Origin of the sequence: Bacillus cereus group sp. BfR-BA-01310 (genome assembly GCF_022664325.1) — a bacterium.
GTDB classification, from domain to species: Bacteria; Bacillota; Bacilli; order Bacillales; family Bacillaceae_G; genus Bacillus_A; species Bacillus_A paramycoides.
Window position 1 is genome coordinate 1 of record NZ_JAKUHD010000009.1, and the last position, 57,671, is coordinate 57,671.

Here is a 57,671-nt window from a genome sequence, read left to right on the forward strand (position 1 = left end):
AAACTCTCCAATAAAGTTAGTTTGTCTAGCATCTAAAAATAAAAATTGACGTTTCACGTTGTTTGTTTCGTTCAGTTTTCAAAGAACTTGTCCGTCGCTCAGAAGCGACTTCATCATATTAACATCTTCATTTTTCGATGTCAACCATGTTTTTTAATTTCTTTTTTGTCGTTTTCTGCGTTTCCGCATCAGCGACGTTTATTAATATACCATCATGATTTTGAAATAACAAGTGCTTTTTATAAAAAACACAAAAAAAATTCCCTTTCCCTACTTTCTTCTATAGAAAGGACCATTATCCTTTCTACTTAAAACAATTATTTTGATTGTATACAAGTTACTATACACTACCATCACCCAAGCGGTATTTCACAATAAGTTCCTGACTTTTAATCCTCTTCCTTTTAAACTTCGTAATAACCACGACTCTACTTAAGATGGAAAAGTACACATTTAAACGTAAAGTAACAAAATAAGTTAGTTATAAGAAACGAAACAACTATCCTAAAGCAAAACTTTAATTAGTGCTTTTTCTCACCAATCAGGAATCTTCCTTCACAAATAACGAAATCCCTCTCGAAATATTAACTTAAGATTATTGTTAGAATTTTTTTACATTTAATTAATGAAAAATATCCATTTTTTGTTATATAGTAAGGGAGTGCCCAAAAAACTATAAATAAACTAATGGAGGAATTATCTTATGGATAGGTTAACAAAATTTTCATTAAAAAACCGAGCCGCTATCATTATCATGGTTTTTCTCATTTCCATACTCGGCGTTTATTCCGGTTCTAAATTACCTATGGAATTTTTACCAAGCATCGATAACCCCGCAATAACTGTTACAACATTATCTCAAGGGCTAGATGCTGAAACGATGACCAAGGACGTAACTGATCCTCTCGAAAAACAATTTCGTAATTTAGAACATATCGATGGCATCACTTCTTCCACAAACGAAGGATTATCACGCATCGACATCGCATATACATCCAAGGCAAATATGAAAGACGCGGCACGCGAAGTTGAAAAAGCAATTAATACGGTGAAATTGCCTAAAGATGTAACTAAGCCTGTAGTTAGCCAATTAAACACTTCTATGATCCCACTTGCTCAAATTACCATCCAGAAGCAAAATGGATTTTCAAAAGCTGACGAAAAACAAATCGAGGAAGAAATCGTACCACAACTCGAAAGTATTGATGGTGTTGCCAATGTCATGTATTTCGGAAAGTCAACTTCCGAATTATCCATCTTACTTGATCCTAACCAGCTAAAAGATAAAAACGTAACATCAGAGCAAGTATTAAAAGTTTTACAAGGAAAAGAAACTTCCACTCCCGCTGGGGCAATTACGGTTAATAAGGAAGAATACAATCTTCGTGTCATCGGGGATATAAAAAATGTAAATGACATTAAAAATATCAACGTTACACCTCAAGTAAAATTACAAGATGTCGCTCAAGTTGAACTAAAACAACATTACGATACAATCTCGCACATAAACGGTGAAGAAGGAACAGGATTAGTCATCATGAAAGAGCCGAGTAAAAACGCGGTTGCAATTGGAAAAGATATTGATAAAAAGATTAAAGATATAAGCAAGCAATATAAAGATCAGTTTTCTATTAAACTTCTAGCTTCAACTCATGAACAAGTTGAAAATGCTGTTACTAGCATGGGAAAAGAAGTAATCCTTGGGGCAATTGCTGCAACTCTAATTATCTTAATCTTTTTACGCAGCTTCCGAACAACACTCATAGCTGTCGTCAGTATTCCATTATCTATTTTATTAACACTGTTTTTGCTCCACCAATCTAACATTACACTTAATATTCTAACTCTTGGTGGCTTAGCCGTTGCCGTGGGACGTCTCGTCGATGATAGTATCGTTGTAATCGAGAACATTTTCCGTCGTTTACAAAAAGAAACCTTCTCTAAAGATATTATTCTTGATGCAACGAAAGAGGTCGCTGTCGCAATCACCTCTTCCACTTTAACAACAGTCGCAGTTTTTTTACCTATCGGTCTCGTATCAGGAGTAATCGGTAAACTCATGTTACCTATGGTATTAGCAGTTGTATATTCTATTTTATCTTCCTTAATCGTTGCATTAACAGTTGTTCCACTTATGGCTTTTTTACTACTCAAAAAAACAAAGCATCGTAAGCCGAGTTCTTCACCACGATATGTCGCTACATTAAAATGGGCTCTTTCTCATAAATTTATCATTCTACTTACTTCTTTTTTATTATTCGCAGGATCAATCGCTGCCTACATACTACTACCGAAAGCGAATATAAAGTCTGAAGATGATACAATGCTATCCGTCAACATGACATTTCCAACCGATTATGAGTCTGAAGCTAAAAAACAAAAAGCCTTTGATTTCGAAAAGAAACTACTCTCTAATCCTGATGTAACAGATGTTATTTTACGAATGGGATCCAGCGCAGAAGATGCACAATGGGGACAGACAACTAAAAACAATCTTGCAACTATATTTGTAGTCTTTAAAAAAGGATCTGACATCGACCAATATATTAAAGAGTTAAAAAAAGAACATACAGCTTTCGAACCAGCTGAACTTGATTATATAAAAACGAGTTACTCTGACGCTGGCGGCGGAAACAACTTACAATTTAACGTAACAGCTACTAACGAAACAAATTTAAAAAAGGCCGCTAACATCGTCGAAACAAAACTAAAAAGCATGGACTCTCTCTCTAAGGTAAAAACAAATATAGAAGCATCTAAAAAAGAATGGCAAATTCATATCGATCAAACAAAGGCTGAGCAACTAGGTTTAACACCAGAATTAGCAGCACAACAAGTAGCATTCCTTATGAAGAAATCACCTATCGGGGAAATCTCAATTAATAATGAAAAAGCAACGATTATGATAGAACACAAGAAGGAAGCCATTAACAAGCAAACAGATATTCTAAACACAAACATACTATCACCTATTAATGGGCCAATCCCTTTAAAAGACGTTGCAACTATTTCAGAAAAACAACTTCAAACGGAAATCTTCCATAAAGATGGGAAAGAAACGATTCAAATTACTGCAGAAGCTTCAAGTGAAGATTTAAGCAAAGTAAGCGCAGAAGTAAACAAGACGATAACCGACTTAGATTTACCTAACGGAGCAAAAGTAAATATCGCAGGTGCTACTGAATCTATGCAAGAGAACTTCACAGACTTATTTAAAATTATGGGGATTGCAATTGGGATTGTATATTTAATTATGGTTATCACATTCGGGCAAGCACGTGCTCCTTTTGCAATTTTATTCTCTTTACCATTAGCTGCTGTCGGCGGTATTTTAGGATTAATTATTTCAAGAACACCTGTTGATGTAAATTCATTGATTGGCGCATTAATGTTAATCGGGATTGTCGTTACAAATGCTATTGTATTAATAGAAAGAGTTCAACAAAATCGGGAAAACGGTATGGAAACAAGAGAAGCTTTACTAGAAGCTGGTTCCACTCGATTACGCCCAATTATTATGACAGCTATAACAACAATCGTCGCTATGCTACCACTTCTCTTCGGGCAATCTCAAGCAGGAAGTATGGTATCAAAAAGTCTAGCCGTCGTTGTAATTGGTGGCTTAGCTGTTTCAACCGTCCTTACACTAGTCGTTGTTCCTGTTATGTATGAACTATTAGATAAAATCGGGAGAAAAAGACGCTCCCGCAGAAAAATAAATACTTCTACAGAAACACCTGATATTTAAACCCAAAAGGCGTTATCTTCAATTATGAGGATAACGCCTTTTGACCCTCTACCTACCGATATAATCCAGCACTTTTTCGCATACTCAATTAAAATTCAACAATCGTATAATGCGTCCCTTCAATATTAAAATATAAAAAGAACCCTCTGTTTATAAACAGAGAGCTCTTTTTTGTAACCTATGCCGCTTTTACCTTCTTCGTCGTTTTACGACTTTTTTTCGTTCCTGTAAAACGCTTGTGTAATACAGATGCTACAAAACGTGAAATGATATTGAATAGTAATACCATAATAATTAATACAGCTGCAGATTTTGTCGCAATTAACTTCGCATCTGGGATAATCCCTTCCGAATTTAACTTCCAAATGTGAACCGCTAACGTTTCAGCTGGTCTAAATGGATTTAAAGGATGCGCCGGACTTGAGAAGTCCGCTGCTGAATTTAAAATCGGAGATGTTAAACCAGCTGTGTAAATTAATGCTGCAGCTTCACCGAATATACGCCCCGCCGCTAAAATAATCCCTGTAATAATTTGTGGTAGTGAAGACGGAATAATAATACGGACAATTGTTTGCCATTTTGTTGCACCTAATCCAAGACTCGCCTCTTTTACATTATGAGGAACTTCAGAAATCGCATTTTCACAAACACGTGTTAAACCAGGCAAATTCAAAATAGTTAAAGCAAGAGCACCACCCATTACTGTGTATCCCCAGCCTGTCATTGTAACGAACACTAACAAACCGAATAAACCAACAACAATAGAAGGTAACGACGCCATTGTCTCAATACATAATCGAACAAAACTTAAAAAACGGCCTTGTTTTGCATACTCCGCTAAATATATTCCAGCCCCTAATCCAAGAGGAATAGATATAATAAGTGTTATAACAAGCATGTAGAAGGAATTGAATAACTGCGGACCAATACCACCACCAGCTCTTGTATTACTTGGTTCTCCAAACAAGAAATTAGGATCCCAAAATCCCCATCCCTTTTGCAGAATTTCAAACACTAAGAACACTAGCAAAGCTACAACTAAAGCTGCAACCGCATAAAAGATACCCGTCCAAACTTTATTTACCGTTCTTGCATTCATTATTATCGCTCACCTCTTTGACCAATCGCTCGAATTACTAAAATAAACAGGAATGAAATAACAAGCAGAATCATCGCTAATGTCCATAGCGCATTGTTCCAAGCTGTTCCGTTCAATGTATTCGTCATATCCATTGTTAGAATACCCGTTAACGTTGCTGTTGGACTATATATTCCTTCCGGTAATTTAATCGTGTTCCCGATTACCATTTGAACCGCTAACGCTTCACCAAAAGCACGCGCTAACCCTAAAACAATACCTGTTAAAATCCCTTGTTTTGCAGCAGGAACAATAACTCGGCTAATCGCTTGCCATTTCGTCGATCCTAGACCGTAAGAAGCTTCCAAGTAATCAAACGGAACAGAACGTATTGCATCAGAGGCGATACTAGCAATAGTAGGTAAAATCATAATACTTAGGACGATAATACCAGCAATTAAACTAAAGCCCACTCCCCCAAACGAATCACGTAATAAAGGAATTAAAATCGTAACCCCTAATAATCCGTACACAACTGACGGAATACCAACTAATAATTCTAAAACAGGCTTTAATACTTTATTCCCAAACTTTGGCGAAATTAAATTCATGAATATAGCAAGAGCTATAGCAATTGGCGCACTAATAACAACAGCACCTAACGACACAAGCGTCGAACCAACAATAAAGATGACAGCACCATACGTACCTTGATCAGCATTTGGATTCCATTTTGTCGAAGTTAACACCTCAGATAATGAGATACCACTTTGCGTGAAAGATTGAATTCCTTTGCCGCAAATAAACGCAATAATAGCTAATGTAACAAAAACAATAAAGATACCACAAAACGTAACGAGTGTTCTTCCTATATATTCACTCTTTACGTAATTAATTTGTTTTTTCCCCTTCATCACAGGACAGACCCCACTTCATAGATTGAAATGAACAGGACTGGCCTTGCAGCCAGCCCCATAAAATTTTATTACTTATTTAATTTAGACATCGGAATGTAACCCATATCTTCTACTTGTTTTTCGAAATCTTTACCTTTTACATAGTCAATGTATGCTTTTGTCGCTTCTTTTGCCTCACCTTTAGTTACCATGTACTCGTAAGACCAGAATGGATATTTACCAGCAGAGATGTTTTCAACTTTCGGTTCAGCACCATCAATTTTCACAGTTTGCAATGCACCTTTTTTATCGCCAACCATGTAAGACATTGCTAAATAGCTGATTGAACCTGGAGTAGAGTTAATCGCTTGCTCTACTGCACCATTAGAATCTTGTGTAGTACCAGTTCCATCATTAATTTTCGCATCTTTCATAACTGTTTTTTCAAATGTAGCACGTGTACCAGATGAAGCTGGACGATTAATTACGTTGATTTTTTCATCTTTCCCGCCTAACTCTTTCCAGTTCGTTACTTTTCCAGTGAAGATATCTTGCACTTGTTTTACTGTTAAGTTATCAACTTTTACATCTTTATTTACGACAAGTGCGAATGCGATACCCGCTACCTTGTTATCTACTAATTCTTTCGCTTTTTCAGCATCTTTTATTTTATCTGAAGCCGGAACATCCGAATTACCAATTTGTACTGCACCAGACGCTACTTGGTTAATCCCTGTTCCACTACCGCCACCTTGAACTTGAATAGAAACTTTTGAATTTTTCTCCATGAATTTCTTTCCAGCTTCCTCCGCAAGAGGTTGAAGAGCTGTAGAGCCAGCCGCTGCAATCGTACCTGATAATTCTTGTTTTGCATTATCGTTTCCTTTAGCAGCTTCCTTATTATCCGTACTTTCTGCTTTTCCACATCCAACTAATGCACCTGCAACAACTAAAGCCGCTAAAGAAAATTTAATACCCTTTTTCATAACCATGTCTTGTACCCCCATTTGGATTATCACTTTTCGAATTCATCTTCTTTCGAACACAAATTCATTGTAGGACAACAATATTATGTGAGTGTTAAGCAATTTTTAAGTTTAAGTAAATAGAGATAACATCCCGCAAAAGCTAGACATTCCAACATTTACAGTTAAAAAAGCCAACAAAACCCACACTAACCACGCAGTATTGTAAATTTATTCTTAACAATGTAAAGCCAATGTAAATATTTTTCTTTATTTTGCCCTTTAAGTTAAAAATATATTTACAATCCCCCTATATTTTTTAACTTTTACGCTCTTACCTTATTTACATTAAGAAGAATTTCAGTAATATTTTTCGGTACAATCAAATAAATTGGAACAATTCTAAAAATAAATGAATATTTTTAAAGTACTAATTGACAGCATCATCCAATGTAGTCTACTATATTAGTAGCAAAAAGTTTACCTAGGGAAACTTTTTAAACTTAAACTAAAAATATAGAGGTGAGGTAACTTTTATGGTATCGGCTAATACAAAACCACTTTCCGAATTTACAACAGGAGAGTTTGTACAAATTGAGAAGATACAATTAGAAGGAACTATGAAACGACGTTTATTAGATTTAGGCTTTATTCCTGGGGCAACGATTAAAGTGTTACAACGCAGTCCACTTGGAGACCCGGTCGCTTATCAAGTAAGCAACACAACTATTGCACTGCGTAGTGAAGAAAGTTCCCTTATTTTCGGGGTATTAATAGGAGATGATTTCAGATGAGTAACCATCGCATTGCTTTAGCTGGTAACCCGAATACCGGGAAAAGTACATTATTTAATACTTTAACAGGCTTAAAACAACATACTGGAAACTGGACGGGGAAAACTGTTTTAAAAGCTGAAGGGGAATATGAGCATAACGGAAATATATATACAATAATAGATTTACCTGGAACTTACTCACTGTATTCAAATTCAGCAGATGAAGAAGTCGCACGAGATTATATTATATTTGAAAAGCCAGAAGTAACTGTGGTTGTTATAGATGCAACTGCAATGGAAAGAAATTTAAATTTAGCACTCCAAGTGATGGAAATGACAAACGATGTAGTCATTTGTATTAACTTAATTGATGAAGCAGAGAAAAAGGGAATCGTTATTGATGAAAAAAAATTAGCAAAATCACTTGGTGTACCGGTAGTTAAAATTTCAGCACGAAACCGAGTTGGTATCGGACATTTACTAAGTGTCATTACTAAAGTAGCAACAAAAAGGCTCATTCCTACACCAATTAAAATTACTTATAATGAAAAAATTGAAAATATGATTCAAGAATTAGAACCACAAATTTATAAAGTGTTCGGTGATACGTATCCAGCACGTTGGATTGCGCTACGTATTTTAGATGGAGATAAAAATTTCTTAACTACACTTCAAAAACATCATAACGAACCGCTTGTAAGGGAGGTCGTAATAAATGGAATCTCACTCAGCCAGTAAAGCTCTTCCATTAGACTATATTATCCAACATGCACAAACACTCTCAAAAGAAGATATACGAGATGATATTGTCGGAGATATTTATCGAACATCTGCAAATATATGTAAAGAATCTGTTCAATATACAAATACTGATAAATTATATCGTTCCGAAAAACTAGATAAAATTTTCACATCTCCAATCTGGGGATTCCCAATTATGCTCGGTATTTTATCTATCATTTTTTATCTTACAATTGCAGGCGCTAACGTACCATCTGATATGCTTGCTGAGTTCTTCGGCTGGGCAGAAGGATATTTAACATCTTGGTTCCAAGCAATGCATGCACCTGAATGGTTACATGGCATTTTAATACTTGGTTTATTCCGTGGTATCGGAGCTGTTATTAGTGTTATGTTACCACCTATGGCCATTTTCTTCCCTATGTTCGCCCTATTAGAAAACTACGGATATTTACCACGTGTCGCATTTAATATGGACCGCTTATTCAAGCGATCTGGTGCACACGGTAAACAATCTTTAACAATGGCAATGGGATTTGGTTGTAATGCAGCTGCCATTATGTCGACACGTATTATTGAATCACCACGTGAACGTATGCTTGCAATCTTAACAAACAACTTCGTTCCTTGTAACGGTCGCTGGCCTATGTTAATTTTAATGGCTTCACTATTTATGGCTGCTGGTTATACAGGTAGCATGCAAACATTTGTTACTGCAAGTGTCGTAGTTGGAATGGTTGTAATTGGTGTTATTATGACATTAACCGTTTCTTGGGTACTATCAAAAACAGCTTTAAAAGGCGTTCCAACTCACTACACACTTGAGTTACCACCATACCGCAAGCCAAAAATTTGGAATACAATTGTGCGTTCAACGCTCGATAAATCAATATATGTTTTAAAACGAGCTGTAATTGTAGCTGCACCTGCCGCTGTATTAACTTGGATACTTGCTAATATTTTCGTTGGTGACACTAGCTTACTTATGCACTTTGTAAACTTCCTAGATCCATTCGCGAAAATGTTAGGTCTTGACGGTTTTATTCTAGCAGCGTTTATTCTTGGACTACCAGCTAATGAAATTGTTATTCCAATTTTATTAATGTCTTACTTATCAACTGGCGCTTTAACTGAAATAGATGATTTTAATCAAATTAAAAATCTATTCTTAGAACACGGTTGGACTTGGTTAACTGCGTTAAACACAATGTTGTTCTCACTTCTTCATTTCCCATGCGGGACAACACTGGTTAACATATATAAAGAAACAAAAAGTGCAAAATGGACATTCTTATCGTTTGCAATCCCTACTGTTATTGCCATTGTTGTTACATTCCTCTCTACACAATTGGTACATTGGTTAGGGCTTGTATAAAAGCTAAGCATACATAGAAGGTATCCCCCTTCACCATATGCTTAGTGCATAAAAGAAACCTGAAAATCATTCAGGTTTCTTTTTTTCTTTCCACGGCTGCGCTCCATACGTTGTAATTTTTTTATGAATAAAGTATATAGCTCCTGGAAGAACCGCCATCAATATCGCGCAACTAATTCCTAATCCAGTAAACAACTTACATCACCTTATTTCACTCTCTTCGGTAAAGCCGATCCCGAATGTTCAATTATAGGATGAACATGAACAATTACTTCAGCGTTACTAAAATAATTTTCACCTTGATCCCAATTCTTACTTATTTTTTTCCACTCTTTATAATTATGCCGCTTATATACTTCACCAAATCCCAATACATCTACCTTATATTTTTTTTGAACAAGTTTTACTGATTTTTGGATACGTTTCTCCATTTCCTCCGCAATATTTTTCTTTAATCGATTTTCATTCATAATTTGTTTATTATCACTAAAATGCAACTCAGCCAAGGTCCCATCTAGAGATAAATGAATATCAAACTTCGGTTTTGTAGCATTTGCCGTAGACACTTTAATCTTCCGGTGTATCTTATGAATTTCATATGTAATAATCTGGCCCTTTTTACGGATAGTAAAAAAACCTCCAATTTTTTTACCTATTACATAGTTCATTCCTAACGTTTGTTCTCCACTCAGCATTCCAACACACTTATTATCCTTTCCACGAAATAAAGCAGCTCCATCCATCTGAACACCTTGCTTCGTTAAACTTAAAACAGGTAGCGCAAAACTTTGCTTTGAAATCATTTTCTCCTGTACTTCACCAATTCTGGCCGCCTCAATCATTTGAGCATTTTTCGGAGGATGATCAGCTAACATATCAATGTATTTCGCCGGTAAATTTTCAGGCTTTGCACTTTGTTTTAAAATGGCTTCCGCATTTTTCTTCGAAACGAACAAACGAATATTCCTTCTCATTTCATGATCACGAATATATACATCTAACGTATTTTGCAAAACATACGGACCTGAAAGTAATTCTTTAGAAAAAATTATCACTTGTATATGTGGAAAGAATAAGGAACGACTAATTTTTTTAGCAATAATTCGTATTTGCTCAAAAACACTATCAGCTTTTGCACTAACATTAATATAATTTTTACTCTCCCCATCGCCTTGAGTACCTTGTGGCGTTAACTTACTTGGGAGTACCATTTGATATGTACCCTTCATCACCGGATTAGATTTCTTTTCTTTCACAATATCATAAGCCGCCCCTACCACAAATCCCCTTTCTTCGATCTCTTCTAACTCAGAACACCCACTCATCCAACTAGCCAAAACAGCACATATCATAATTTTAAGAAGGTGCTTCATTTTTACCATTCCTTCTTTTTATTTTATATACAATTAAAACTAACAAAGGCGCTAATACAACAAGCCCCATATCAATCCAAGCTAAATAAGTTCCATAATGTGATAAATCGTCTAAATTACCAGGTATCATATTCACCATAAAAATAATAGGGGCACTTACAAAAATGAAAATATGTTTCTTCACTTTCGGAAACATGGCACAAAATAATAAAGACGCGACGTCATAATATATTGCTGTAGTGTTATAGACAGTAATAATCCAAGTAGTAAAAAAGATCGCATCAAACCTTTCTAAAAATCCTCCTCCAATTTCAATTTCTTTCCCTAATTCAATCGTTGGATATGTCAGTCCCCTAGTTGTCATATAGGTAAAAACACTAATACAAGTTATATAAATTAAAATGTACGAAAGCACATTTACCATCACTGCTTTTGCAACTGCCAATGGTGCTTTTTTTGCTGTGTCATTTAACATCACCGCATAAAACAAAGCTACCTCAAATCCAATAAACGTAAAAACAGAGCTTTTAACTCCTACAGCATATTGCCTTACGTCCGTTTGAAAAGCCGGTAGTAAATTATCTATTTCCATTAAGTTCACATTCAATAAAGAAAGCAGTACGATTGCAATAAAAACGATAGGCAAAAATAAAACGTTTAACCTTAATAAAGCCACTCTCGATCCTGCTACTCCATAAACAACAACTAATAGGAAAAAGAAAGACAATAGTTGTACTGGTGTATCATTAAATAAATACGTTTGTGAAATAATTGCAATCATGCGCGATTCATATGCTGTCAAAGCAGCAAACGTTAATACTAAAATGATACTAATCGTGTATGCAACGGGTTTCGTCAAATGTGTACTTGTGTATTGAACAAAGTTTTGTTTTGGGAATAAAATAGCCACCCTCGTTACAAACCATCCTAAAAATGCACATATCAATCCTCCAGCAAGCAAAATAATCCAGCCATCTGAAAATAGAGTTTGCGTAGCGACGTCTCGTGGCATAGATAATGCCCCTATACCAATAATGGCTGAAGATACCGCAAAACCAAGCTCCCGGGATCCAATTTCTTCATCTCCGTATTCAAATGGTTTCAATTACTCTCGCTCCTTTGGATGTAATGTAGAGTCTTTCGTTTGTAAATATTCCGGTCTCTCTTTCAACATTGACTTCGGCAAGCGGACAATCTCTTCTTTCCAATCTTTATAAAACGCAGGAGCAATAGGCGTTGTATACGGTACCCCAACACTCTTTAAATTCGTAATATGAACGGCAAGTGCAATAAGAGCTAAAATAATCCCATACAGCCCAAAAGCAGTCGCGGCTAATACAAAAACGAAAAGTAAAACCCTAAACGTAATCGTAATGCTATACACAGGCAGTGAAAATGTAGCAATTGCTGTAACCGCAATAATAATGACTAAAAACGGATTTACAATCCCCGCACTTACTGCTGCTTCTCCAATTACAAGGCCACCTACAATCCCAATGGTTTGTCCCATCTGTTTCGGTAATCTAATTCCAGCTTCTCTTATTAATTCCATCGTCAATGCCATCATTAATGTTTCAATATAAGCAGGAAACGGTACACCTTCCCTCGCACCTGCAATTGAATAAGCCAATTTAGAAGGAATAAGTCCTTGGTGATATGAAACTAGTGCTACATACATTGCCGGCATTAAAATCGCAATTATACCGGAAATCATTCGCAAAACCCTTAATAACGTACCAATTATCCAGCGCTCATAATGATCTTCTACCGATTGAAAAATATCAACAAATACTAATGGCGCAATAAGTGCAAATGGTGATCCATCTACTAAAATGGCCGCTTTTCCCTTCGCTAATGAGGCCACAATACTATCTGGCCTTTCTGTATTCAAAAACTGCGGAAATGGCGATAAATTATTATCTTGAATTAATTGTTCAATCGTACCTGTTTCCAAAACGACATCTGTCACTATCGATTGAAGACGACGATCTAACTCTTTTACAATGTAAGGATTAATAATATCTTCTATATATACTATGGTCACTTCTTTTTGCGATCTTTCCCCCATAATATAAGATTGAAATCGTAGCTTTGGATCACGTAAACTACGACGAATTAACATTTTATTTACATTAATATCTTCATTTAGTCCAATCCTCGGTCCACGTATTAAATCTTCTGTTACAGGTGGTTCTAGACTTCTTTTCTCCCAAGCCCTACTATTAATAACAATAGCCGTTTGAATATTATCAATTAATATAACTGTGTCTCCTGTTAAAATCGCATTTATAATATCTGGAAATGTTGTTTTCGTACTGACTTCTGCAATAGAAATAAAACGATCTAACAATGTTTGAACAACAGCTGCTTCATTTGGTACTTCTTCATATTGAAGTGTACGAACTACATATTTATAAACATTATCCTTATCTGTTAATCCACATAAAAAAACAACCGCACAACGTGTAAAACTTCCCGCAAGAGCCACTTCTCTAATCGTTAAATCATTAGGTGAACCTAACTCATCCCTGATTTCCTTCATAACTTCAAACAAGGTACTTTTCAACTCTAACAATTTCCCCACCTAACTTCCTTTTTAACAAGTTTTTAGTTAGATTCCGCTAATAGAAGTAAATATATACAAAAAAGAGCTATCTCTTTTCAAAGATAGCTCTAACACGCGAATTACTTTTCTACTATTATATTGTCCGTCTTTATAGATACACTTTTCGTGAGTCCACTCACTACAAACATCACAATAATATTAATTAACAATGCGACTATACCTACATTCAAATCTTTTATATATTGCGGTACCCCTGGAAACATCGTAGCTATAGTAGAACCAGATAAGGTGATATATGCGACAACTAACAGCCCAATTCCCATCCCCGCAATCGCACCTTGTTTCGTAATAATTTGCCGAGGAAACAAACTACATACAAGTGCAGGGAAAAGTTGCGTAACTATACTGTATCCCATTAAAAGAAGAGCCCCTATTGTTTCTCCACCTTTAAAGGTGAACAAAACAGCTACAAGCGTTACTACAGGAACAAATAATTTCGCCACTTTAGCAACTTGTCTATCTGAAGCAGATGGGACCATTGTTCGGTAAATATTTTTTGCTAACAATGTAGAAGCGGCCATGACAAGCATGGAACCTGGAACTAATGCTGTTAAAACTCCAGCACTACCAATAATCCCAATAAACCAAGGGTCAAAGGTTTGAAGAGCCAGACGGAATAACGAAAGATCTACATCCGCTCCCTTTAATCCAGGAACTTGTAATATAGCAGCAAATCCTGCAAAGAATACGAAAAGTAAAACTAAAGAATACAGTGGCATAATTGCCGCGTTTTTCCTAAATACTTTTTCGTTTTTTGCAGAAAAAGCAGAAGCAAATGTATGAGGCCACATATAAAAACCGAGGGCCGTTAATATAATAGTAGAAACAAACCAAGAAATACTCATCCCTTCATCAGGCAAGGACAAAAACCCTGGTTTCGCAGCTTCTACAGCTTCGAACATCGGCTGAAATCCTCCGTAATAATGATACGGTAAATATATACCTAAAAACATAACGATAAACAGTATCATAATATCCTTCAAAGCGGCTGTCCAAGCAGAGCCGTGTATACCTGAAACCATTACATATATAGTTATAACAATAGCACCAATCCATACTGCAATAACAGGTGACACTCTTCCATACGAAGCTTCTGAAACGATAATTCCTAGTCCCTTTAACTGTAAAACAAGATATGGAATAATAGAAATAACACCAACAATTGAAACTATTACCCCAAGCATCTTACTCTTATATTTCTTCGCAAAAAAGTCCGGCTGCGAAACAAGGTTATGTTCTTTTGCATACTTCCAAATCGGTGGCAATAAAAAATACGATAAAATATAAGCTAATGCACCATAACCTAAAATATAAAATGTAGGTGCCCCTTTACTATACGCCCAGCCACTTCCTCCTAAAAATGTGAACGTCGTATAAATTTCGCCTGCCATAAGGAGAAAAACGAAAATAGTTCCAAACCCTCTTCCCCCAACCGACCATTGTTCTAAATTCATATCTTTTCCATGTTGTGCCCGAATCCCTAAAAATAGTGCTAGAAATAAAAATAAAATAATGATAAGTAATGCTATCATCCTATATCCCCCTTATTAGCAGGATCAAATAAGTATACAAGCCCCATACATAGAGACGTAATGAGCACTGATAACAATACCCAGAATAATAAAAATGGCATCCCCAATACGTAAGGAGTGACTGAATTCGCAAATACTGGTCCAACTACTAAACAAAGAACTGGAATAAGCGCTAGCACATGTATTTTCTTCATCTCATTCTCCTTTATTTATAAAATTCATAATGGCTGATACAAAAACTTCCACTCCAATTGGTAATGCGTCTTCGTCAATTGTAAAACGAGGATGGTGATGCGGATATATAATTCCCTTCTCTTCATTTCCTGCCCCTATAAAAAAGAATGTCCCTGGTGCCTTTTGTAAAAATGCTGAAAAATCTTCTCCTGCCATCGTTGGTTGTAAACGCACAACCCGTTCTCTTCCAAAAAGCTGTAATGCCGTACGTTCAATAAGCTCTGTCACTTCATAATCGTTCACAACTGGTCGATATCCATATTCATAAGAAAATGTATACTTAGCACCGTAGGATTCTGTAATATGTTGCACAATCCGTTCAAGCTTCTCCTCTGTTTGTCCTCTTAATTCATGTCTTAAACTTCTCACTGTCCCTTCAATCTCTGCCTGTTCCGGTATAACATTATGAGTTGTCCCAGCGTGAAATTGTGTAACAGATACTACGAGAGAATCTAACGGATTCGTGAGACGAGACACAATTTGCTGAATTTGCGAAACAATTTGTGCACCGATCGCGATACTATCGACTGTTTCGTGCGGAATTCCAGCATGTCCACCTTTTCCCTCTATCGTAATTTTAAAAACATCCGGTGCCGCCATCGCTGGGCCATAAATTACACCTACTTTTCCAACTTCTAATGAAGCCCACAGGTGAGCACCAATAATGTAATCCACACCTTCCATTACTCCCGCTGCGACCATTTCCTCTGCACCACCCGGAAAATTTTCTTCTGCATGTTGAAATAGAAAACGAATTTCCCCTTTAACTTTTTCTCTTTCTTCTACTAACTTATGTACTACACCAAGCAATATCGCCATATGACCATCGTGACCACACGCATGCATCACACCTGGATATGTAGAAATATAATCAAACTTATTTTCTTCATGAATAGGAAGAGCATCCATATCAGCACGAACCGCGATTGTTTTACCAGGCTGTTTACCAATTAGCCTTGCCATTACACTATATTTAGTAGGGCGCGAAACTTCTAAATATGGGATTTTCCGAAGTATGTCGAATACAAATTGAGATGTTTTTTCTTCTTGAAAAGATAACTCTGGATACTTATGAAAGTGCCTTCTCCACTCAATCAACTGATTCTTTAATAAAACAAGTTCCTTTGCGACATCCATTTCTCTTCTCCCCTTCTTCACTAAGTTAACTGTTATTATAACGTGAATAGTTAACTTTTAAAAGAATCTTCTGAATTTTCAATAATAAATACTTAAAAATAAAAAGCCACCCTCAAGATGACTTTTCATTATTACAAAATAGTAATTGCTTGTTTCCCCATTTGCTCCCATGACTTTTCAAACTCTGCTCGCGGAACAGCTTTACGTGGGTTATTCGCAAGAGGATCATTCATATATACGAAATTTTGATCGTATCCAATTACTACTACACTATGCTCATAATATGTAATTTTTACTTCTCCTGAACTTGTATTCCACGTCTCAAAGCTATCTTCTGAAAGTGGTTTAAACGTCGTATTCGCAATTACCCATACAGGTGATCCCGAACTAATTACTTTATATAAATCTTGCACTTCTCTACCTGTTAAATTAATGACTTTTTCAGGAACATACTTTTCTGCTAATGTAAAGATTGGTTGATGATATACACCGTACCCTTGCTCAGATTTCGTATAAATATTCCCGACAAACCCTTCATAAGGATTCCCACGCAAACCGTCTTGTTCAAATGGGACGCGGTAAATTTCACTGGCAAGTTGCATCTTATCTACTTGTACACCTTTATGTTGCAACAACATTGCTAAACTCGTTACTTCACACCCACGAGGTAATTCAGGTAATTGCTTTATAAACGGGACACCTTCAATCATTGCACTTTCTTTCACCTCAGAGAAAAGGTCTAACCGTAATTCGTGTGCCTTTTTCATAATTTTATCTTTCTCGATAAAAAACACGGCAGCAAATATAATACCGAAAATAAAAATATATTTTAACTTTTTCATCATAAACCAAACTCCATTATATCAATTATTTTAAAGTCGTAACTTCTACCATTGTACCTTTCTTCTTACTAGTTTACTAGAAAGATTCTGTGAATTATTATTTACATATACCATTTTTAAAATTCTAATTATTTTTAATAAAAAGAAAAAACAATATACTTTTTCTGAATATTTTGCTAAAATCAAAATTGTTAACATAGTGAATGAATCGCAAGTCTTCCACCATGTTAACAAACATTCTAGGATATTTAGTCATAAGTTAGTTTTTCTTTTACATACTCCATTCATTTCATAACAAAATAAATCGAGTATGTTTTTCATCCCCCACTAATGATTAAAATCCCAGAATGAAATTAAGTTAACACATACAAGAAAAATACGGGGTGAGGGGCATATGAATCAACAAGTAGAACAAACAGATTTAAAACGAACAATGAAAAGTAGACACTTATTCATGATTGCACTTGGTGGAGTCATTGGAACAGGATTATTTATGGGCTCTGGACAAATCGTCCATAATGCCGGACCAGGCGGAGCTATTCTTGCATTTTTAGTCGGTGGTTTCGTTATGTATTTAACGATGTTATGTCTTGGTGAATTATCAGTAGCTATGCCAGAAGCAGGTTCATTCCAAAGTTATGCAAGCAAATTTATTTCACCTGGCTTTGGATTTGTCGTCGGTTGGATGTATTGGTTAAATTGGGCTGTTACAGTTGGAGTAGAGTTAACGACTGTTAGTATTTTAATGAAACGTTGGTTTCCAGACGTTTCTTCGTGGATTTGGTGTGTTATATTTGCAGCAGCACTCTTTCTTGTGAACGCTTTATCAGCGAAAGCATATGCAGAGACTGAGTTTTGGTTCGCTAGCGTAAAGGTTGCAACAATTGTTGTCTTTATTGTACTTGGAGGCGCAGTTATGTTCGGTTTTCTCGACTTTAATGGAAAACCAGCTCCAATGCTTCATAATTTCACTGAAAATGGCGGACTATTTCCAAATGGTGCACTAGCAGTTCTTCTTACAATGATTACAGTAAATTACTCATTCCAAGGAACTGAACTTATTGGTATTGCTTCAGGTGAAAGCGAAAACCCTGAAAAAACGATCCCAAAAGCTATAAAAAACACAATTTGGCGCACTCTATTCTTTTTCGTCTTAGCAATCTCAGTTGTTGTAGGTTTACTCCCATGGCAAGAGGCTAATCTAGTTGAAAGTCCATTTGTACTTGTATTTGATGTAGCTGGTGTTCCATATGCAGCAGACATTATGAACTTTGTTATTATTACAGCTGTATTATCTGTAGCTAACTCTGGTCTATACGCAAATTCTCGTATGCTTTGGGCGATGGCAAAACAAGGCATGGCAAGTCCAGCTTTTACAAAGCTAACTAAAAAAGGTGTACCGCTAAACGCATTAATTTTCAGCCTAATTTTTGCAAGCCTGTCTTTATTAACGAGTGTATTTGCGGCAGATACTGTCTTTTTAGTTCTAACATCTATTGCAGCAATGGCAGCTGTTGTCGTTTGGATGTCGATCGCAGCTTCACAATTTTTCTTCCGTAGAGAATTCGTTAAAAATGGCGGTGACATAAAGGATTTAAAATATCGTACACCACTTTATCCAGTAGTTCCAATCGTAGCTTTTTCACTCAATTTCATTACATTTGTTAGTTTAGCTTTCATTCCAGATCAGAGAATTGCTCTTTTTTGCGGGATTCCATTTATGATTATCTGTTACATTTTATACCAAGTAAAATATAAAAAAGTTGTCACATTTGAACAACAACAAAATATAACTCGGAAAATAAACTAAATATACTAAATATTCAGCTATCTTTCTTATGATAAGATAGCTTTTTTCTATTTATTGGATATCTTGGTATAACTTTATTTAACTTAAAATTTTCACAATCACGTTTTTCTCTGGAAAATAGTTTACAATGTAATCAAGTTACAAATGATATTCACCTTAAAAAGCGTGCATTTGTGTCTATTTTTTAACAATATGACAAAAACTATTGCCTTCTATAAATTAATAGGTTTATATTGTTTTATTGGCATAGTTTCAATCCAAGGAGAAAGGAGATTTTCAATCGTGCAACTAAAGAAAGCGTTTTGGAAGTTGGCTTCACTTCTTCCGTTATCATTACTTCTGTTCCTCGGTGGCTGTGATAAGAAACTCGCAGTATTAAATCCGCAAGGACCTGTTGCAAAAGCACAGTATGATTTAATTGTTTGGTCATTCGTGCTTATGTCATTAATTATCGCAATTGTATTCATCTTGTTTACAGTCATCTTGATTCGTTATCGTGAAAAACCAGAGAATATGGACTATGAGCCACCTGATCAACACGGTAACACATTATTAGAAATTATTTGGACGCTTGTCCCTGTTATTATCGTTATCGCATTATCGATTCCAACAGTAAAAGCAACTTATGCTTCGGAAGAGGTTCCGAAAGAGTCCAAACATATTAAACCAGTTGAAATTTATGTTACATCCGCAAACTGGAAATGGTTATTTAGTTACCCAGAGGAAAAAATTGAAACCGTTAACTATTTAAACATCCCAGCTGGTGTACCTATTCAATTCAAACTGACTTCTGTAGGTCCAATGAATGCTTTCTGGGTTCCAGAACTTGGTGGTATGAAATACACTATGGATGGCATGATCATGGATTTATATTTACAAGCTGATAAACCTGGTTCTTACCTAGGTCGTAGTTCGAACTTCTCTGGTGAAGGATTCACTCATATGGAATTCGAACTTGAAGCAAAAACAAAAGAAAAGTATGACAAGTGGGTAAAAGAAGTACAACAAACTGCTCCTAAACTAACAGAAGATAAGTACAACGAAATTGTTAAACCTGGTGTAGTTGGTCGTATGACATTCTCTAGTCATCACTTAAGTTATGTAGATCCAAAATCACTTGAATATTGTGATTACAACTACTACAAAAACAAAAAATAATAGCTATTATTCCAACAGATTGGAGTGAACACAGTGAAGCTTGATGAATTTTTTGTCACAGGTGACCCAATTATTTACGGTGCTGACGCATCTATCGTTCTTGTGACATTAGCGATTCTTTTCGTACTAACAAAGTACAAAAAATGGAGATGGCTTTGGGATGAATGGTTAACAACTGTTGACCATAAAAAAATAGGGACCATGTACATTATCTCTGCCGTTATAATGTTATTCCGTGGTGGTATGGATGGTTTAATGATTCGTGCCCAATTAACATTCCCAGATACAACATATTTAAACGCTGAACACTATAACGGAATCTTTACAACACATGGTACAGTTATGATTCTTTTCATGGCAATGCCATTCGTTCTAGGATTAATGAACGTCGTTGTACCATTACAAATTGGTGCTCGTGACGTTGCATATCCGTTCTTAAATGCTTTAAGTTTCTGGTTATTCTTTATCGGAGCAATGTTATTCAACATCGCTTTCGTTATCGGTGGTTCACCAGACGCTGGGTGGACTTCTTACTTCCCAATGGCGGGTACAGAGTTTACTCCTGGTGTAGGAAATAACTTCTACGCAATTGCATTACAGATTTCAGGTATCGGTACGCTAATGACAGGTATTAACTTCCTTGTTACGATTTTAAAAATGCGTACACCTGGCATGAAATTAATGAAAATGCCAATGTTTACATGGTCTATTTTAATTACATGTGTAATCATTATTTTCGCTTTCCCAGTATTAACAGTAGCTCTTGCATTAATGACATTTGACCGTCTATTTGATGCTCACTTCTTTACGATGGCGAGCGGCGGTATGCCAATGCTCTGGGCCAACCTATTCTGGGTATGGGGTCACCCTGAAGTATATATCGTTATTTTACCGGCATTCGGTATTTTCTCTGAAATCATTAGTACATTCTCACGTAAACGTCTATTCGGTTACAGTGCGATGGTGTACTCAATGGTCGCAATTTCTTTACTAAGTTTCGTCGTATGGCTTCACCACTTCTTCACAATGGGTGCAGGTCCAGCGGTTAACTCGTTCTTCTCGATTTCGACAATGGCGATTTCGATTCCAACCGGGGTTAAGATCTTTAACTGGTTGTTTACGCTGTATAAAGGACGTATTCGTTTTACAGTTCCAATGCTTTGGTCATTGGCATTTATTCCAAACTTCGTAGTTGGTGGAGTTACAGGGGTTATGCTTGGAATGGCAGCAGCTGATTATCAGTACCATAACAGCTACTTCCTAGTTGCTCACTTCCACTACGTATTAATTGCAGGTACAGTATTTGCTATGCTTGCTGGATTTACATTCTGGTATCCAAAAATGACAGGTCATATGCTAAATGAACGCCTAGGTAAATGGACATTCTGGATCTTTATGAGCGGATTTAACATCTGTTTCTTCCCAATGTACTTCTTAGGTTTAGACGGTATGACTCGTCGTATGTACACTTACTCTGAAAGTCTTGGATGGGGTTGGTTAAACCAAATCGCATCTGTCGGCGCAGTAATGATGGGTATCGGATTCGTACTTCTTTGTTACAACGTAATTTGGAGTGCACGTCACGGTGAACGTGACGTTACTGGAGATCCATGGGATGGTCGTACACTTGAATGGGCTACTCAATCTCCTGTACAACATTACAACTTCGCGAAACTTCCTGAAATTAAAGAAGCTGATGCTTTCTGGTATATGAAACAACGCGGAGAAACAGTTACACCAGCTGCAGAAGAATTAAAACCAATTCACATGCCAAGTAACTCTGGTGTGCCTATTATTGCGTCTGCATTCTTCGGTCTTGCAGGTTTTGCATTAGTATTTAGCTGGTTCTGGCTTGCAGCAATCGGCGGCGTTGGTATTTTAGCTTGCTTAATCTATCGTTCATTCGATTACGATGACGGTTACTACGTAAGTGTTGATGAAATCAAAAAAACAGAACATGTAGCATGAGAGGTGAAATGATATGGCGGCTTTAGATAAAAGCTTACCTTTGGAATATCAATCCGAGCAAAGCAGATTGAACATCCTAGGATTCTGGATTTTTCTTGGGGCTGAAATTATGCTGTTCGCAACACTTTTCGCCTCTTATCTAGTACTTGCTGGTCGTACGGCAGATGGCCCAACACCAGCACAACTGTTTGAAGTTAAAACACTTTTAATTCAAACACTACTACTTTTAACAAGTAGTTTCACATGTGGTATCGCAATTCATGAAATGCGTAAACACAACCAAAAAGCAATGCTTGGATGGTTCATCTTTACATTACTTTTAGGTGCAGGCTTCCTATTCTTTGAAATTGAAGAGTTCATTATGTACGTTGGTGAAGGCGCAACAATTCAAACAAGTGCTTTCTTATCTGGATTCTTCGTTCTTCTTGGAACGCACGGAGCCCACGTAACAGGTGGTATCATTTGGGCAACTTGTGTTATCATCCAAATTTTAAAACGAGGTTTAACACCAGTTACAGCTCGTAAAGTATTCATTATCAGCTTATACTGGCATTTCCTTGATCTTGTTTGGGTCTTTATTTACACACTAGTTTACTTGAACGGGATGGTGGCGTAAATGGCTCAAAATAACAATCAAGCAAACGGGCATGCGCATAGCGGATTCCCATGGTCACACGTTTTCGGATTTATTTTATCGCTTGCACTAACGTTTCTAGCGTTATACGTGGCACTTTACACAAGCCTGCCTCTTTCAACGATATTAACAACTATCATCATAATGGCAGTTGCGCAAGCATTATTACAATTAATTATGTTCATGCACTTAAAAGAAGGAGAAGGAAGAGTTCAAATTCTTACAATGATATACAGTTTCTTCGTTGCAACAGCAACAGTTGGTCTTACTGTATGGATTTTCTTCTCAATGTAATTTGCATGAAAAAGACTGCTGAGGAATCTCAGCAGTCTTTTTTTATTATCTCCCCTATTGCATCCACATTACGGAATTAACAACAGAATCATGAAAAATATACTTATTATGACAAATGTTAAGAAAACTCTTTCTTTATGAAATCGAACCCATATGCGTTGATTTTCTACCTATAATATGGCTAAATAGGTACTATATTTATTTGAAGGGAGAGAACGCAATGGAACATCATTCTTCTGTTCTATCACTTATGGTTGTCGTTGCAATCGCGTTTTTCGTTCCCCTTTTGTTACAACGCTTTAAATTAAAAGCACTTCCTGTCGTTGTCGCAGAAATTATCGCAGGAATCTTTGTAGGTAAAAGTGGATTTAACATCATTGAACCAGATATGTGGCTTCAAGTCTTATCAACACTAGGTTTTATCTTCCTAATGTTTTTAAGTGGTTTAGAAATTGACTTTTCTATCTTTAAACAAAAAAGGAAAAAGAATACGACAAACGAACCGAACACATTCCAAGCAGCAAGCATTATCTTCTTATTTATTTTCATTTTATCTTATGCCCTATCGTTAATATTCGTATGGCTAGGATTCGTAGACAATGCAATGTTCATGACTTTAATTATCTCAACTATTTCCTTAGGTGTTGTCGTACCAACATTAAAAGAAAATAACTTAGGAAAAACCGCAATCGGGCAAATCATTTTATTAGTCGCTGTTATTGCAGACTTAGTTACAATGATTTTACTCGCTGTATTCGTCGGATTAAATTCCGAAAGTGGCCAAAGTATGTGGCTTCTACTTCTTCTATTCGGCGCTGGTATTATAATTTACTTTATCGCAAGACGCTTTAAAAATATTCCATACCTAGAAAGCTTAAAAGCCGGTAGTGTACAAATTGATACACGAGCTGTTTTTGCACTCATCTTAATATTAGTTGGATTATCTGAATCCGTTGGGGCAGAAAACATTTTAGGAGCCTTCTTAGCAGGTGTACTCGTATCTTTATTATCACCAAATGACGATATGGTTGAAAAACTCGATTCCATCGGATATGGTTTCTTCATCCCTATTTTCTTCGTAATGGTTGGTGTAAATTTAGAAGTATGGTCTATTTTTAAAGAGCCTTCTAGTATGCTAATGATTCCAATTTTAATTGTGGGACTCTTTATTTCAAAACTATTGCCATCACTCGTCTTACGAAAATGGTACCCACGCAATATCGTACTCGGAAGTGCTATTTTGTTAACATCAACACTTTCTTTAGTTATTGCGGCTGCACAAATCGGTGAAAAGCTAGGTATCATTAGCCCAAGTTTATCAGCATCCCTTATTTTAAGTGCAGTTATTACTTGTATTTTTGCACCTATATTATTTAAAAAGATGTTTCCAAAAGTGGAAACACCAAAACCGAAAGTATCTATTATTGGCGCGAGCAGAATTACCCTTCCGTTATCACTTGATTTGAAGCGCGAAGATTATGACGTAACGCTATATATGATACGCCAGAATAAAATAAATGATGAGGATGTAAAATCTCATGACTTCCCTATCGTGAAACTAGATGAAATCACAATCGAATCATTAACTGAACAAACAGCATTTGATGCAGACCGTGTTGTTGTTGCGACAAGTGATGATGACCAAAACTTATTATTAGCAGAACACGCAAAAGAATTAGGTGTTGAACACGTCATCGCAAGTGTAGAAGATCCCCTTCTACAAGAAAAAGCAACGCAAGAACATATCGCTGTATTCTCAACTATTAACTCTACACGTATTTTATTACGTGCACTTATTGATAAACCAAGTCTCGTCCGCTTAATTACAACAGCGAATGAAACAGTGCGTGAGGTTGAACTACGTAGCAATAAATATAATGGCTTAGCACTTCGTCGCCTTCCGTTTTTAGGTGATGTACTTGTCATTCAAATTTACCGTGGTAATAAAGCATTAATACCACATGGTGATACGAAATTACAACACGGTGACATTTTACTTGTAACAGGTTCAAAAGAGCATATTGATACAATGAAAAACATACTAGAGTAGAAAAATGCCCCTCACATAATTGAGGGGCATTTTTCCAATTTCATATGGTAAAATGTTACTATCACATATTATGGGGATGAATCACATTATGTCTATTTCAACTTTAGCTCTCTTATTATTAGCGGAAGTACTCGTCGCCATTATTCTCATCGGTATTAGCATTGAAATTTGTAGTTACGGATGGAAAAAATCAAATGGAGTCAAATACACTTGTCTCTTGCTTTCACTCCTTCTTGGAACCGCTAGCATACTCGGACTTTTCGCTGCACCTGCCTATTTCTTTATACAGCTAACAGAAAAAGGCTTATAAGAAAGGATGTTAATATGATTACCGTGAAAAATATTGATGGATCTGAAACTTACGTATTACGTCAAAAAATTTTGCGCCCTAATCAGCTATTAGCAGATTGTAAATATTCTTCCGACTACGAAGTAGACACCTTCCACTTGGGTGCATTTGTAAACGATGAACTGATTAGTATCGCTTCCTTCTCAAAAGAAATATATCCTGACTTACCAACAGGTGTTCATTATCGACTACGTGGAATGGCAACATTACCAAACTTTCGAAACAAACACGCTGGAAGCTCCTTAATCCATAAAGCCGAGCAAATCTTACAAGAGCGTAACGCAAACATTTTATGGTGTAATGGCCGAATTACTGTAGCTGACTATTACAAACGATTAGGTTTCCACGAACATGGTGAAATCTTTGAAATTGAACCGATTGGCCTTCATAAAGTTCTGTATAAAAAGATATAAGAAAAGCTTTCCTCAATACGGGAAAGCTTTTCTTATATTTCAATCTTCATTTTTTATCTTTTTCATATATATGTATATAAACAAGCTAGGAACTAAAAAACAAGCAAACATAATAAGTCCTGTTATACTAATTTCCTTTATCGAAATATCTGGTGTCACAATGATACAAATAGCTAAAATCCCAATAACAATCCCAACTGGAATGAATAATAATTTCATGAAATAACTACGAAATACTCCCCCTGTATGCTCATACACTTCCACCGAATTTTTTAAATTTAAAAAGTTAATAACTATTATCCCGCCCATAAATACCATTAATAAATCCGAAACACTTTCATATCCTGCCCCTTGCAAGACGTAACGGTAAAACACGATACCTAGTATGACAATATTTTGTAAGATGAAAGCTAGTCTAATATGTTTTAACCCCTCAATCATTAGACGTTCATCTTTTACAATTTTCATCGAATCACTCCTCTTCCTCCCAAAACAAATCATTCAATGTTTTATTTACCGCATAGCAAATTTTCAAACATAAATCTAGAGACGGATTATACTTCCCCTTCTCAATTAAACTAATCGTTTGCCTTGTAACGCCTACTTTTTCTGCTAATTGTTGCTGTGTTAAATCTAACTGAACACGCGCGACTTTTATTTTGCTTACAGCCATTCATGTTCCTCCTTCACCCTTATTGTAACATATATATTACATTTAGTAATTTATAATTTACAAAACAAATTTGAATTTTACCTTATCCCGCATTAATGGGCAGTAAACGCCCGATTGGTTCAACTAATAATAAGTGGGGGATGCCCCCCACTTATTATAGTTTCACTTTATTATACACAAAAAAGGAGCCTCTCATAAGAAGCCCCCTTTCCTATCTCTATATTATAAGAATAAATGACATCCAAATAAAATTGTAAATAAGTATAGTAACGGATGTACTTCCATCCCTTTCCCCTTCACGATTTTTAAGATTGGATACACTAAAAATCCGATTGCAATTCCATTCGCAATACTAGATGTTAACGGAATACCTACGAAAATTAAAAATGCTGGTAATGCATCTTCAAATTCATCCCAATTAATATCACGAATGCTTTGTGCCATTAAGCTACCTACTATAATCAATGAAGGAGCTGTAATAGCTGCTACACTTGATAAAGAGGCAATAACAGGGCTAAAGAATGCCGTTATAATCGTTAAACAAACGACTACAATACCTGTCAATCCAGTTTTACCACCTGCCGCAATTCCGGCTGATGATTCAATTGTCGCTGCTGTAGGGCTTGTCCCAAAGATGGAACCTGTCGTTCCGCCAATTGCATCTGCAATGAACGCCTTACCAAAGCGCTTTTCAGTGTTATCTGTATTTAAACCTGCCTGTTTAATTAAACCAAGCAAAGCCCCTGTTGTATCAAATAAAAGTACAAGTAAGAATGAAAAAATAACTCCATATAACCCGTATTGAATTACATCTGAAAATGCATTGATAGGGTTTGAAACAATAATTCCTTCTGGTAAATGTGGCATTGCCACAATCTTATCCTCAAACTTCAATTGCCCCGTAAAGAAAGCAATAATCCCTGTCACAATCATACTAATAAACAACGCACCACTAATGCGTAATACCATTAATACCGCCGCTAACACTAAACCAACTAATGTTAAAATAACAGCCGGTGAATGAAAGTCTCCGATTGTAACTAAGTTAGATGGATGGTCAACGATGATACCTGAAAGTCGCAATCCGATAAAAGCAATAAATAATCCGATTCCACCTGTAATTGCATGTTTTAAACTGTCAGGAATTGCGACAATTAGCTTTTGCCTAAACGAGGTGAAAGATAATAAAAGAAAAATAATACCTGTTACAAATACTGCCGAAAACGCAATGACATATGTAATCCCCTCTGCCTGTTGAACAACAGAATAAGCAAAATATGCATTCATTCCCATAGCTGGAGCAATAACAATTGGATAGTTAGCTAAAAACGCCATACATAGCGTCCCAACAACTGTCGCAATAATAGTTGCCGTAAATGCTTGATCAAATGGTACACCTGCATCAGATAATATTTTTGGATTGATGACAAGAATATACGCAAATGTAAAAAAAGTTGTGATGCCAGCTAAAATTTCTTGCTTCACAGAAGTGTTATACTTTTGTAATTGAAACATACTTATGTACCCTTCCTACACCTGAATTATTATCACACATTCTTTTCTTATTAGTATGTGAGAAAATGTAACACTTAATCTTAACAATCAATAAAAAGAAGAGTCAATATATTCTCTAATAGTTAGAATTTTAAGTTTAAGTCTGACAAACATAGATATAGTACAGTGTATTATGATTATTTTTGTAGCATAACAGATAGAAATGTTTTATAATTTGAAATAGTTAAATATTTAGTAAGCGCATTCAAATATCGTTCACTCTACAAGGGGGATTCTTCTTATGCAGCAAACAAACAAATCTGGATCTTTAAACCGCGGCTTAAAAGAACGACATATTACTTTAATGTCTCTCGGTTCAGCTATTGGCGTTGGACTATTTTTAGGATCAGCTTCCGCTATTAAACTAGCTGGTCCATCCATTTTACTAGGCTATATGATCGCCGGACTCGTTATTTTTTTCATTATGCGTGCACTCGGAGAAATGGCAATTGAACAACCGGTTGCTGGCTCTTTTAGTAAATATGCAAATGATTACATCAGCCCACTAGCTGGGTATATTACAGGCTGGAATTACTGGTTTTTATGGGTTGTTACTTGTATGGCGGAAATTACAGCTGCAGGAATTTACATGCAGTATTGGTTCCCAGATATCCCGCGCTGGATTTGGGCATTACTAGCTCTTTTATTAATGAGTGCTTTCAACTTCTTATCTGTAAAAGTATTTGGAGAACTTGAGTTTTGGTTTGCTCTCATTAAAATTGTCACAATTATCTGTATGATAGTAGTCGGCGCTGGTATTATTCTATTCGGATTTGGAAATGGTGGCGTTGCAACTGGTATTTCAAATCTTTGGGAACATGGCGGCTGGTTCCCAAATGGATTCTCTGGATTACTACTTTCCTTACAAATGGTATTATTCGCTTATTTAGGAGTCGAACTTATCGGTGTCACAGCTGGTGAAGCTCAAAATCCAAAAAAGACACTCGCAAAAGCAATTGATAACGTATTTTGGAGAATTTTACTGTTCTACGTTGGAGCTCTATTCGTTATGATGGCAATTTTCCCGTGGAACGAATTTGGCGAGAAAGGAAGTCCGTTTGTCTTAACGTTCCAACAAATCGGTATCGCAAAGGCAGCGGGTATTATTAACTTCGTTGTGTTAACAGCGGCTCTTTCATCTTGTAACGGTGGTTTGTTTAGTACAGGCCGTATGCTATTTACATTAGCACAACAAAAGAAAGCACCTGAACGATTCGGGCGTTTAAATAAAAATGGCATTCCGAGTCAAGGGATTATAGCAACTGCGATTGTTTTACTCGTTGGCGTTATATTAAACTATCTCGTTCCTGCAAAAGTATTTACTTGGTTAACTAGTATTTCAACTTTCGGTGCAATTTGGACTTGGGGGATTATATTAGTCGCTCAAATTAAATTCCGCAAAGGATTACCAGCACAAAACAAGCAAAAGTTAACGTATAGAATGCCACTATACCCATTAAGTTCATATTTCTCACTCGGCTTCCTTGTGCTTGTACTAGGTATCATGGCCTATTCAGAAGATACACGAATCGCATTAATCGTCGGTCCAATTTGGCTTATCGGCTTAGCTATCGTGTATTATATGAAAGGTTTTCATAAGATTGATGAATCATCTAATTCAAAAATTAGTTAACTACGAAATCCCTTCCTTATTGATTGGAAGGGATTTTTTATTGTCTATACAAATATTTCTCAACAAAATTCACGGTATTTTTACAATTTTTTAATATATTTTATATTTTCCGCCTTTATTTTTACAGAAAAATAAATTACATTATTAAAGCACATATATTTATTATTAGGGGGATTCTTCTATGAAGAATAAAAAATGGATTCAATTTTCTTTAGCAACAGCAATCACAATCAGTTTAGGAAGCGCCTATGTTCCATCTACTTATGCAGAAAGCTCTGTAGATCCAGCTCCTGAAATTGTTGCAAAAATTGTAAATCAAAACAATGGGAAGAAAGTATTATTCGATAATACTCACGGTCAAACAGCTGGGACAGCTGACTGGGTTATTGATGGCGGTTTTTCTGATTTCGGAAACGGCATTGCCCAAAACGGATATCATGTAAAAGAACTTCGTAAATCAACACCTATTACATACGACGATTTAAAAAATTACAATGTTTTTATCGTCCCCGAAGCAAATATTCCTTATAAAAAATCTGAACAAGACGCGATGTTACAATACGTAAAAAATGGCGGTAGTATCTTCTTCATTGCCGATCACTATAATGCAGATCGTAATAAAAATCGCTGGGATTCTTCAGAAGTATTTAACGGATATAGACGCGGAGCATGGGATAATCCAGCGAAAGGAATGTCTAGTGACGAAGCAAATTCACAAGCTATGCAAGGGGTAGAAAGCTCTGATTGGCTATCCGATAATTTCGGTATTCGCTTCCGTTACAATGCACTTGGTGATGTTTCTGCTAAAAATATTGTCTCTCCTGAGCAATCATTTGGAATTACAAATGGAGTTTCATCTGTAGCAATGCATGCCGGTTCTACTCTTGCGATTACAAATCCAAAACTAGCAAAAGGGCTTGTATACCTTCCAGAAAACCCATCAAAATGGAATAACGCTGTTGATAGCGGCGTTTATAACGGCGGTGGTGTTGCAGAGGGGCCTTATGCTGCCATTGCAAAAGTCGGTCTTGGAAAAGCAGCCTTTATTGGCGACTCTTCTCCTGTTGAAGATGCATCGCCAAAATATGTTCGTGAAGATTCAGGTCAATCCAAGAAAACTTATGATGGTTATAAAGAAGAAAACGATGCTGTTCTATTAGAAAACATCGTGAATTGGTTAGCGAAGCAAGAAACATTTACAAGCTTAGATCAAGTGAATGGTTTACAGCTTGATGCACCTACAGCTTTACAAACATTTGAACAACCAAGTTTATCAACAGAACCACAACCAGAACCTTGGAGCGCGCCAGATCAAGGTTACCAATGGTTTAATACCAATACTTTTAAACCAGGTTCATACGGATACAACGGCGCAGTGACAGCGCGTGATTACGTAATTACACATCCTAGTATTCTACCGAATAATGAATTATTCCAAATAAAAATTCAAGTAAATAACTTATTACCAAATACAACATATAATAATTATTCTTTAGGTATATTCACTTCTGGCGGGACACAAGTGGCAAAAGTTCAAAATACAAACGGCACTTGGCCATCTACTTTCGGATATAGTAGTGCATTCTCTTTCACAACAAATAGCTTAGGTTCTGCTGAAAAAATTGTAAATGTGCAACTTGATTCAAATACAACTGGACAAGCAATACTTCGTCTACGTCAAAATACAACAGCGAAATATAATGAAACTGTAACGATTAATAAGAAGTAAAAGAAAAGGCAATCCGTATACGGATTGCCTTCTTTTCACTTCTCTTCTTTTGAGAAAAACATTCTTGAAATAACGATACCTATACTACCAACGATTAAGAATAACACCGCTCTGATCATCATAGACACCTCTGGTAAGTCGAGAAGGAACAACTTCCCTACTGTTACTACTAATACGACTAAACCAGCATATAATATTTCATTCATATGTCTATTCCGGCCAAACCAAACTGCAAATAATGCATATACCATCCATAATAATGATACATATACGCTAATTATACTTCCATCGGTAGAAAGAACTTCACCGATTCTAGTAATTGTAATAAATACAATTACCATTAGCCAATAGAGCGCTATAGAATAAATATATTTTCCAAAACTCGCTAACATATGTTTCGCTTTTATCATGCCATAATAAAATGTCACTATTAAAATAATATGAGCTACAAAACCTGCTGAAATGAACTGATCAAACGGACTAAAGATTGTCTGTATCATCCCGATTGCATAAATTGTTGCACTTATATACAATTTCATGTTCTGTTTTACTTTAATAGAAGTAGCCACTCCTAGGAAACCTTGTAACAATAATACGATTGCTGCATTCACTAAACTGTACTCGTATAAAATCGCTAAACTAAATGATCCCATTGCAAAACCAAATAATAGATTTGTAAATACAGAATGTCTATTCTTCCTATATTCAAGTACGAACATAGCGGTATGCACAAATGCACTAATAACTAGCCCCCACGTTGTAAATTCAGGTATTTTTGAAATGGCTAATATAAAGAAAACTGCGTTAGTACTAAATATTGCCAAGCGTGGTTCTTGTATAAAGTTTCTCTCCGTAAACGTATGCCAAAATAATAGTAAATGAATTATTCCGTATACAACCGTTAACTGCACTTGCAAATTCCCTACTAATATTGACATAACAGCAAAGAAAACAAATAGGACAATTGCAGCAACAACATAAGAAATCATATATAAGTACTTATAACGGTTTCTCAATGCATACCATAATAAACTGATTGTTAATATCGTCTCATAGCTAAAGAAAACGTACGTATTAGGAGTCGTACTATTTAACAAGAAAGGAACGAAAAATGCCCCTACCGCTACGAAAATAGCAAGGTATTCCGATCTATATCTTTTCGCTAAATAAATCCCTAAAATGACCCATATAATGTTGCAGATAAACGCAATACTTGCGGGAATAAACTCATATAAATAATGTGCTGCAAACGTCGTTAAAACAATACCTGTAATACTTCCACCAGCTAATACTAACCCTAATGCTTGCCGCTCTCTTTTAATTTGTATATCTCCTACATAATACAAACCGATAGATAGTGCTATACCAAACACAATCCGTATCGCTGGTGTTAACAACCCAGCATCTACTCCCGCTTTAAACAACCAAATAACCCCAAGTAACATAATACCGACAAATATGCGTGGTAACCATGTTTGGCAAAACTTTATAATATTAAATGGTTCTGGTTTAAATGCAGATATATCTACTTGTTTTACCTCAAGTTCTTGCATTGGCTCCCTTATCGTAACTGCATCCTCTTGTAGCTTTTCATCCGTTACCGTTTCAATATATTCTTGCTTTTCCTCACTAACATTTTGTTGAACTTTATCTACTTCTATTTTTCTTTGCTGCGCTTTCAATTCAGAAAGTGTCTCTTGAATTGTTTCAATTGCTATTTCAAGTGCTTCTATTTTCTTATTTAAATCCTCCTTCATACACTCCCACCTCATCATTCATTTTAAACCTATATATTTCCAATTATCTTTATCATACTCCTAGTCTATTCATTTTCAATACTATTTTTCCCAAAAAGAAAGGTGTTTTCCGAAATAGGAAAACACCTTGTCACTTATTTATCCCGATTGGTAAGGGATAATAATCAGTGGGGGATAGACAAAACCCCCATTGATTAAAGTTTCACTTTATTCTTATTTATAGCAATACTAACGATTATACCGAGGCAAACACCTACAAACGCTGGAATAATCCAACCTACACCTTCTGTATAAAACGGAAGATTTTCTAGTAACGGTGTCCACTTATTCATCAACATACTTTTATTTAAAATATCCATTGCACTAAATAACGCTACAATCCCAATTGTTACCGAATATACGTAGACATACTTCCCCATATATTTATGAAACAACCCTAAAATAATGAGCGTTAATGCGATCGGATATATGAATCCAAGAATCGGTACCGATACTTTTAAAATTTGTGTTAATCCTAAATTAGCTAAAACCATACTAACAAAACTTAATATAAATGCCCAAACTTTATAAGATACTTTCGGAAATACACTAGCGAAAAACTGACTACAAGACGTAACAAGTCCAATTGAAACAGAAAGACAAGCGACAGTAAAAATAAGACCTAATAAAACTACCCCGCTCTGTCCAAATAATGTCGTCATAACTTGTGCTAACACTTTCGCACCGTTATCAAATGTACCTAGTGAACCACTTATTGAACCAACATATCCAAGAATGACATAAATAATAGATAATAAAAGGCCTGCTCCAATACCAGCAATACTCATGTATTTCGCTATACCTTTATCATCTTCTACACCTTTTGCACGCAAAGCATTTGCAATAACAATCCCAAAGATTAAAGCCGCTAACGCATCCATCGTTAAATATCCATCTAAAAATCCTTGGAACATAGGAGCTTGTCCATAATTTCCAGCAGGCTCTTTTACACTACCTACCGGCGTAAACATACTCTTTATAAATATAAGGGCAATCATACATAATAATAAAGGCGTTAAAACCTTTCCAAACAAGCCCATTAATTTAGATGGTGATAAACTTAACCAATAAACAACACCAAAGAAAATAACCGTATAAAATAATAAAACTACGCTACCCGCTTCAGGGAACAACTGACCTGGTCCCATTTCAAAAGCTAAACTTCCTGCACGTGGTATACCAAGCCCAGGTCCAATAAATAAATACACAATACATGGAAAAATAATTGCAAATGAAGAATGAACTCTACCTGCTAACGTTTGAAAGCTTCCTGCTTTCGCAATAGCAATAACACCTAATATCGGAAGACCTGTTGCTGATATAATAAAGCCTAACAACGCAATCCACACATGTTCTCCCCCTTCGTATCCAAGGAAAGGCGGAAATATAAGATTACCCGCTCCAAAGAACATAGAGAATAACATAAGACTAATAAGTAAAATTTCTTTTTTCTGTAACAATTTCATTTCTTTCTCCTTCTTCAATTTCATCTTGCGTGAAATCAATTCCACACATAAGAAAAACGCAATAATCCGCTTCCTTACAAAGAAAACATAGTCCATAGTCTACCACAAAAGAAACACCCATTCTATAGCTACTTCCCTTTTCCAATTTCTTCTGAAAAATCAACCTTAATTGACTTTCAATAGTTAATAAAGTAAAATATTAAACAAATAAAACTATTAACTTTGTTTTTGTTTGTGTCAGGAGGAAAATAACATGGAATCAGCGATACAACTAGAAAAAGAACAACAAAGAAAAAAGAAACATCCTCCCGGTTTATACTTACTCTTCTTTACAGAAATGTGGGAAAGATTTAGTTACTATGGATTACGAGGATTATTAACATTATATTTAACAACAGCTTTAGTAAGTGGTGGTCTTGGGTTTAGTCCAGCGTGGGCACTCTCTATTTACGGATTTTATACTGGAGCTTGTTATTTCACTCCATTAATCGGTGGATACTTAACAGACCGTTTTCTAGGTAGACGAAAAGCCATCACAATTGGTGGTATAACAATGGCAATCGGTAACCTTACACTATTTGCCCTGCAAAACCAAGTCGGCCTATACCTCGGATTAGCGCTTATTATTATCGGTAATGGATTCTTCAAACCTAATATCTCTACACTTGTTGGAGAATTATACGAAGAGCACGATCCAAAACGTGATAGTGCATTTACAATTTTCTATATGGGTATTAACGTCGGTTCGTTTTTAGCTCCACTCGTTTGTGGATTTTTGTCAGAAAATTTATTCAAAATAACAGTTGATGGTGTTGTTCATTACGGATTCCGTTACGGTTTCTTAGCAGCTTCAATCGGAATGATTATTGGACAAATCTTATTTACAACACTATCTAATCGCTTCCTTGGTGATATCGGTAAAAAACCAACTCGCAATTTACAAACAACAGATGGGCAACCAACAGTAGGAAATACACCATTAACAAAAAAAGAAAAACAACATACAGCAGTTATCGTCATTTTAACGTGCTTCGTTGTCTTCTTCTGGGCTGGTTTTGAACAAGCTGGTAGTTCGTTAACATTATATACAAATAAGTTCGTTGACCGCTCCATATTCGGATGGGAAGTACCAACGTCTTGGTTCCAATCGGTCAATCCATTATTTATTATTTTACTTGCACCAGCCATTTCAGCATTATGGGCAAAACTTGCAACTAGAAAAAGTGGTGACTTAAAAATCCCAACAAAAATGGGACTTGGTATGATCTTACTCGGTATCGGTTATATCATTCTCGTTATGGCTACATTAAAAACAGGTAGTGATGAGCATAACATTACAGAAAAAGCAAACTTACTATTTATCGTCTTTACGTATCTTTTCCATACGTTAGGTGAGCTATTCTTATCACCTGTCGGGCTATCAATGGTTAGTGCTCTCGCTCCAGTAAAACTTGCTTCTCTACTAATGGGCGTATGGCTAGCAAGCTCAGGAATCGCCAACATTTTAGGTGGACAGCTTGCAAGCTTTACAACTTCACTTGGATATGCTGAAGTATTCACAGTTATCGGCGCTGTGGCGATCGTTTTAGGTTGTGTTTTATTATCGATTTCTAAAAAATTAGTAAAGTGGATGGATTAAAAAAAGATGAGGGATTTCCCCTCATCTTTTTTTATTTCTTCGCCTTTGTTCCGACCAAATCGCCTGTAACAACAAAACGCTTAGAATTATCCTTAACAGATACACATGTAATAAGCGTTATCTCATCTTTCCCATGATCCTCTACAACTTCCCACTTATCAGGAGTCACTTCAGATACTCCAGTAACCGCATACTCATACTCATTTTCATTGTCATATAAATAAATTTTATCATTCTTCTTTAAAGTTGATACATCACTAAATAAAACACCCTTTTTTGACATATTATGTCCTGCTAATGCATAGTTTCCTTTTCCCATCACTTGATTCTCTTTTACAGTTGCCGCACCTGACAGTAAATTTTTCTCAGTAGATGATTTTAAAACAGGAAGCTCTAGCGAAAGGCTCGGAATAGAGATTCGACCGATTACTTGTTTTTTATCTAACGATGCGTTCGCTACTTCTGCCAAGTCTGGTTGATTAATTTTCGAAGCATCTACAAATTCCGTATCATGCTTTTCATAATTCATCTTTTGAACAGCTTGCACATTTTCAGTCTGTTTCTTTTCCGCCTGATATCCATCATAAAATGGCTTTCCGATTAATACACCACCTACAACAAATAGAAGGATTGCTACTATACTATAAATTCTTTGCTTATTCATATACAATTCCTTTCCCTTACAAAATCTTACTCTATATAAAATGATAAAATAATATTGCTATATGTACAAGTATAAGCTGAAAGAAACCTTCTTGCTGATGCAAGAAGGTTTCTTTTTAAGCTAATTTATTTTTGTATAGGGATACGTGGAAGACTGTCATTTGAATAAAGAAAATAGAAAATATAATATACAGTGGGTATTCAGGAAGATATTCATTAATAATAGGCGAAAAAGTTAAAAATCCAACTGCACAAGGTAACACATACCATAACGAAACAAAAGTTGTTCGACAAGCTTTCTCCGTAATCGCTTTTTCACGTTCATCTTCTAGTGGAAATAGTAATGGATACATCCAAAAAGATAAATTCTTATATTTTTTCTTTTGAATTCTATAAAAAATTGTAACTATAATAGCTCCAATAAATAATAAAACGAATGGTACTCCATTAAACCATACTTCAAATGGGAACTTCTCGTTTTTTATTATATCTGCTAGCTCTGTAGTAACACTATAAAATTCAACAAATGTCCAGCATGCTAATGCAGTATAAAGTACGTTTACGATATAAGAAAAACCAATTCTATTCATCCTCTTCCCCCTCCTTATTTAAAACAAACACATCTTCCATCTTTAACTGGAACACATCACAAATCGTCAAGGCTAATAGCAACGAAGGAACGTAATCCCCTTTTTCAATTGCTGCAATTGTTTGTCTTGTCACTCCAACTTTTTCTGCTAATACACTTTGCGTAAAATTAAAGCGAGCTCTTAATTCCTTCACTCTATTTAAAATGGTCAAATTTACCACCTCTCATCATCATTGTATGCTATCCTTAACAAAATGTAAACTTAACTTAACATTATTTTCACAAAAAAATCCAACTTCACTTATTGTAAAGTTGGATTTTGGTTTAGTTTAAAATTGTAACTTTAACCGTTCTTCTGCCCCAATTATTAGCTGTTGCTGAATCTGGCATTAATAAATCGATAATATGACCTTTAATCGCACTACCAGTATCTCCAGCAATCGCTGTTCCATATCCTTCTACATATACAGTAGAACCTAACGGTATAACAGCTGGATCTACAGCAATTAATTTCATGTTTGGATTTGCAGTTAAATCATGTCCTAACTTAGATTTTACAGTTTCACCCGATTTATAGCCATTTTCAGATGGATCAGCTGTATACGCAGTTGCTGTTACATAAAATTCTTTTCCACCTTGAGCTGGTTTAGGGTCTGGCTTAGATTCTGGTGCTGTATTTTTTGCTACAGGCTCTGCCGGCTTAGCTGTCTGTTCTTCTTTTTGCTTAGCTGCTGCCTTCGCTTTTGCTAACTCTTCTTGCTCAGCCTTTGCAGCTGCTTCAGCTTTTGCACGCTCTTCTGCTGCAATTCTTGCTGCTTCTTGTTCACGAGCAATTGTTTCTTGTACTGCTTTCATATTTGCTTCAACTTTTGCTTTTTCTTCTGCTGCTAAATTAATTTGGTTTGCAATCTCATTATATTTAGCTTGAACTGTTTGCAAGTTATCTTGACGCTTTTTCAAGTTATCTTGCAAATCAGCTTGTGCTTTTGCTAATTTTTGCTTATCTACTACTAAAGATGCTTCTTTTTCGTCGATCGCTTTTTTATCTTCTTCAATTTGACGAAGATCTTGTTCTTGTAGACGTAAAATTTCTTTATCTGCATCTAAAATGGTAGATACTGCATTCATACGTTGTATGAAATCAGCAAAGTTTTTTGATTCCACAACAACTTCTACTACTAAACTCGTATTTGAGCTATTTTGAACAGAAACCATACGTTTTTTCATAATATCCTTACGAGCAAGGACTTTATCTTCTAAAACGACAATATCTGCTTTTTTTTGTTCAATCTGCTTATGTGTTTCATCGATTTTACGTTGAAGAGCAGCTTGATCCTCTTTATTTTTTGCAATTGTATTATTTAAATTATGTAGTTCATTTTCGATACCTTGAATTTCTTTACTAACAGCTTGCTTCTCTTGCTCTTTCTTCTGCATATCTGCATTGTTTTGTTGCAATTGCTGTTGCATGTTGTTAAGTTTCTCGTCGTTTGACTCTGCTTTTACAGCGACTGTACTAGAAAGACCGATAATTCCTGCTAATACAAGACTACTGATTCGCTTAAAATAGTTCATAATCCGACTCCCTTCTTATACAGTTATACATGATTTATTTTACAGTTTGTTTACAAAACCATTAAATACAGTTTATTTTTCATGACAAAAAAAGGGAATTACGGATGAAATGTAATAGATTCTTAAATATTTAACAATTACTATATTTAAAAATTATAAAAAATGCTAAAATCCAAATATAGAGAAATTAAAAATCTTAAAGGCGGTTGAATGAAATAAAATGTTTACTCAAAAGAAATCACTCCAACATAAAATCGATCAACTAGAAACTCGTATACATGAACTAGAAACAGAATTAAAACAAAAAGATGTGGAAAAACAAGAAATTATATCTTCTATCCATAATCGTGTACAAAGCGTTATGCAAGAGCATGAAGTTGTAAATAACCAACACCATACACTCCAAAACTTAATTCAACAATTAAATGCATGCTTTGAGAATGTTTCGACTCGTACTACACATTCCAATGAATTAAATAACGAAATGCTACAAAAAGAACAAAGCTTAATTCAATCTATTGAAGAAATTATTGATTGCTCTAATGAGGGAAAAGAATCCGTTCATCGCTTACTCATTGTAATTAATAAATTAGGTGAACAATCTCAACGCACTTCTAATAGTATGAATCATTTAAGCGAACGCTCTAAAGAAATTGAACAAATAGTAGAAGTAATTCAAAACATTGCAGCACAAACAAATTTATTAGCGTTAAATGCAAGTATTGAAGCTGCGCGTGCTGGAGAGCATGGGAAAGGATTCGCTGTTGTTGCCAATGAAGTAAGAAAACTAGCAGAAAGCACAGCAGAGAGTACAAAAAATATTGGCAACTTAACGAAAAAAATTCAAGAAGAAATTGAAAAAGCGTACGAAAATACAAAAGATAATTTACATTTAGTTGATGAAGGTGTGGAAATGAGCGCCGATACTAACGCTAGAATTGAAAATATTTTAATGATGATTCAAACATTACAAAGTGGTGCTACAAATGTTATTAAAGCTATCGAGAACCAAAAATCTTGTAATGATGATATATTACGAGAATTTAAAAATACACAGCAAATGTTCCAAAAGTTAAATACTACTATTATGAACCACATTCATGATGCGGAAAAAGTCGATGTCCAATTATCGAAAAGTATTCAAGAAATAGTAGTTTCTCAGTAGTGTTAAAAATCTCCTATAACGTAATAGGGGATTTTTATTATATTTTGAATATTATTTTCTTCTCAATATTCGTCCTCTCTTTTGTTATAATAAAACAATTGTTTCTTTCGACTAATAAACAAGGAGGATGTTATGGAACAATTTTATTACATTTTAAAATATTTAATTCTTGGCCTGTTCCAAGGACTAACAGAACCAATTCCGATTTCTTCAAGCGGTCACCTCGTTTTAGCACAACATTTGCTAGGACTAGAAATAGAAGGGTTTAGCTTTGAGCTACTTGTTAATTCAGCTTCATTATTAGCTGTATTACTTATTTATAGAAATGACTTAGTTCGTCTAACAAAAAATGGTCTATCTTATATATTTACAAGAGCAGAAGATGCAAAATCAGATTTCTTCTTTATTATTTACCTTATTATTGCAACCATTCCAGCAGGTGTAATTGGAGTTTTATTCAAAGATTATATCGATCAGTACTTAAAAGGTGTTAAAATGGTTGGGATTTCTCTCCTCATTACTGCTATCGGCCTTTGGATTATTAGAAACTTGCGTGGACGTAAAAATGATGGCGATCTTTCTATGAAAGATGCAATCATTGTCGGTCTAGCACAAGCTTGCGCACTAATTCCTGGCATAAGCCGATCTGGTGCTACAATCGTAGCGGCAATGTTACTTGGTATGAAGCAAGAAACTGCTCTTCGCTTCTCATTCTTACTATATATTCCTGTTAGCTTAGGTGGTTTATTGCTAAGTATTACAGATATTGCAAAAGATCCAAATTTAGATACATTATTTGTACCTTATCTTGTTGCGTTCATCGCGACATTTATCATGACATATATTTCATTAAAATGGTTTATGAACATTATGGCAAAAGGAAATTTAAAATATTTCTCTTTCTACTGTATTATCGTAGGTGTACTCACTATCATTTTCTTATAAAGTGAAACTTACACTCTTTAAAGAAAGTCATTCTATTAAAATAGGATGACTTTCTTTTTTATATTTCAAATAAAAATAAGTTTCATTATTTACTTTGAATTTTCTGAATAGTATAATTTTAATTATCCTCACTACTTTCCCTTACATGTATAAAGAAAATTAAAGTTCTCTCTTCTATCTTGTTTTTTATTATTATCGAAAAAGAGGTGTTCGTATGTTTATTGTTACTAAACTTATTCATATTAAATATGGCTATGAAAATGAAATATTTCATTCGCTTAGACAGCATTATCCATCGTCTGGCACACAAGGTTTTATTAACATAGAATTTTCGCACGTGCATCGTACAGATGCTGGCGCTGAATATATGGTTCGTATGTTATGGAAAACACAACAAGATTATCATGAGTGGCTGCCTCAAAGAAAGAGCGGTGAAACGTGGAAGCACCAAGTGCAAAATTATATCCTTTCTTCAAAATCCAATGCTTCCTATATGAAATAGAAAACCTCTTACTGCCCCCATACAGTAAGAGGTTTCTCCTTATGCATAAACTTTCTTTTCCTGACAATACAAGCGAATAACATGTGTATTTTTTTGAAATAAATCATGTGTTAAGCGAATAATAATAAAGTTTCGTTTTGTATTATCATCATGGACAAAAATCTGTTCCCCCTCCTGAAAACGCCATGCGCTTTCAAAAGTCGTAATATGATCCCCACTTATAGAAAAAAGCTCATATTGCATATCATGTACCCTCTCTCAACTTATATTATCATAATATATTTATATTAAATTTAATTATAACTTAATATGAGTTTAATTTGTAATTTTTTCTATTTCAAACTATTTTAACTTTGTTACAAACTCCTTTTAGCGCTATAATGATAGACGGATTTTAATTGAAAGGAGTTTCATTTTGACGACATATTTATTCCCAATAAAAACAGCATTTATTTTATTCCCTATTTTAGCAATGTTTCTCTTAATCCCCTTTTTAATATTTAATTATCGAAAATACGGTTACTTAAATAAATGGCGATCATTTATTTTATACTCTTTATTACTCTATTTATTAAATGCCTATTTTCTTGTTATTCTGCCATTACCACAAACGTATGATACTTGTAGCCTACAACCGGCCAATACACAACATATGCAGCTCTCACCATTTTATTTCGTACAAGAGATTCGTAATCATACATCGGCAATTTTAACGAAACCAACTACTTATTTCTATTTATTAAAAGAATCTGCATTCTTACAAGTAGCTTTTAATGTTCTACTAACCGTTCCATTCGGTATTTACTTACGTTATTATTTCCGACGTAGTTTCCTACAGACAATTTGCATCTCTTTTTGTCTTTCACTATTTTTTGAAATAACACAAGTAACTGGATTATACGGTATATATAATTGTGCATATCGCTTATTCGATATCGACGACCTGTTTTTAAACACATTAGGAGGATTAATTGGTTTTATTATTGCACCAATATTTACTTACTTCCTTCCTAAAGCAAGCGAATTAGATAGTTATATTAATCTGGAAACGAAACCAGTCGGATTCGTTCGTCGTCTCATCGCTATGCAAATTGATTGGATTTTCTTATCTATCGTTGTACCTGTCATTAAAAACAAAGGAAACTCTCTCTTTATTTCTAGTATTCAATCTTACACAAATATATATGAACTCATTTTCATTACATGTTCGATCTTTATTTACTTTATTATCATTCCATACTTTACGAATGGAAAAACAATTGGCAAAGCATTGCTTCGTATTTATGTTAAAGGAAAATCAGAACGTATTACAATGAAGGAACTATTCATTCGTTACGGCATATTCTACTTTGTTTTAGGAGGAATCAATTATATTCTTTCTAGCAGCTCTATTTTAAACCGTACAGAACCTTTAATATTAATGGTTATATTACTATTCTTATTCGTAATTAACGGTCTATTTATTATTCATGTTTTATTGCATGTATTTAGCCGTGATAAATTACTATTTTACGAGCGTATTAGTCATACAAGAAATGCAATTACACTTAAAAAAGCTGACAAATAATTATTTGTCAGCTTTTTTCATAATCGTAAATAACTTTTCTGCATAAGGATTAAAAAACATTCCCGTTTCGTCTAGTAACTTCCTCACCTCTAAAAACGAATGAAATTCTGGGTATATATACTGTAATTGTTCATACGTTAATGTATGCATTTTCCCCCAATGTGGGCGCCCTTCATACTTTCGAAAGATTTGCTCCACCTCACCAAAATAAGCGGCATACTTCATACCTTTATACATATGAACAGCAATATATGCTGAATCCCTTCCGTACGCCGGACTGAGCCATATATCATCACCATGCACATAGCGACATTCAATTGGAAAATGCACTTTATACTTTTTCTTTTCAATAAGATTTGAAATCTCTTCGACAGCATCCCTCATATACTTTGAAGGGACACTATACTCCATTTCATAAAAAGGAACTGTACGCGATGTAGCAAACACTTCATAGCTTGGTCCAATTATGTTTGTATTAGGTACAGCCTTGGCTGATAATTGACTTACTCCTTTACTAATAGAAGGAAACCACTTACACCCTTTAGATAATAAAGAAAAGATCCTATTCTCAAGTAGTTCCACCTTGAGTTTATGCCACTTCAAATCAGTTCCTTTACTCGTTGTTTCATTTGTAAGTTTCACTTGAACGTCATCTGAATAAGGAAAAACGAAAAATTCAAAATGACGATTTCGTTTATATTCTTCCAGTTTATCCATTACTACAGAAAAAGACTGTTTTTCACTTTTGTAAACAAGTGAGTACGCTGGAATAACTTTCAGTTTAACCTTCACAATGATACCGAGCATTCCAAGTGATAGCTGGAACGCTTTCCAATACTCATAGTTCTCTCTTTCAGAGCAAACAATACTCTCACCTGTAGACAAAACTGCTGTAATTTCTATCACTTGTGTTGATAAACTTCCAAATGTAGCACCGGTCCCATGAGTTCCTGTACTAATTGCCCCTGCAATAGATTGCGAATCAATGTCCCCTAAGTTCTCTTGCCCATAACCTTTCTCCTTAAGTAATTTTCCTAAATCATGTAGTTTTGTTCCCGCCCACACTTCTACTGTCATCTTCTCTGAATCCACATTCGTAATCCCACTCAATTCATCTAAAGAAATTAAAATTTCTTCTGTTTGAACGAGGGGTGTAAAAGAATGTCCTGAACCAACAACCCGGATTTTCTTCCCCTTTTCTTGTGCAAATCTCACCACTTCTACTACATCTTGTATACTTTCAGGATACATCGTATACTGCGGAGTTCCTTCTATATTACCTGTCCAATTTTTCCATTTTTGTCCCTTTACAGAAAGCATTGGTTATCCCCCCGATATGTTGAATACTCTCCAACAATTTCCCCTTGTTTAATACGATACAAAACAGGAAAGCGCTCACATAATTCCCCAGCCTTACTATGGCGAAGCAATATAGTATCTCCTATATACAATTGTTCGTCACCGTTGTAATAAACCGGCGTTTGCACTTCGCCAGCACCTTCTAACGCTAATAACTTTGCACCATCTGGTTTCCAAACCTCAGGCTCTTTATCCTTACCAACTGCACCTGAAGCAATATACCCTCCACCTAGGCAAGTATAAATATACCGGTCAGGTTTACGTACAACTTGTAAAGCAAATCCAACGGCTGGCTGAAATTTTACTTCTTTATAATAATCAAACAGTTTGGGCGAATAAAAAGCAGAGCCTACAGTAATCTCCGTAACTGAGTTATCTTGCTCGGTTGATTTTATACTTCCGGTTCCTCCTCCATTTACAAACCTTAGTTCAACACCAAGATTTTGTATTTCTTTTACAATATTCCCTCTTCTTTTATTAATTTCTAGTACTGATTTCCTCTTTAAATACGAAATAAGTTTATTTTGAAGCCATTGTTTTGGCATATCATCTCCAACCCCAGCGATTTGAGCTTCATAGCCCATTACACCATCTAAGATTAAATATGGTGATGCCTTCACCTTTTCTACTATTTTTAAAGCATTCTGGACATCTTTTACCGGAGATCTTCTTACACCAAAATGAAATCGAAAAAAACGACTACTCATATCAATATCTAAACAAACTCGAAAACACCCACTAGACTTCTCAGCAATTTTTTCTAAATAAACAATATGCTCTTCGCAATCCACCATACAAGTAATAATAAAACCTTGCTTTGTAAGTAGACTAATTTCATATAAAGCCCTTTCATTATAAGCAGGATACCCTAGCAACAAATCATTAAATCCTTGTTCAATTAAAAATAAAGCTTCTCTAGGTGAAAAGCACATAATACCTTGAAAACAATCATTTGTAGCTAAAATCTTTTTCATAATTGAAACAGAACGTAATGATTTACTCGCTATACGAATCTTTTTATGACCACTTAACTTAATAATAGATTGAATATTTCTCTCTAAAGCCACTTCATCTAAAAATGCACACGGTAATGGAAGCTCTTTAAAAATACTTCTATCCACATCTTTCTCTCCTCTTCTATATATGTCTTATACATATTGGAAAGAAAGATTGATTTTCCTGTTTTCAAATAAAAAAAGTTTCTTCTTCACGAAGAAACTTTTTTGACTACTTCATAGAAATAGTCGCCTCTACTGGATAATGATCAGAGTAATCATTATACGTATATTTTTGGAACCATGATGTAACAGACCATTCTGGAGACTTTGGCTGCAACACTTTATTTTCTATACGTACTGGATTTGCATGGTCTTTACTAGAAACAATGTAATCTAAATATTCTGCTGGAGCATCTGGGAAATTATACTTTGCAATACTATTTGTCGTTGCATCCCAAGTTGCTGTATGTCCTGCATAAGATGGTACAGACGCATTTAATGTTTTAAACATAGATGCATACTCTGAATTGCTATTATTCTCAGCATTTATTTTATTCACATTCATATCGCCACCAATTAACACATACTCATTATTCGGTATATTTTTATTCTTAATAAACTCTTGAACTTCTTGTAGCTGTTTTGTACGTACAGATGCTGGCGAAGTTTTTCCACACATACTATCTTCAGCTTGTAAATGCGTCCCAATTACATGAACGAAACGATCATTTTTCTTAACTTTTGTGTATACGAATCCTTTATTTGATAAGTTATCTGGCCCGCATCCTTTTTCAAATACATATTGAATCTTTTCAACGATCGGCCATTTACTTACAATAGCTACACCGCCGTCTTCAGGGGTCGAAGATGAATAGTTTCCTAACGTTTTATCCCATTCGTTTCCATTACTACGACCTAATACCGCTGTTTGGTTTGGATATTCTTTCTTTAAATTCCCTAACAAACGATCTGAAGCGCTATTATCAAATACTTCATTTAATATAACAACATCTTGATTTTTCATATAATCCGCTGCCCCAATTAAATCAGCACGCTGGCTTTGTCCCCAGTTCGGATATAAATTCGTTGATAACATGTATACATTATGAGTCATCACTTTTAATGTATCATTTTGATTTGTAGACATTTCCGCTTGAGTAGAAGATCCGCTATATAAAGCTCCTAGGCCAATCCCAAAGCTAAGTACACCTTTTAGCAACTTACTTTTCACGTTTCATAACCTCCATGTACTGTATATTGATAAAAAGGCCAAATACTCTATTCGGAGATTTGACCTTTTTCAAATACTTAACTATTTACATACGTATCAAACCAAAGCTGAATATATCCAGCAGTTACACGTTGTGCATCCATTAAGCGCTTACCTGTCATCGGTGTAACTTCGGCGCGCCATTTATCTGCATATTCTTGTGATACAGCTGCTTTCACGAACCAATCTTTCGTATTATCATTTACAATACCAGAGTAATCTTGTTTCGCTACTACTGCCGCTCCATGAATCCAATCCTCAGGGTTCGTACCTTTCCAGTTCCAATATCCATTTCCATCCGTTACTTTATAATTATCTTTTATCGTATCTACAAAGTTTTCATATTTAGAATGGAATCCTTGTGGATACGAAAGATTTGTAAAGTTTGCCGCGTGCATCGGTTGATTTACATCTCCTAAATAATGAAGGGATAACCCTAAATAGAAGAATGCTTGTTTCATATCTTTATTTTTGTATGAATCACCAGCTAGTTTAAAATATTTAGCTCCTGTTTCCTTTGCCTGTTTTGCAAATGGAATATACGTTTTCCCATTGTCAGGATCATAGAAGTGTGAAGCAAATGTACTATTATCATAATAAGGATTTTCATAGTCAGCAGCATAAATACCGTTCTCTAACTCCGTACGCCATTCGTTTAATAGTGCAACTTGATCTTGTTTTACGAGTGTTGTATTACGAGACATAATATCAATTGCACGGTTTACAATCCATAAATGAGAATTTACACCTTCTTTATGTTTATCTTCAGCAGACCAGCGCGGAATAACTCCAACTCTCTGTCCTCCATCGTTTTCATGAGCAAATGCCACGCTTTGTAATGGCGCTACTAAGGTAATAGCTGCTGCTAAAGCAAGAACTTTCTTTTTCATCTGAAATCCTCCATTTTATAATTGAATTATTGTAAGTATTTTGTTAGGATCCTACGATGTCTTCCGGTTAACCTATGACTAGAATATCCCACCTTTCACTAAATTTCTATTAATAAATTAAAATATGCAAATGTTCATATCACTATAACTTTATACATAGTGAATATAATGATTGAATGCACTTACATTGTAATAAAGTATTGTTAAGCTACTGCAAATACACATATAAACTATTGTAAAAAAAGAGTAAAGCAATTACATGCTTTACTCTTTTTTTCTATTCGATAATATACTTGGCAATTGTACATTAACTGCCAATTTATGAATAAACCCAAACACTAGTCCAATCCCGATAAATATGTATATTATCGTAAATACCTTCCCAAAATCAGTTTGAGGACTAAAATTCCCATCACCGACAGTAGTCAACGTCACGACACTAAAATATAAAGCATCAAGAGGACGTAATCCTTCAACCGTGCTATAAAAGATCGTACCAGATATTAAGGTCAAGATTGTTAATACGAATAACACTTGAAATTCTTTATCTTTCCACGCTCGTAAACAGGCTCTTAGCATCCGTTTCAATGTTAACACAAATGAAAGCATTGGACTCCCCCTTCCAAACAAGAATACCTTTAGTTAAAGGAAAGTCTATCACCTTTCAGTGTATAAAAAAAGTAGCCCTTTTCTATTTCTAGAAAAGGGCTACTTTTTTTATATATTATTTAGGTGAAACAAGAATTTTCACTTGTGTTTTATCTTTTACAAGTGCTTCAAATCCTTCTTCAACAACTTGGTCCACTGTAATTTTTTTCGTAATTAATTTCTCTGCTTGAATTTGGCCAGAGCTAATTAATTTAATAACAGATGGGAAAATATGACGATATCCAAGAATACCAATAACTTCTTTTTCTTTTAACACAAGGTTGTTCGGAGTAATTGTCGCATCTTTTTCCCACACACTAACAATTACAGTTTGACCTTCAAAGCTTGTACTTTCAATTGCTTGACGAAGTACAACTTCAACACCTGTTACTTCAAAGCTAACATTAACACCTAAACCATTTGTTAAGTTACGAATTTCTGCTAGTACATCTTGAGTTGCTGGGTTTAATACGTAATCAGCACCTGCTAATTTAGCTAGTTCTTGACGTTCTTTAGAAAGTTCTACTGCGATAACAGGAGTTGCCCCTGCTGCTTTTGCTGCTTGGATTACAAGAAGCCCGATTGGACCACAACCAAATACCGCTACAGCTTCCCCTTCTTTTAATTTACTTTGACGTACTGCATGAACTGCTACTGCTGCTGGTTCTACAAGCGCACCTTGTTCATACGTCATTTCATCTGGAATATGATGAACCATATCTTCTGGTACTACTGTATATTCAGAGAAACCACCGCCGTCTCCACCAAGACCGTGGAAAACAAGTTGTTCACAAACATTGTAATGTCCATGTTTACAAGCTTCACATTTACCACAAGAATAAATTGGTTCTACAACAACGCGGTCTCCCACTTTATGAGATGTAACTCCTTCACCAATTTCTACTACCTCACCACTAAACTCATGACCTAAAATAACCGGTGCTTTCACATGTGTTAATGGGTGCTCTTCTGTCGGAATAAAAATAGGTCCTGCTAAATATTCATGCAAGTCTGTCCCGCAAATACCACACCATTTAACTTTAATTTTCACTGCTCCTGGTCTTACAGTTGGTTCTGGTACTTCTTCTACTCGTACATCACGTTGATTATGCCAAAGTAATGCTTTCATTTTATACATCCCTCTCTATGTATATACTTAACCTGGTGAAGTTTACAAATCTATTATAGTCCTTCTATCCATATATTTCAAAAAAACAATCTCATTTCCACTAATTTTTAACAAATAACGTTCAATATTTTGTCACTTTGTACTTTTTTCCACATCTGTTAATTCAATTTCATTGCAGTTGAAATTAGCATTATGCCATAATAGCATAGGAGAGGTGAATATCGCTTGAAATATTTTATTTACTTTATTGTTATCGTAGCGTTTTTAGATACATTTTCACAATTACCTATTATGAGTACTTTCGCTCAAAGTCTTGGAGGAACCCCTCTTATTATTGGGCTAGTTGTCGGTATGTACTCATTCGCTAATATGATTGGTAATATTATTGCTGGAGCTGCCGTCGATAAATTTGGTGCAAAAAAAATACTTTATATAAGCATGGGAATTACGAGTTTCATAGTCTTGTTATACACCGTTGTTCAAAGTGGTGAACAACTATTAGTTGTGCGCTTTATGCACGGTTTTAGTGACGGATTTTTAATCCCTGCCGCATTTACATTTTTATCAAAACAATCGAATTCAGCAAGGCAGGGAAAAGCTATGGCTCTATCTGGTGCTGCTGTTGGAACAGCGGCAATCGTAGGACCTGCTTTCAGTGGCATTATGAAAGCAACTGCTGGCATAGAATGGGTTTTCATTACCATTTCTATTTTAATGGCCCTTGGTACAATCGTATCTCTATTCTTCTTACCAAATAACGTATCAAGAAAAGATACATCAAGAACTCAAATGATGAACAAAGAAGATATGATTGAACTATTGAAATCAGAACCATTATTACAAGCATATATTGGTGCTTTCACACTTATGTTTTCACAAGGAATTGTCACGTATATGTTACCAGTAAAAGTTGAGGCATTAGCACTTAAAGCATCTACAACAGGCATGATGTTAAGTGTATTCGGAATTACTGCTATCCTCTTCTTCTTACTTCCAACAAATCGGATTTACGATCGATTTAATCGTTCAAAACTAATGTTAATTGGGATTACAGTAATGGCATTAGCATTATCTTTACTCGGATTATTTGCAACAAAAGGCATGCTCTTTATCGTTATGATGATCTATGGAACTGGATTCGCTATCCTCTTCCCATCAATTAATGCTTTACTTGTTGAAAATACGACAGATAGTAATCGAGGAAAAGCATTCGGATTGTTTTATGCATTCTTCTCGTTAGGAGTTGTTGCTGGTTCCTTTACAGTTGGAGCCATCGGTGCATCACCTAGTGCAAGCTTCATTATCGGGACGGCGTTCTTATTAACATTTGCCGGAATGATTTATGTACGAAGCAAAGTAAAAAAGACAATGATGGGTTAATTCCATCATTGTCTTTTTTTTAATGCGTATTGATATAACCCGTAATATAACGAAAGAGTTGGGATAATGCCAATTAATTTAAATACAAAGGGCAACGATACTTCGACAATTTCCTCGGAAATATTTCCTTTCCCCACATAATTTGATACACTACACATGGATAAACAGTTGTATTACATAAGCTAAAATAATAACTTAATGTATAAATAAAAGCACACTCTTCATATGAAGAGTGTGCTTTTATTTTATCCCGCATTAACGGGCAGTAAGACTCCCACCTCGAAATTCGGCGAATGCGAGGAAGTTAGGTGGGAGATAACTGCCCGTAAAAGCCCGATTGGTTCAACTAATAATCAGTGGGGGATGAACAAAACCCCCACTGATTAAAGTTTCACTTTATTAACGTCTAATCCAAACAGCCCCTGCCGATTTATCCTCTGCTTGTCCAACAACTTGGAATTTAAGTCCAAGGTTTGGAACTTTTCGTCCTGCATCAGCAATTTGTTTATTACTATACACTTTAGAATCATCAAAAGTTGTAACACCTTGTAACCCAGCATAATTAAACTGCCCGCGTGTTAATGAATTCACATTCCATGCCGGCGTTTGATCAAATGAAAATGCCGCGTCTGCAATTTGCATTCCAGTATTACCGTACGCTGGTTTCCCGTTTAAATTACCAACAAGCGCTTCCGGATGAGAGTCCACAACACCAAGGAACCCTTCACCTGGATGTACCCCAACCCAGTTATCTTTGAAACTATCATCTGCATACCAAACGACAAGACCTGTATTATACACCGGACCTCTTCCTGCTTTTAATCCATTATCTGATCCAGCATAGTTTCTCCACTCTAGATAATAATAATGTGGCTTCTGTTCTGTCCCATCAGAAACAACGAATCCATTTAACTTCATTTTAGACTGTCCTTCTGCGTCATCTGAAAATACTACTTGTCCATCAACTGTTACATTTACATTATCCATTGCGAAACCTTTATATGTTAAAGCTGGATCTGTAATATAATCGAATTGTAGTTTAACTTTCTTCCCTTTAAATTGACTTAAATCGTATGATTTATCAATCCATTTTCCATCTGTTGTATCTTTATCTTCTTTGACTACCTTTTCTCCCAATCTATCAATTAATGTTTTCGTTCCATCTTCAGTTACAGCATGTACTTCGATGAAATCACACTCTGCTTCTAGTTCATAATTTGCTTTATAATCAAATTTTGCATTTGTTCCTTTTGTTAAATCGAAGAACGGTGTTTCTAATGTCGTATGAATATCATCGCCTCTTGTACTATAGTATGCATGCCTTCCAAATCCAGGTTTAATTGTTTCAATACTCTTACCTGGTAAATTGACACGTACGACACCTGGACGATTTGATTTTGTAACACTTTGATCAATATATGTAGGAACTCCTACACCACTCTTAATTTTATCGTAATCTACTTCTAAAATTTTTGCCCAGTTGCCACCCATGTTCTTTTGTAAGAAGTCTTTATTTTGTGGTGAAAAACTAGTTGGCTCTGTTCCAGCGATTTTCCCTGTCCAACTACCTCCACTCATTAACGACCAAGCTTCAACAGGTGATCCAGCTCCCGTATACTTCGTATCATACTCATCTGGTAAACCAAGGTCATGTCCGAATTCATGTGCAAACACACCTACTGCACCATCTTCTGGTTCAATTGTGTAATCATGAGCCGCTACTTTTCCACCCCAATAAGGTACTTTAGATGTTGTTCCTTCAATCGCTACTGGATCTCTTGCTAATTTTGAACGATGTGACCAAATTGCATCATCTCCTAATTTACCACCACCAGCTTCTTGACCAACACCAGCATGAATTACCATTAAATGATCAATTACACCGTCCGGTTCATTAAGATTACCATCGCCATTTGTATCATAACGGTCGAACTGATCAAATTGTGATAAATCTAATCCTTTATCCGCTGCAGCTTTTAATGCTTCTTTCACTAAATCACGCGCACCTTTTGGTCCTTTATTATCGTGACCACTACTACCATCAGCACCGTAATCAGCAGCTTTACCTGGAACAGTTAACCACTCTGTTACATATCCATCTGTCGTATAACTACCACCAGACTGTTCTTCATAATATTGCTTAAATGTTTTTACTTTCGAACCATCAAATAATGTGTAAGGCTCATTACCAAATAACATTTTTTGATAATGTTCTCTACTAAAATCTTTCGAATACATATAACCCGGCGTTTGCTCAATATTATTATGTTTATAATCACTAAACTCAACGAGTAACACTAGCACTTTATCCGTACGAACAGGTCCATTATATGGAACTTGTTTCGCCTTAGAAGTTGGAACTTTCCCATCTAATTGTTTTTTATTTGGCTCTGGCTTTTGCTCTGGGCTAACATTTTTTTCAGCTTTCTTTACCTTTTCCTTTTCTTCCATCTTTTTCTCTTTTACCTTTTTTACGAAATCAGATGCTTCTTTGGCAGCATCATCTGGAAGAATTTCTTTATTTGCCTGATCCCCTTGTTTCTTTTCAATATATTGCTCTACAGCTTTTTTCGTCTCTTCTTTTGATGATGCTGGATTAATTGCTCCTCTTTCTTTCAACGCCTCCGCTAAACGATCTTCTTGAATTAAATTATGATCAATTGGCGTCGTAGACACATTTTCTTTTGCTTTCACTGGCGTTTCTGCGTATGCTAGCGGAGCACTCATTACAGCTGTGCATCCGATGATTGTCGCAATTGCTAATGACGACAATACTTTAAATGGTGCTTTTCTTCTCATTGTATTTCTCTCCTTTTATAAGTCTTAAAATTCAGATAAATACTTGTAAACTAACCGCAATCTTCTCGCTCTATCCTCCCTTGTATATAAAAAGGCATAATTCTATAAACATTAAACCTTCTGTTATAGAATCATGCCCTCCAATTTTCTGGTCAGACCCTCTATCCCTTTATATCGAAATATGAAAAATAAAGAGTGATTTGTTATATATTAAATAGCTTATATAACAAATTTAAAAGGTAATATGCACAATTGCATGAAAATTCTTTTAAATAAAAAAAGAACCCAAGTTATTTAAACTTGGGTTCTCCATTTCTTATTATTGCCCTTGTGTTTTCTCCCAATCAGCTAAGAATTTCTCAATTCCTTGATCTGTTAATGGGTGCTTCACTAATGAAGCAATTACGTTTGCTGGGATTGTTGCAATATGTGCACCATTTAATGCTGCGTCAGTTACGTGAACGCTGTGACGTACAGATGCTGCAATGATTTCTGTTTCAATACCATGAATTGCAAAGATTTCTGCGATTTGGCGAATTAAGTCCATACCGTTATGACCGATATCATCTAAACGACCTAAGAACGGTGAAACGTATGTCGCACCAGCACGAGCTGCAAGTAATGCTTGAACTGCTGAGAATACTAATGTAACGTTTGTACGAATTCCTAAATCAGAGAATGCTTTTACTGCTTTTAAACCTTCTGTTGTCATTGGAACTTTTACAACAACGTTTGGAGCAATTTCCGCTAATTCTTTTCCTTCTTCGATCATTTTATCAGCTTCTAAGCTAATTACTTCTGCACTTACAGGACCTTCTATAAAGCTGCAAATTTCACGAATACGCTCATGGAAATCTACGCCCTCTTTTGCTACAAGTGATGGGTTTGTCGTTACTCCAGCTACTACACCTAATGCATTTGCCTCTTTAATTTCGTTAACGTTTGCTGTATCAATAAAGAATTTCATTTGTTATTCTTCCTTCCTAATTTTCATTTTATATTTATTTATTTTTTCTTAATAAGCTCTAATTCAATCGGAATAAATTTGTCCACTTTTTTCCCTTGTGTTATCTCTTTTGCTGTTTCCATCGCCTTCTCTCCGATTAATTCCGGTTTTTGAGCGACTGTTGCTGCCATGCGTCCATCTTTAACCGCTTTCACAGCATCGTCTGTTGCATCAAATCCAACAACGACTACATCCGTTTTACCAGCAGATTTTAATGCCTCAAGTGCACCTAATGCCATCTCATCGTTATGAGCAAATACTGCTTTTATATCGCTATTTGCTTGCAAAATATTTTCCATAACAGATAATCCTTTTGCACGATCGAAATCAGCTGCTTGTTTTGCTACTACTTTTAAAGACTTATCAGCCACGTTATGGAATCCTTTCCCACGCTCACGAGCAGCAGACGATCCAGGGATTCCTTCTAACTCAGCTACATTTGCTCCTTCACCAACTAATTCCCGAATGTAATCACTAGCCATTTGACCACCTTCTATATTGTTGGAAGCAATGTGAGAAACAACTTTACCTGAATTCGCAACTCGGTCTACTGTAATAACAGGAACATTCGCTGCATTGGCTGCACTTACCGCTGAAGCAACGGCATCTGAATCGGTTGGGTTAATAACAACTACATCGACACCTTTTTGAATTAAATCTTCAACATCGTTTGTTTGCTTCGCTGCATCATTTTGTGCATCAACAGCGATTAATTCAATGCCGCTATCTTTCGCTTTCTTTTCTGCACCTTTTTTCAACGTGACGAAAAATGGATTATTTAAAGTTGAAACAGAAAATCCAACTTTAATAGTTTTATTTCGACCTTTATCGCTAGAATCCTTTGCCCATTCTGGTGGTTCCATTGAACAACCAGCAGTAACTACCATGATGCATGCAACGAGTATCAGTAACCATTTTTTCATGAATTGCCCCTCCATTACGCTTCTTTTCGACGATCAATTAGTACAGCTAGTAAGATTACAAGTCCTTTTACAACTTGTTGGAAGAAAGAAGATACACCTAATAAATTTAAACCGTTATTTAGTACACCAATAATAAGTACACCGATGAATGTACCAACAATCCATCCTCTTCCACCTGAAAGACTCGTTCCTCCTAACACAACTGCTGCAATTGCATCTAATTCGTAAGAAGTACCAGCAGTCGGCTGTGCAGAATCTAGTCTTGATGTTAAGACAATACCTGCAAGCGCTGCCAAAATTCCGGAAAGACCGTAAATCATTACTTTAATTCTCGTAACATTAATACCTGATAAAGCTGCCGCTTCTTCATTTCCACCAATCGCAAACGTACGGCGACCAAACGTTGTTTTCTTTAAAATAAAGTACAGTACTGCAAAAGCGATCATCATTGTAACGGCTGGCACAGGAATACCAAGGAAATAACCACGGCCAAACATTTGGAACATTAAATGATCACCAAGTCCAGTGATCGGACGTCCGTCCATGTAAACAAGCGTCAACCCGCGAAAAATGGTCATTGTTGCTAAAGTTGCAATAAAAGGAGCTACTTTTCCCTTCGCAATAATAATACCGTTTACAATCCCCATTACAAGACCTGCTAATAATCCAACTGCCATTGCAAGGAACGGATCCATGCCACTTGCCATCATTCCGGCAACAAGTGCACTTGATAATGCTAAAATAGAACCTACCGATAAGTCAATACCCCCTGTTAAAATAACGAAGGTCATTCCAAATGCAATGAGTGCATTAATCGATACTTGGCGCAGTATATTAAATAAATTTGGAATTTCAATAAATGCTGGATTTAAAGCTGTAATTACTACGATAATCAACACTAAACCGATTAAAGAACCGAGTTGTTGTAATACATTCCCCTTCTTAGCCATATCTTACTCTCCCCCTGTAGCTAGTGCCATAATAGACTCTTGTGATGCCTGATCTTTCTCTAAAATACCACCGATTCTTCCTTCATGAATGACAAGAACACGATCACTCATTCCTAAAACTTCTGGAAGCTCAGACGATACCATAATAACGGCATCTCCTTGCTCGGTAAGCTTATTCATAATAGAGTAAATTTCTTTTTTAGCCCCAACATCTACACCTCTCGTTGGTTCATCTAAAATGAGTAACTGCGGATGAATACCTAGCCATTTTGCAATTACAATCTTTTGCTGATTTCCACCAGAAAGAGATTTTACAGCTTGCTCTCCGTCTGCTGCTTTCACCTTAAGAAGCTTCATCATATCCTCTGTAAATTGTTGTTCTAAGCCTTTATTAACAACGCTTCCCTTTGAAAGACTCTCTAAATTTGGTAAAGCTAAATTTTCACGAATCGAAAAATCTAACACAAGCCCTTCAGATTTTCTATCCTCTGTAATAAAAGCAATTCGTTGCCTAATCGCATCTATTGGACTATCAATTTTCACTTCTTGTCCATTCATAAAAATTTGTCCTGAATCAAGCGGTTCATATCCAAATATCGCTTTCATAATATCCGTACGGCCAGCTCCCATTAAGCCAGCAACACCAAGGATTTCACCTTTTCTAACTTGAAACGAAACATTTTCAAATTTCCCCTTTTTCGTTCCGTTACGCATTTCAAAAATCACTTCACCAATTTGGCTATTTCGCTCTGGGTAACGTTCACCAATACTGCGGCCTACCATCATGCTAACTACTTCATCAAATGACGTTTCTGGAATTAATCT

Annotated in this window: 51 protein-coding genes and 1 pseudogene (1 of these 52 running past the window's edge); 20 read left to right on the top strand and 32 right to left on the bottom strand. The window is 35.6% G+C overall.

The window, feature by feature from the left end; translation table 11 throughout:
* Window positions 1–703 precede the first annotated feature (703 nt).
* A complete protein-coding gene (locus MR109_RS17945) occupies window positions 704–3,748 on the top strand; it encodes an efflux RND transporter permease subunit (RefSeq protein WP_242273370.1) in 3,045 nt (1,014 codons plus the stop codon).
* 178 nt (window positions 3,749–3,926) lie between these two features.
* Here the strand turns inward: MR109_RS17945 and pstA are convergent, their stop codons facing one another.
* From pstA to MR109_RS17960, 3 genes are all read right to left on the bottom strand, one after another.
* The gene (gene pstA, locus MR109_RS17950; protein ID WP_098791210.1) at window positions 3,927–4,847 is read right to left on the bottom strand and encodes a phosphate ABC transporter permease PstA; all 921 of its coding nucleotides are present in this window, start codon (window positions 4,845–4,847) and stop codon (window positions 3,927–3,929) included.
* A 2-nt stretch (window positions 4,848–4,849) separates the two neighbouring features.
* Window positions 4,850–5,740, bottom strand: coding sequence for a phosphate ABC transporter permease subunit PstC (pstC, locus tag MR109_RS17955; RefSeq protein WP_025149865.1), 891 nt, complete (start codon window positions 5,738–5,740; stop codon window positions 4,850–4,852).
* A 71-nt stretch (window positions 5,741–5,811) separates the two neighbouring features.
* Window positions 5,812–6,714 (bottom strand): phosphate ABC transporter substrate-binding protein PstS family protein, encoded by a 903-nt coding sequence (locus tag MR109_RS17960; protein WP_025149864.1) that lies wholly within the window; start codon window positions 6,712–6,714, stop codon window positions 5,812–5,814.
* A gap of 509 nt (window positions 6,715–7,223) precedes the next feature.
* Here MR109_RS17960 and MR109_RS17965 point away from each other — a divergent pair.
* From MR109_RS17965 to MR109_RS17975, 3 genes are read left to right on the top strand one after another with little or no spacing between them, the layout of a single operon-like run.
* Window positions 7,224–7,481 (top strand): FeoA family protein, encoded by a 258-nt coding sequence (locus tag MR109_RS17965; RefSeq protein ID WP_002174927.1) that lies wholly within the window; start codon window positions 7,224–7,226, stop codon window positions 7,479–7,481.
* Complete coding sequence (locus MR109_RS17970) at window positions 7,478–8,200, top strand: FeoB small GTPase domain-containing protein (RefSeq protein WP_025149862.1); 723 nt, start codon at window positions 7,478–7,480, stop codon at window positions 8,198–8,200. The genes MR109_RS17965 and MR109_RS17970 overlap by 4 nt, the downstream gene beginning before the upstream one ends.
* Window positions 8,178–9,578 (top strand): nucleoside recognition domain-containing protein, encoded by a 1,401-nt coding sequence (locus MR109_RS17975; protein ID WP_048370831.1) that lies wholly within the window; start codon window positions 8,178–8,180, stop codon window positions 9,576–9,578. The genes MR109_RS17970 and MR109_RS17975 overlap by 23 nt, the downstream gene beginning before the upstream one ends.
* Before the next feature lie 66 nt (window positions 9,579–9,644).
* Here MR109_RS17975 and MR109_RS30075 read toward each other — a convergent pair whose 3' ends face one another.
* The 8 genes from MR109_RS30075 to MR109_RS18010 all read right to left on the bottom strand — a co-directional run bounded on the left by MR109_RS30075 (window position 9,645) and on the right by MR109_RS18010 (window position 17,322).
* Window positions 9,645–9,773, bottom strand: a complete 129-nt coding sequence (locus MR109_RS30075; RefSeq protein ID WP_082147787.1) for a hypothetical protein — start codon at window positions 9,771–9,773, stop codon at window positions 9,645–9,647.
* An 11-nt stretch (window positions 9,774–9,784) separates the two neighbouring features.
* Window positions 9,785–10,951 carry a Ger(x)C family spore germination protein gene (locus MR109_RS17980; protein WP_242273373.1) on the bottom strand — a complete coding sequence of 389 codons (1,167 nt, stop codon included), beginning with the start codon at window positions 10,949–10,951 and terminating at the stop codon, window positions 9,785–9,787.
* Entirely contained in the window at window positions 10,935–12,056 is a 1,122-nt protein-coding gene (locus tag MR109_RS17985; protein WP_242273376.1) for an endospore germination permease, read from the bottom strand. The genes MR109_RS17980 and MR109_RS17985 overlap by 17 nt, the downstream gene beginning before the upstream one ends.
* On the bottom strand, window positions 12,057–13,535 hold the full coding sequence (locus MR109_RS17990) for a spore germination protein (protein WP_156185354.1): 1,479 nt from the start codon (window positions 13,533–13,535) through the stop codon (window positions 12,057–12,059).
* 101 nt (window positions 13,536–13,636) lie between these two features.
* On the bottom strand, window positions 13,637–15,109 hold the full coding sequence (locus MR109_RS17995; RefSeq protein ID WP_048370826.1) for a sodium:solute symporter family protein: 1,473 nt from the start codon (window positions 15,107–15,109) through the stop codon (window positions 13,637–13,639).
* Window positions 15,106–15,303: a DUF3311 domain-containing protein gene (locus MR109_RS18000; protein WP_002174920.1), complete on the bottom strand. Its 198-nt coding sequence runs from the start codon at window positions 15,301–15,303 to the stop codon at window positions 15,106–15,108. The genes MR109_RS17995 and MR109_RS18000 overlap by 4 nt, the downstream gene beginning before the upstream one ends.
* Window position 15,304: 1 nt before the next feature.
* Window positions 15,305–16,480, bottom strand: a complete 1,176-nt coding sequence (locus MR109_RS18005) for a M20 family metallopeptidase (RefSeq protein WP_071717606.1) — start codon at window positions 16,478–16,480, stop codon at window positions 15,305–15,307.
* A 131-nt stretch (window positions 16,481–16,611) separates the two neighbouring features.
* A complete protein-coding gene (locus MR109_RS18010) occupies window positions 16,612–17,322 on the bottom strand; it encodes a C39 family peptidase (RefSeq protein ID WP_071717616.1) in 711 nt (236 codons plus the stop codon).
* A gap of 394 nt (window positions 17,323–17,716) precedes the next feature.
* On the opposite strand from MR109_RS18010, the gene MR109_RS18015 reads away from it, so the two are divergent.
* The 8 genes from MR109_RS18015 (at window position 17,717) to MR109_RS18050 (ending at window position 25,998) form a co-directional block, all read left to right on the top strand.
* Window positions 17,717–19,132, top strand: a complete 1,416-nt coding sequence (locus MR109_RS18015; RefSeq protein WP_048370822.1) for an amino acid permease — start codon at window positions 17,717–17,719, stop codon at window positions 19,130–19,132.
* Between the two features lie 282 nt (window positions 19,133–19,414).
* Window positions 19,415–20,290, top strand: coding sequence for a cytochrome aa3 quinol oxidase subunit II (locus tag MR109_RS18020; protein ID WP_071717605.1), 876 nt, complete (start codon window positions 19,415–19,417; stop codon window positions 20,288–20,290).
* 33 nt (window positions 20,291–20,323) lie between these two features.
* Entirely contained in the window at window positions 20,324–22,258 is a 1,935-nt protein-coding gene (gene qoxB, locus MR109_RS18025; RefSeq protein ID WP_002174915.1) for a cytochrome aa3 quinol oxidase subunit I, read from the top strand.
* 13 nt (window positions 22,259–22,271) lie between these two features.
* Entirely contained in the window at window positions 22,272–22,874 is a 603-nt protein-coding gene (gene qoxC, locus MR109_RS18030; RefSeq protein ID WP_002174913.1) for a cytochrome aa3 quinol oxidase subunit III, read from the top strand.
* A complete protein-coding gene (gene qoxD / locus MR109_RS18035; protein WP_002174911.1) occupies window positions 22,875–23,186 on the top strand; it encodes a cytochrome aa3 quinol oxidase subunit IV in 312 nt (103 codons plus the stop codon).
* 220 nt (window positions 23,187–23,406) lie between these two features.
* Window positions 23,407–25,236 carry a monovalent cation:proton antiporter family protein gene (locus MR109_RS18040; RefSeq protein ID WP_242273380.1) on the top strand — a complete coding sequence of 610 codons (1,830 nt, stop codon included), beginning with the start codon at window positions 23,407–23,409 and terminating at the stop codon, window positions 25,234–25,236.
* Window positions 25,237–25,288: 52 nt separating this feature from the next.
* Entirely contained in the window at window positions 25,289–25,546 is a 258-nt protein-coding gene (locus MR109_RS18045) for a DUF4022 family protein (protein WP_071717603.1), read from the top strand.
* A gap of 14 nt (window positions 25,547–25,560) precedes the next feature.
* Window positions 25,561–25,998 (top strand): GNAT family N-acetyltransferase, encoded by a 438-nt coding sequence (locus MR109_RS18050; RefSeq protein WP_025149847.1) that lies wholly within the window; start codon window positions 25,561–25,563, stop codon window positions 25,996–25,998.
* Between the two features lie 39 nt (window positions 25,999–26,037).
* Here MR109_RS18050 and MR109_RS18055 read toward each other — a convergent pair whose 3' ends face one another.
* The 3 genes from MR109_RS18055 to MR109_RS18065 all read right to left on the bottom strand — a co-directional run bounded on the left by MR109_RS18055 (window position 26,038) and on the right by MR109_RS18065 (window position 28,186).
* Window positions 26,038–26,466 (bottom strand): hypothetical protein, encoded by a 429-nt coding sequence (locus MR109_RS18055; RefSeq protein WP_242273382.1) that lies wholly within the window; start codon window positions 26,464–26,466, stop codon window positions 26,038–26,040.
* Window positions 26,467–26,470: 4 nt separating this feature from the next.
* Entirely contained in the window at window positions 26,471–26,671 is a 201-nt protein-coding gene (locus tag MR109_RS18060; RefSeq protein ID WP_000301185.1) for a helix-turn-helix transcriptional regulator, read from the bottom strand.
* A 222-nt stretch (window positions 26,672–26,893) separates the two neighbouring features.
* Window positions 26,894–28,186 carry an NCS2 family permease gene (locus MR109_RS18065; RefSeq protein ID WP_242273385.1) on the bottom strand — a complete coding sequence of 431 codons (1,293 nt, stop codon included), beginning with the start codon at window positions 28,184–28,186 and terminating at the stop codon, window positions 26,894–26,896.
* A gap of 280 nt (window positions 28,187–28,466) precedes the next feature.
* On the opposite strand from MR109_RS18065, the gene MR109_RS18070 reads away from it, so the two are divergent.
* Together MR109_RS18070 and MR109_RS18075 are read left to right on the top strand one after the other, a co-directional pair.
* Window positions 28,467–29,858: an amino acid permease gene (locus MR109_RS18070; protein ID WP_071717599.1), complete on the top strand. Its 1,392-nt coding sequence runs from the start codon at window positions 28,467–28,469 to the stop codon at window positions 29,856–29,858.
* Between the two features lie 181 nt (window positions 29,859–30,039).
* A complete protein-coding gene (locus tag MR109_RS18075) occupies window positions 30,040–31,587 on the top strand; it encodes a DNA-binding protein (protein ID WP_242273388.1) in 1,548 nt (515 codons plus the stop codon).
* Between the two features lie 35 nt (window positions 31,588–31,622).
* Here the strand turns inward: MR109_RS18075 and MR109_RS18080 are convergent, their stop codons facing one another.
* The gene (locus tag MR109_RS18080) at window positions 31,623–33,344 is read right to left on the bottom strand and encodes a DUF2339 domain-containing protein (RefSeq protein WP_242273390.1); all 1,722 of its coding nucleotides are present in this window, start codon (window positions 33,342–33,344) and stop codon (window positions 31,623–31,625) included.
* Window positions 33,345–33,538: 194 nt separating this feature from the next.
* The gene (gene brnQ1, locus MR109_RS18085) at window positions 33,539–34,849 is read right to left on the bottom strand and encodes a branched-chain amino acid transport system II carrier protein BrnQ1 (protein ID WP_083594474.1); all 1,311 of its coding nucleotides are present in this window, start codon (window positions 34,847–34,849) and stop codon (window positions 33,539–33,541) included.
* A 253-nt stretch (window positions 34,850–35,102) separates the two neighbouring features.
* On the opposite strand from brnQ1, the gene MR109_RS18090 reads away from it, so the two are divergent.
* Complete coding sequence (locus MR109_RS18090) at window positions 35,103–36,488, top strand: peptide MFS transporter (RefSeq protein WP_242273391.1); 1,386 nt, start codon at window positions 35,103–35,105, stop codon at window positions 36,486–36,488.
* A 31-nt stretch (window positions 36,489–36,519) separates the two neighbouring features.
* On the opposite strand, the gene MR109_RS18095 is transcribed toward MR109_RS18090, so the two are convergent.
* The 4 genes from MR109_RS18095 to MR109_RS18110 form a co-directional block, all read right to left on the bottom strand.
* Complete coding sequence (locus MR109_RS18095; RefSeq protein WP_071717594.1) at window positions 36,520–37,152, bottom strand: class A sortase; 633 nt, start codon at window positions 37,150–37,152, stop codon at window positions 36,520–36,522.
* Window positions 37,153–37,267: 115 nt separating this feature from the next.
* A complete protein-coding gene (locus MR109_RS18100) occupies window positions 37,268–37,741 on the bottom strand; it encodes a DUF2178 domain-containing protein (RefSeq protein ID WP_071717593.1) in 474 nt (157 codons plus the stop codon).
* Entirely contained in the window at window positions 37,734–37,952 is a 219-nt protein-coding gene (locus MR109_RS18105; protein ID WP_000154019.1) for a helix-turn-helix transcriptional regulator, read from the bottom strand. Before MR109_RS18105 ends, MR109_RS18100 begins: the two co-directional genes overlap by 8 nt.
* Before the next feature lie 112 nt (window positions 37,953–38,064).
* The gene (locus MR109_RS18110) at window positions 38,065–39,315 is read right to left on the bottom strand and encodes a 3D domain-containing protein (RefSeq protein ID WP_242273393.1); all 1,251 of its coding nucleotides are present in this window, start codon (window positions 39,313–39,315) and stop codon (window positions 38,065–38,067) included.
* A gap of 646 nt (window positions 39,316–39,961) precedes the next feature.
* Here MR109_RS18110 and MR109_RS30420 point away from each other — a divergent pair.
* The 3 genes and pseudogenes from MR109_RS30420 to MR109_RS18125 form a co-directional block, all read left to right on the top strand.
* Window positions 39,962–40,480: pseudogene (locus MR109_RS30420) on the top strand (methyl-accepting chemotaxis protein); the annotation flags it as partial.
* A gap of 132 nt (window positions 40,481–40,612) precedes the next feature.
* Window positions 40,613–41,425 (top strand): undecaprenyl-diphosphate phosphatase, encoded by an 813-nt coding sequence (locus MR109_RS18120; RefSeq protein ID WP_002174896.1) that lies wholly within the window; start codon window positions 40,613–40,615, stop codon window positions 41,423–41,425.
* Between the two features lie 214 nt (window positions 41,426–41,639).
* Entirely contained in the window at window positions 41,640–41,927 is a 288-nt protein-coding gene (locus MR109_RS18125; protein ID WP_002174895.1) for an antibiotic biosynthesis monooxygenase family protein, read from the top strand.
* Between the two features lie 39 nt (window positions 41,928–41,966).
* On the opposite strand, the gene MR109_RS18130 is transcribed toward MR109_RS18125, so the two are convergent.
* Complete coding sequence (locus tag MR109_RS18130) at window positions 41,967–42,170, bottom strand: hypothetical protein (protein ID WP_002174894.1); 204 nt, start codon at window positions 42,168–42,170, stop codon at window positions 41,967–41,969.
* Window positions 42,171–42,342: 172 nt separating this feature from the next.
* On the opposite strand from MR109_RS18130, the gene MR109_RS18135 reads away from it, so the two are divergent.
* Complete coding sequence (locus MR109_RS18135; RefSeq protein WP_242273396.1) at window positions 42,343–43,494, top strand: VanZ family protein; 1,152 nt, start codon at window positions 42,343–42,345, stop codon at window positions 43,492–43,494.
* Here MR109_RS18135 and MR109_RS18140 read toward each other — a convergent pair whose 3' ends face one another.
* The 6 genes from MR109_RS18140 to bdhA all read right to left on the bottom strand — a co-directional run bounded on the left by MR109_RS18140 (window position 43,495) and on the right by bdhA (window position 49,788).
* Window positions 43,495–44,814: a D-arabinono-1,4-lactone oxidase gene (locus tag MR109_RS18140; RefSeq protein ID WP_242273397.1), complete on the bottom strand. Its 1,320-nt coding sequence runs from the start codon at window positions 44,812–44,814 to the stop codon at window positions 43,495–43,497.
* On the bottom strand, window positions 44,802–45,974 hold the full coding sequence (locus tag MR109_RS18145; RefSeq protein WP_242273398.1) for an amino acid deaminase/aldolase: 1,173 nt from the start codon (window positions 45,972–45,974) through the stop codon (window positions 44,802–44,804). Before MR109_RS18145 ends, MR109_RS18140 begins: the two co-directional genes overlap by 13 nt.
* A gap of 106 nt (window positions 45,975–46,080) precedes the next feature.
* Window positions 46,081–47,082: a sphingomyelin phosphodiesterase gene (sph, locus tag MR109_RS18150; RefSeq protein ID WP_242273400.1), complete on the bottom strand. Its 1,002-nt coding sequence runs from the start codon at window positions 47,080–47,082 to the stop codon at window positions 46,081–46,083.
* Window positions 47,083–47,159: 77 nt separating this feature from the next.
* Window positions 47,160–48,011, bottom strand: coding sequence for a phospholipase CerA (gene cerA, locus MR109_RS18155; protein WP_242273402.1), 852 nt, complete (start codon window positions 48,009–48,011; stop codon window positions 47,160–47,162).
* A gap of 264 nt (window positions 48,012–48,275) precedes the next feature.
* The gene (locus MR109_RS18160; protein WP_048370784.1) at window positions 48,276–48,620 is read right to left on the bottom strand and encodes a potassium channel family protein; all 345 of its coding nucleotides are present in this window, start codon (window positions 48,618–48,620) and stop codon (window positions 48,276–48,278) included.
* Between the two features lie 115 nt (window positions 48,621–48,735).
* Window positions 48,736–49,788 (bottom strand): (R,R)-butanediol dehydrogenase, encoded by a 1,053-nt coding sequence (gene bdhA, locus MR109_RS18165; protein ID WP_000645833.1) that lies wholly within the window; start codon window positions 49,786–49,788, stop codon window positions 48,736–48,738.
* Between the two features lie 225 nt (window positions 49,789–50,013).
* Here bdhA and MR109_RS18170 point away from each other — a divergent pair, with 225 nt between their 5' ends.
* On the top strand, window positions 50,014–51,168 hold the full coding sequence (locus MR109_RS18170; protein WP_242273405.1) for an MFS transporter: 1,155 nt from the start codon (window positions 50,014–50,016) through the stop codon (window positions 51,166–51,168).
* A gap of 399 nt (window positions 51,169–51,567) precedes the next feature.
* Here the strand turns inward: MR109_RS18170 and inhA2 are convergent, their stop codons facing one another.
* From inhA2 to rbsA, 5 genes are all read right to left on the bottom strand, one after another.
* A complete protein-coding gene (gene inhA2, locus MR109_RS18175; RefSeq protein ID WP_242273407.1) occupies window positions 51,568–53,967 on the bottom strand; it encodes a M6 family metalloprotease immune inhibitor InhA2 in 2,400 nt (799 codons plus the stop codon).
* Window positions 53,968–54,286: 319 nt separating this feature from the next.
* Window positions 54,287–54,934, bottom strand: a complete 648-nt coding sequence (gene fsa, locus MR109_RS18180; RefSeq protein ID WP_242273410.1) for a fructose-6-phosphate aldolase — start codon at window positions 54,932–54,934, stop codon at window positions 54,287–54,289.
* 38 nt (window positions 54,935–54,972) lie between these two features.
* Complete coding sequence (rbsB, locus tag MR109_RS18185; RefSeq protein ID WP_178941100.1) at window positions 54,973–55,896, bottom strand: ribose ABC transporter substrate-binding protein RbsB; 924 nt, start codon at window positions 55,894–55,896, stop codon at window positions 54,973–54,975.
* A gap of 14 nt (window positions 55,897–55,910) precedes the next feature.
* Complete coding sequence (locus tag MR109_RS18190; RefSeq protein ID WP_001074641.1) at window positions 55,911–56,846, bottom strand: ABC transporter permease subunit; 936 nt, start codon at window positions 56,844–56,846, stop codon at window positions 55,911–55,913.
* A gap of 3 nt (window positions 56,847–56,849) precedes the next feature.
* Window positions 56,850–57,671, bottom strand: partial view of a ribose ABC transporter ATP-binding protein RbsA gene (gene rbsA, locus MR109_RS18195; RefSeq protein WP_071717580.1) — the 3' portion only. Its footprint extends 663 nt past the window's final position; the window shows 822 of its 1,485 coding nt (coding positions 664–1,485); the start codon falls outside the window, past its right edge — the gene reads right to left on this strand; it ends in the stop codon at window positions 56,850–56,852.

Excerpts from the sequence above, each read along its gene's own strand:
- MR109_RS17945 (WP_242273370.1), top strand. The coding sequence starts at position 704 with ATGGATAGGTTAACAAAATTTTCATTAAAAAACCGAGCCGCTATCATT.
- pstA (WP_098791210.1), bottom strand. The coding sequence starts at position 4,847 with ATGAATGCAAGAACGGTAAATAAAGTTTGGACGGGTATCTTTTATGCG.
- pstC (WP_025149865.1), bottom strand. The coding sequence starts at position 5,740 with ATGAAGGGGAAAAAACAAATTAATTACGTAAAGAGTGAATATATAGGA.
- MR109_RS17960 (WP_025149864.1), bottom strand. The coding sequence starts at position 6,714 with ATGGTTATGAAAAAGGGTATTAAATTTTCTTTAGCGGCTTTAGTTGTT.
- MR109_RS17965 (WP_002174927.1), top strand. The coding sequence starts at position 7,224 with ATGGTATCGGCTAATACAAAACCACTTTCCGAATTTACAACAGGAGAG.
- MR109_RS17970 (WP_025149862.1), top strand. The coding sequence starts at position 7,478 with ATGAGTAACCATCGCATTGCTTTAGCTGGTAACCCGAATACCGGGAAA.
- MR109_RS17975 (WP_048370831.1), top strand. The coding sequence starts at position 8,178 with ATGGAATCTCACTCAGCCAGTAAAGCTCTTCCATTAGACTATATTATC.
- MR109_RS17980 (WP_242273373.1), bottom strand. The coding sequence starts at position 10,951 with ATGAAGCACCTTCTTAAAATTATGATATGTGCTGTTTTGGCTAGTTGG.
- MR109_RS17995 (WP_048370826.1), bottom strand. The coding sequence starts at position 15,109 with ATGATAGCATTACTTATCATTATTTTATTTTTATTTCTAGCACTATTT.
- MR109_RS18000 (WP_002174920.1), bottom strand. The coding sequence starts at position 15,303 with ATGAAGAAAATACATGTGCTAGCGCTTATTCCAGTTCTTTGTTTAGTA.
- MR109_RS18005 (WP_071717606.1), bottom strand. The coding sequence starts at position 16,480 with ATGGATGTCGCAAAGGAACTTGTTTTATTAAAGAATCAGTTGATTGAG.
- MR109_RS18010 (WP_071717616.1), bottom strand. The coding sequence starts at position 17,322 with ATGAAAAAGTTAAAATATATTTTTATTTTCGGTATTATATTTGCTGCC.
- MR109_RS18015 (WP_048370822.1), top strand. The coding sequence starts at position 17,717 with ATGAATCAACAAGTAGAACAAACAGATTTAAAACGAACAATGAAAAGT.
- qoxC (WP_002174913.1), top strand. The coding sequence starts at position 22,272 with ATGGCGGCTTTAGATAAAAGCTTACCTTTGGAATATCAATCCGAGCAA.
- qoxD (WP_002174911.1), top strand. The coding sequence starts at position 22,875 with ATGGCTCAAAATAACAATCAAGCAAACGGGCATGCGCATAGCGGATTC.
- MR109_RS18040 (WP_242273380.1), top strand. The coding sequence starts at position 23,407 with ATGGAACATCATTCTTCTGTTCTATCACTTATGGTTGTCGTTGCAATC.
- MR109_RS18045 (WP_071717603.1), top strand. The coding sequence starts at position 25,289 with ATGTTACTATCACATATTATGGGGATGAATCACATTATGTCTATTTCA.
- MR109_RS18050 (WP_025149847.1), top strand. The coding sequence starts at position 25,561 with ATGATTACCGTGAAAAATATTGATGGATCTGAAACTTACGTATTACGT.
- MR109_RS18055 (WP_242273382.1), bottom strand. The coding sequence starts at position 26,466 with ATGAAAATTGTAAAAGATGAACGTCTAATGATTGAGGGGTTAAAACAT.
- MR109_RS18060 (WP_000301185.1), bottom strand. The coding sequence starts at position 26,671 with ATGGCTGTAAGCAAAATAAAAGTCGCGCGTGTTCAGTTAGATTTAACA.
- MR109_RS18065 (WP_242273385.1), bottom strand. The coding sequence starts at position 28,186 with ATGTTTCAATTACAAAAGTATAACACTTCTGTGAAGCAAGAAATTTTA.
- MR109_RS18070 (WP_071717599.1), top strand. The coding sequence starts at position 28,467 with ATGCAGCAAACAAACAAATCTGGATCTTTAAACCGCGGCTTAAAAGAA.
- MR109_RS18075 (WP_242273388.1), top strand. The coding sequence starts at position 30,040 with ATGAAGAATAAAAAATGGATTCAATTTTCTTTAGCAACAGCAATCACA.
- MR109_RS18080 (WP_242273390.1), bottom strand. The coding sequence starts at position 33,344 with ATGAAGGAGGATTTAAATAAGAAAATAGAAGCACTTGAAATAGCAATT.
- brnQ1 (WP_083594474.1), bottom strand. The coding sequence starts at position 34,849 with ATGAAATTGTTACAGAAAAAAGAAATTTTACTTATTAGTCTTATGTTA.
- MR109_RS18090 (WP_242273391.1), top strand. The coding sequence starts at position 35,103 with ATGGAATCAGCGATACAACTAGAAAAAGAACAACAAAGAAAAAAGAAA.
- MR109_RS18095 (WP_071717594.1), bottom strand. The coding sequence starts at position 37,152 with ATGAATAAGCAAAGAATTTATAGTATAGTAGCAATCCTTCTATTTGTT.
- MR109_RS18100 (WP_071717593.1), bottom strand. The coding sequence starts at position 37,741 with ATGAATAGAATTGGTTTTTCTTATATCGTAAACGTACTTTATACTGCA.
- MR109_RS18110 (WP_242273393.1), bottom strand. The coding sequence starts at position 39,315 with ATGAACTATTTTAAGCGAATCAGTAGTCTTGTATTAGCAGGAATTATC.
- MR109_RS18120 (WP_002174896.1), top strand. The coding sequence starts at position 40,613 with ATGGAACAATTTTATTACATTTTAAAATATTTAATTCTTGGCCTGTTC.
- MR109_RS18125 (WP_002174895.1), top strand. The coding sequence starts at position 41,640 with ATGTTTATTGTTACTAAACTTATTCATATTAAATATGGCTATGAAAAT.
- MR109_RS18130 (WP_002174894.1), bottom strand. The coding sequence starts at position 42,170 with ATGCAATATGAGCTTTTTTCTATAAGTGGGGATCATATTACGACTTTT.
- MR109_RS18140 (WP_242273397.1), bottom strand. The coding sequence starts at position 44,814 with ATGCTTTCTGTAAAGGGACAAAAATGGAAAAATTGGACAGGTAATATA.
- cerA (WP_242273402.1), bottom strand. The coding sequence starts at position 48,011 with ATGAAAAAGAAAGTTCTTGCTTTAGCAGCAGCTATTACCTTAGTAGCG.
- MR109_RS18160 (WP_048370784.1), bottom strand. The coding sequence starts at position 48,620 with ATGCTTTCATTTGTGTTAACATTGAAACGGATGCTAAGAGCCTGTTTA.
- bdhA (WP_000645833.1), bottom strand. The coding sequence starts at position 49,788 with ATGAAAGCATTACTTTGGCATAATCAACGTGATGTACGAGTAGAAGAA.
- inhA2 (WP_242273407.1), bottom strand. The coding sequence starts at position 53,967 with ATGAGAAGAAAAGCACCATTTAAAGTATTGTCGTCATTAGCAATTGCG.
- fsa (WP_242273410.1), bottom strand. The coding sequence starts at position 54,934 with ATGAAATTCTTTATTGATACAGCAAACGTTAACGAAATTAAAGAGGCA.
- rbsB (WP_178941100.1), bottom strand. The coding sequence starts at position 55,896 with ATGAAAAAATGGTTACTGATACTCGTTGCATGCATCATGGTAGTTACT.
- MR109_RS18190 (WP_001074641.1), bottom strand. The coding sequence starts at position 56,846 with ATGGCTAAGAAGGGGAATGTATTACAACAACTCGGTTCTTTAATCGGT.